Raw genomic sequence first — 57,671 nt, 5'->3', positions numbered from 1 at the left:
GTGGTGCTGCTCAACACGACCGCGCTCGCGATGGGTCTCGGTACGGGAGGTTACGCCATGGTGGTGGCTGTCCCCGACCGTTTGCCACAAGATCCTCAAGGCCCCGGACACCTGGTGAAGGCACGCTACACCCCGTTGCAGGCCACCGTCCTCGGCGCGGACGAGCAGGATTCGCCCTTCCACGAGGTCCTGCGCGACGCGGACTCCGTGGACGGCATGCCGGTGATCGTCGCCGACCTGCACTCGGCCCTGCCCGCGATCCTCTGCGGCCTGTACGGCCAAAACCCCCCGGAGCCTGGCGAAACTCCGGAAAACGATGGCCCGGAGCGCGACAGACCCCTCAGGGTCGCCTACGTGATGCTCGACGGCGGCGCGCTGCCCGCCTGGTTCTCCATGTCGTGCGCACGGCTGCGGGAGACCGGCTGGCTGTGCGGGGTCGTCACCGTGGGCCAGGCGTTCGGCGGCGACGTGGAGGCGGTGACCCCGCACACGGGTCTGCTGGCGGCCAGGCACGTCCTGGAGGCCGACGTCGCGATCGTCACCCAGGGACCGGGCAATCTGGGCAGCGGCACCCGCTGGGGTTTCTCCGGGGTCTCGGCCGGCGAGGCGGTCAACGCCGCCGCCGTCCTGGGAGGCCGCCCGGTGGCGGCGCTGCGGGTCAGCGAGGGCGACCTGCGCGAGCGCCACATCGGGGTCTCGCACCACTCGCTCACCGCCTACGGCCGGGTGGCGCTCGCCCCGGCCCATGTCGCCGTGCCCGTGCTGCCCGGCGACTTCGGCAGACGGGTGGCCGAGCAGTCACGCCCGCTCGCCGCCCGCCACGAGCTGGTCGAGGTGCCGGTGGACGGTCTGTACGAGGCGCTCCAGGCATCTCCGGTGCGCCTGTCCACGATGGGCCGGGGTCTGGACGAGGACCTCGCCTACTTCCTCGCCTCGGCCGCCGCCGGGCGCCACGCGGCCTCGCTGCTGTCGTAGAAGTCCTTGAAGGTCAGCTTCTCGGCGCTGAAGTGAAGGGCCGAGCTTGCAGCTCCTCGCCGTGCATGGGGTGCACGGGTCAGGCCGCGTCGTCGGCAGCGTGACTCACTGCCCTGCGACCGATGTTGATCGCAGCATTGTGGTCGGCGGGGCCGGCGAACCCGCAGCCGAGGCACTTGAAGTCATCCCGGTTGGGACGGTTGCGCTTGTCGCAGTGCCCGCACCGATGGCAGGTGCGGGAGGTGTTACGGGGGTCCACCAGACGCATGGGCACGCCCGCGAGGGCGGCCTTGTAGGTGATGAACGTGCGGAGCTGGTGAAAGCCCCACGAGTGCAGGTCGGCACGCTGAGCCTTACGAACCGTTACCCGATCCCGAATACCTTCGAGGTCTTCGAGGGCGATGCCGGAGCGGGTGCCTTTGGCTTTGCCGACCAACTGCTTGCTGATCACATGGTTGACGTTGCGGGTGAAGCGGGACTCGGCGCGGCGGCGCTTCTTCAGGAGCCGCTTGGCGGACTTGGTCCTTGGTCTGCAGACGTGCCCGCAGGCGGGCGTTGCGTCGCCGTAAGGCGCGTACGCCCTTACCTGTGTGGGCCTGACCGGTGGAGTCGGTGGCCAGGTTGACGATGCCCAGATCCACGCCCAGCCATTTGTCAGGCTCGTCGCCCCGCGCCGGTTCAGGGACGTCGATCACGGCGGCAAGGTAGAACGCGCCGTCGCGATAGACGAGGTCGACCTGGCCGCGTATGACAGCGCCATTGGTGGCCGGCCAGCGCCCCTGGTAGAGCACGGGGACGATGATCCTGCCCGACAGGGTGAGGATGCTGACCGCGTCGCGCCCCTTCCACGACAGGAGGCGCTGGTCGTAGGCGACCGCACCCAACTCCCGGAAGACCGGCTGAATGTCCTTGTCCCGCTTGTATGCCTCACATGCCTTGGCAATGGAACGGATGGCCATCTGCGCCGACAGGCCGAACTCGTGCCGCAGGCCGACGTATACCAGCTTCTGCAAGGCGATCTTGTTAGCGCTGCGGTGTTCGAACGCCACCTCGGCGGCGCGGTTGGCGGCGGCGTTGCACGCGCGCATCGTCGCCAGCAGGGCGCAGCCCTGCTCCACACTCGGAGCGAGTTTCAACATCTCCGTCACCAACACGCGGCGAGAATATTACTCAATGCATTCGAGTCGCAACCGTTCGACATTATTCCGCGCTTCCGCGCTGCATGTTTTCGGTAAACGACCCAGGCGACACGAGACCGGACGGACGACGCGGATGACCCGGCCTCGGCTGAGCCCTGAACCGGAAAAGCACGGAGCCCGGCCGTACGCGTACGGCCGGGCTCCGAGACGGGGCGGGTCGCACCGGCGGAATGTCAGATCAGTCGGTCAGCGGGCTCAGTAGGCGCCCAGCACGTCGACCAGGAAGACCAGGGTGTCGGTGCCCTTGATCTTCTCGCCGGAGCCCTCCTTGCCGTAACCGAGGTCCGGCGGGATGCTCAGCAGCACCCGGCTGCCGACCGGGACACCGACCAGACCCTGGTCCCAGCCCTTGATGACCTTGCCGGTGCCGATCTGGAACATGATCGGCTGGGCGCCGCGGGACCAGCTGCTGTCGAACTCGGCGTCCGATCCCCAGATCTTCCCGGCGTACTGGACCAGGATCGACTGGCCGGACTTGACCTCGGGGCCCGTGCCCTGGATCACGGTCTTGGCGACGAGCTCCTTGGGAGCCTTCTTCTTGGTCTTGGTGGTGAGCTTCGGCGCGGCGTCGCCGGCCGGGTTCTCCACCGTGACACCGTCGAGACCGGGGTCGGTCGCGGTGCCCTTGGCGGCCTTCTCCTGGGGGACGCCCACGACGTCGACCACGAAGACCTGCGACTGGCCGGGAGGGGCCTGCGCCTGCTGCTCGGCGGGCAGCGCGTCCTTGGCGACGACCGACATGAACCTGCCGCCGCCCTTGGTCTCGGCGAAGCCCTTGCGGAGGATCTCCGGGACCTGCTCGTTGAGCGTGATGACCTGCGGCCCGCCCTCGTCGTAGGTCGAGCCGGCGAGCTTGTTCTCCTTGCCGTCCCAGGTGAAGACGGTGAAGTTGGCGATGACGCTGGCGCCGGGCTTGGCGGCCTCCCCCGTGGTGCCGGGGGTGAGCACCTTGTAGGAGGAGGTCTCGACGACCTTCGGCGGGAACGCGACGGTCGGCTTGGCGCCCGCCTGCCCGGTCACCTGCAGCTCGGTGACCTCCCCCGCGCTGGCGGAACTGGAGGCGCCGGTGGCCGTGCCTCCGTCGGAGCCGCATGCTGCGGCGAATATCAAAGGCACTGCGGCCAGTACGGCCATGCTGCGGCGGCGCATAGGTATCCCTCAAGCAGACGTCAGGTTCGCGCCACATTACCCGTCCCGGCGTACGGAGGAGGTAAGGCCGGGAACGAGCTTGCCGAAGTATGACCGTCACATCCCGGCGATGAGCTTGTCCACCCTCTCGTCGACGCTACGGAAGGGGTCCTTGCACAGCACGGTGCGCTGCGCCTGATCGTTGAGCTTCAGGTGCACCCAGTCGACGGTGAAGTCGCGGCGCTTCTCCTGCGCCTTGCGGATGAACTCACCGCGCAGCCGGGCCCGGGTGGTCTGCGGCGGCACCGACTTGGCCTCGAAGATCTTCAGGTCGGAGGCCACCCGCTCCACCGCACCGCGCTTCTGCAGCAGGTAGAACAGGCCACGGCGGCGGTGCACGTCGTGGTAGGCGAGGTCGAGCTGAGCCACCCTGGGGCTCGACAGCGGCAGGTCGTACTTCTGGCGGTAGCGCTCGATCAGCTGGTACTTGGTCACCCAGTCGATCTCGCGGGCGACCTTGTCGAGGCTGCCGGTCTCGACCGCGTTGAGCGTGCGCTCCCACAGCTCCAGCACCCGGTGGCTGACCTCGTCGCCGCCGCGGCGGTCGACGAAGTCACGGGCCTTGGAGAGGTATTCCTCCTGGATCTCCAGCGAGGACGCCTCCCGGCCGTTGGCCAGCCGCACCCGCCGCCGCCCGGTCATGTCGTGGGAGACCTCCCTGATGGCCCGGATCGGGTTCTCCAGGGACAGGTCGCGCATCACGGTGCCCGCCTCGATCATGCGGAGCACCAGGTCGGTCGCGCCGACCTTGAGCAGCATGGTCGTCTCGCTCATGTTCGAGTCGCCGACGATGACGTGCAGGCGGCGGAACCGCTCGGCGTCGGCGTGCGGCTCGTCACGGGTGTTGATGATCGGACGCGACCGGGTGGTGGCGCTGGAGACGCCCTCCCAGATGTGCTCGGCCCGCTGGGAGACGCAGTAGACCGCTCCACGCGGGGTCTGCAGCACCTTGCCCGCCCCGCAGATGATCTGCCGGGTGACCAGGAACGGGATCAGCACGTCCGCCAGGCGGCCGAACTCGCCGTGCCGGCCGACCAGATAGTTCTCGTGGCAGCCGTAGGAGTTGCCCGCGGAGTCGGTGTTGTTCTTGAACAGGTAGATGTCGCCGGCGATCCCCTCCTCACGGAGGCGTTTCTCCGCGTCGACGAGGAGGCCCTCCAGAATGCGCTCGCCCGCCTTGTCGTGGGTGACGAGCTCCACGACGTTGTCACACTCGGGGGTGGCGTACTCGGGGTGGCTCCCCACGTCCAGATACAGGCGCGCCCCGTTGCGGAGGAAGACGTTGCTCGATCGGCCCCAGGAGACGACGCGGCGGAATAGATAACGCGCTACCTCGTCGGGTGACAGCCGCCGCTGCCCCCTGAACGTGCAGGTGACGCCGTACTCGTTCTCAAGCCCGAAGATGCGACGATCCATTGCCTCACACTATTCGCCGAACCCCTCTCGTGGGAGGGATCATGGGGTTTTCGGTCGTACGGCTTATGCCCCAGGCTGTGAGCGCCTAAGCGCGGACGCGCCCCGCGCCCGGTTCCCGCTGGGCGCGAGTGGCGCGAAGGCGCCGGGATCGACGGCCTCGATCAGCCTCCGCCCTGCCAGAAGATCTCGACAACCTTGGTGATCCTGCCGTTCTCCGTGGTGATCAGGGCCGGCCGGTGGAGGCCCTCGACCCCGGTCAGCGAGGCGGCCTCCCTGACGTTGTCGATCAACGTCTGACGGGTGCAGCTCTCGGTGCCGAGATTGGTGGCCTTGTCGTAGGTCTGCGTCGTGTTGTCGCAGCCGCTGTCGGCGAGAAACAGCACGTCCTCGGCGATGGGCGCCAGGTAGCGGACCACGTCGCCTTCCTCGGGGCCGTCGAAGTGACCGTCCTCGCCACCGCGCTGGACGAAGCGGATCGGCCGGTACTCGGCCACCCCGTTGTCGTCCACGTCGGTGAGCCAGCCCCTCAGGACGCCCTCGAAGGGCGGCGGACGCCCCTTGCTCCAGTCGTGTTCCGGAGCCGCCTGGAACTCGGTACCGAAGAGCTCGGGGACGGCCGCGGCGGAGCCCGGGGTGGGGGTCGGCGCGCCCGTCGAGGGAGCGGGCGCGGAGGAGGACGTGACCGGCGGGGGTGCGGAGGAGGACTCCGCGGCGCAGCCTGACGCCAGCGCCACGGCCGCGAGCAGGGCCAGCGCCACACCGGGCCGTCGAGGAGCCGCGAGGGCGGTCATACGAGGGGCGGATCCGGTCCGGATCCGGGAGGTGTTGTTCACACGGAGTGTGACCAGCGTGGAGCGGGGCCGGTTGTCCGGAGACGATGTGATCCAGGACACACCGCAGCGACACCCGTTCCCGCCTCGCCGGGAGCGGTGTTCCCGGCGAGGCGGAACGGGTGTCGCGGGGTGTCGTGAGGTGTCGTCCGGTGCCGGAGCGCCACTGCCCGCGTCGGGCTTTTTCGCGACACGGACCACGGCGTGCCGCTGACCGGCCCGTCCGGCGCGGGGGACCGTGCTGCCACCGTTCTCAGGCGTCCCGCAGGAGAAGACCTGCCTTCCGGCGTGGGGGTGCCGTCCTGCAGAGGACGGCACCCCCACGCCGTGCGGTCAGACCACCCGGCGCGGCACCGGCGTCGCCCGCGGACGCGGTCAGCCGCTGGATCCGGTGTCGATGTCGCCGTCGGGCGCGGTCGGCGGGGCGCCCGGCGTCTCGGGGGCGGAGAGGGGGTTCTCGCCCCCTGCCGTCTTCTCGCCCCCGGCCACGGGGGCACCTTGGGCCAGCAGCCGCTCCAGCCTGGGGCCGTTGAGCCGCAGGAACTTGCGGTGCGGGCGGTTGCGGTCGAGCACCGCCACCTCCAGCTGGTTCGCGGGGAAGCGCTCGCCTCCCGGCTCGGTCAGCGCGAACAGCGCCGCCTCCAGCGCCTCGGTCAGCGACAGGCCGTCGCGGTAGCGCTCCTTGAGACGGGCCGCCACCGTCTCGGCCTGGCCGCCCATGGCCACCAGCCCCGCCTCGTCGAAGACCGAGCCGTCGAAGGTCAGCCGGTAGATGTGGTCCTCGTCGGAGGAGTCACCGACCTCGGCGACCACGATCTCCACCTCGAACGGCTTCAGCGACTCGGTGAAGATCTGGCCGAGGTTCTGCGCGTAGAGGTTGGCCAGGCCACGGGCGGTGACGTCGTCGCGGGCGTAGGTGTAGCCGTTGATGTCGGCGTATCGGATGCCGCCGAGGCGCAGGGCCTCGAACTCGTTGTAGCGGCCGACCGCGGCGAACCCGATCTTGTCGTAGATCTCGCTGATCTTGTGCAGGGCGCGGGACGGGTTGGGAGCGACGAACAGGATGCCGTCCTCGTACTGCAGGACGACGACGCTACGGCCCCGCGCGATCCCCTTGCGCGCGTAATCCGCCTTGTCCCGCATCTGCTGCTCGGGCGAGACATATCCAAAAGGCATGGACACCTGGGGTGATCCTCTCGTGTTAGCGCAGCGGGGCGGTGGGGCCGTCGGGGTGGTCGGCCCGGGACTCGACCACGACCCGGACGAGCTCTCCGACCTCCTCGTCGGGAAGCCGGCGGTATCCGTCGGCGGTGATCACCGCGACGACGGGCCAGATCTTGCGGGTGATGTCGGGGCCGCCGGTCGCCGAGTCGTCGTCGGCCGCGTCGTAGAGTGCGTGGATCAGCGTCAGCACGGTCTCCTCGGGGGAGGCACCCTCGCGGTAGAGCTTCTTCAGAGCACCTCGCGCGAAGATCGAACCGGATCCGATCGAGTGGTAGTGGTGCTGTTCGTAGGGACCGCCGCCCACGTCGTAGCTGAAGATGCGGCCACCGTCGACATCGGGGTCGTAGGCGGCGAAGAGCGGGACGACCACGAGCCCCTGCATCGCCATCGGCAGGTTGCCGCGGATCATCGTGGCGAGCCGGTTGGCCTTGCCCGTCACCGAGAGCGTGCGGCCCTCGCGCTTCTCGTAGTGTTCGAGCTCCACCCGGTAGAGGCGGGCCATCTCGATGCCCGTGCTCGCCGTCCCCGCGATGCCCAGGCCCGAGTGGTCGTCGGTGCGGAACACCTTCTCCATGTCACGCTGGGAGATGATGTTGCCGGAGGTCGCCCGGCGGTCTCCCGCGATCACCACGCCACCGGCGCACATCGCCGCGACGATCGTGGTGGCGTGCGGGATGTGATCGCCCACCGAGGTCCCCAGGACCTCGTTACGGCCAGGCAGCAAGTCCGGCGAATGGGACCTGACGAACTCGGTGAACGAGGAGCTCCCGGTGTCGGTAAAGATGTGATTCACCATGCCGGCGGGCAGGTCCCTGTGAGATCCCACGCGACTCCCTCCAAAGGTGCGGTCCTTTAAGGCCCGACCTTACTCATCTTGCCGTGCTGCTTGCACTTCCCTGGATCAGCTCAGCGCGAACCACACTCCGCCGGGCTTTTGAATCTTTACGGATGATCGGCTCCGGTCACCGGATCTCGTGCCGATCCCCCTCGGGGCACGGCGAACACGACGGGGTCGCGAAGATGGCGAAGGCCCGCCCGGCCCGCGTGGGAGGCGGGGCGGTGGCCGTGGGACGGCTCTCGATTCCCTCCGGGAACATTCCCGGAGGGGTCTCCCCTGGTCGGCTCAGCGTGTTCGCGGCGATCGGAGGCGGAGCACCCACCAGGGCGCTCCCGGCGGGGTGCGGCCGCACGTCACCCGCCAGCCGGGCCCGGCGGGAGCCGAGCCGGGCCCGCGGTCAGAACGGGTCCCCCGGCTCCCCGCCGGATCCGTCCTCACCTCTGACCTTTGACTCCGACGGACGAACCTACTGTCCGCCCTTCTGCACGTAACTCCTCACGAACTCCTCTGCGTTCTCCTCCAGCACCTCGTCGATCTCGTCGAGGATCGCGTCGACGTCGTCGGAGAGCTTCTCGTGACGCTCCTGAACGTCGGAGGTCTCCGCCGGGGCGGTCTCCTCGACCTCCTTGTCGGTCCGGCCGGTCTGCTTCTGGCCGCCGGTGTCCTTGCTTGCCATGTGTGGCACCTCCACCTGGGGGACGGATCTGATTCATATCTTCCCCGAACCGGGCGACATTGCGCGCGGATCATCCCGTGATCTTTGCGGGAGCCCGTACGGGCCGCGCCGAACTCCCCTCCGTCAGGGGACCTCCCCCGGAACCCGAGGTGAAATCCGCCCACCTTGACTGGATAGCATCTCTATCCAATAATCGGATAGCATCACTATCCAAAGAAGGGGGCCCCATGTCACCGTCGTCGCTGAGCACAGCCGGAACACTCCTCATCACCGTGCCCGCCGTGGCCTTCGGCGGGGTCTCCCTGCTCGCGCACATCATGCGCGGCACCCCCGGCTACCTGGACAACCCGGTGCGGCGTGGCCTGTGGCGGGCAGGCCACGCACACGCGGGCGTCCTGGTGCTCCTCGCGCTCGTCGCCCTGCTCTACATCGACCACGCGGATCTGCCCGGCGGCCTGAAGGACCTGACGCGGATCCTGATCGTGGCGGCGCCGATCCTGATGCCCCTGGGCTTCTTCCTGTCCGTCGTACGCCCCTCCGACACGAAACCGAACCGCCTGATCTGGCTGGTCCCGGCAGGCGGGGTGGCACTGGGAGCGGGCACGCTGATGCTGGGGATCGGTCTCCTCTGAACCTCCACGAATCCCCACGAACCCCGCAGCGACGCTCCCGGCGGCGCCTCGATCTCCGCCGGCGCCTCCGCGTCCGCGCACGAGCGCCCTGCGGCCCCACATCGGTTCGTGTGAGCATCATCACTCACCGGATCCAGGCGAATTCGCCGCCCGAGGGAGATCGGGAACGTTCCAGGTAGGTCTTCGCGACCGAAAACTGCGATCATTGGGGGGTGAGCACCATCATCGCGCGCAGGTACAAGCTCGTCTCACGCGTCGGACAGGGGGCGACCGGCGTCGTCTGGCGTGCATACGACCTGCTTCTGGAGCGAGAGGTGGCCCTCAAGGAGATACTTCTGCCACCCGGGCCCGCCGCGGCCGAGCAGCGGCGGCGAGTGGTCAGGGAGGCTCGCATGGCGGCGCGGCTGAGCCACCGGGGCATCGTGACGGTGCACAACCTCACCGAGGAGTCCGAGCGGCTCTGGATCGTCATGGAGTTCCTGGAGGCGCTGACGCTGCACGACACGCTCGTGCAGGCGGGCCCGCTCCCGGTGGATCTTGTGGCGGCGATGGGGTGCCGCCTGCTGGAGGCGTTGCGGCACGCGCACGACGGCGGGGTGATCCACCGCGACATCAAACCCGCCAACATCATGCTGACCGGTGATCGCGTGGTGCTGGCCGACTTCGGCTTCGCCGCGCCGGAAGGGGCCGCGACGACCTCGACCCGGGGCACCCCGGCCTTCATCGCGCCGGAGGCGTTGCAGGGCAGGGGCGGCACCCGCGAGGCGGACATGTGGTCGTTCGGCGCGACGCTGTACATGGCGGTGGAGGGCAGGACCCCGTTCCGCACGGTGAACTCGATGGCGGCGCTGGTCGCGGCCCTGCGCGAACCGCCGCGCGCGCCGAAGCGGGCGGGCGCCCTGGAGCCGGTGCTGCGAGGGCTGCTGCGCAAGGATCCGCGAGCGCGGCTGAGCGCCGAGCGGACCTCGAAGATGCTTGAGGACGTGCGCTGCTTCAGTGCGGCCTGAGGCCGTTCACGAACGTTTCCGAAACGCTTTCACCACCCTCGGGAACGGTTTTCCGGAATCCGCAAACGGGCTTTACGGACGTGAAATAAGACGACATCAAGCCCACGCGCCTAAATCGTTACAGAGAATCACCCTAGGTAATCACCCGGTGCATCGTTCCAGATGAAAATATGAATCAGCTGAGGTGCCCGGCTTCTATGTGCAGCAGGTGATTCATGGGGACAGGTGCGAGGAAGGCACGCTTACTGGGTGATCGCTATCACCTGGCCTCGCCGATCGGGCGGGACGGTGTGGGCACGGTGTGGCGGGCCCACGACTCCCTGCTCAGGCGGAATGTGGCGATCAAGGAGATCCAGCCTCGGTTCACCGAGGACGGGATGGACATGCACGACGCACGGCGGTGGGCCCTGCGCGAGGCGCGCTCGGCCGGGAGGCTGAACCACCCGGCGGTGATCTCCGTGCACGACCTGCTCGAGGAGGACGGGCGGCTCTGGATCGTCATGGAGTTGCTGGAGGCCCTCACACTCAAGGAGACCGTGCGGCACCTGGACCGCCTGCCGATCCACTGGGCGGCGTGGATCGGCTTCCAGTTGCTGGGCGGGCTGCGCCACGCGCACGGGGCGGGTGTCCTGCATCGGGACATCAATCCGCGCAACATCCTGCTCACCGGCGACCGGGTGGTGCTGGCCGACTTCGGCGTCGCGGCGCTGCACGGCGATCCGGGCGACTCCACGACCGTACCGTTCCTCCATGTCCCCTCCTTCGTCGCGCCGGAGCGGCTGCGGGGCAGTCCACCGACCCCGGCGAGCGACCTGTGGTCGCTCGGTGCGAGCCTGTACTTCGCGGTGGAGGGCCGCCCTCCGCGCCCCACCTCCCGCACACCGGCGCAGCGCCTTCCCGTGGGCGGCGGGTACGAGGATCCGGCGACGCCGGCCGGCGTGCTGTGGCCCGTCCTGGAAGGGCTGCTCCGGCGCGACCCGGCTGCCCGCATCAGCATGGGGCAGGCCGGCCGCATGCTGTCGGCGATCCTCCACACGGAGGGGGTGGCGCTGGCCCCGCCACGGCTGCCCGCGGCCAGGCTGCCACCGGACGCCTTCGCCTAGGATCTCGCGGCGTTTCACCGGATGTTCAAAACGGGGAAAAGCGTCCTTCGTCTCCTCTTCCGCCGGGCGATCCCGGGTTTCGCGAAACCGGGCCGTCCGGCGGAGCACGCTTCTCGAATAAATGGACACAAGGCCGCGGATAAAGGCCGGTGGAGGCAACGGAAAGGCAGGATGCCGGGATTTCCGGCTCACGAACCGGCTCGAACCGCGGGGGGTTGTCAGACGGCCGGGACCCGGCGGCAGGCCTCGACGAACCTGGAGGCCAGATGGGGGCTGCCGGCCCAGTGCAGGTGCAGGTAGGAGGCGGTGATCCGGTCGTCGGCGAACCCGTCGGCGCCACCGCGCCAGCGGAACAGCGGCCGGTCGGGGACGGGCTCGACCGCGGTGCGGTGGAACTCGTGGCCCCGGTAGCGCTCGCCGTCCCTGGTGAGCGGCGAGTCGCGGACGGCCACCGCGTCGCGGTAGCCGAGGGTGAGGGTCCCGGTCATCCTGGCCTCGACGTCGAGGAGCCCGCACATCGGCCTGCCGTCCAGCCTCCTGGAGAGATACAGCAGGCCCGCGCACTCGGCCGAGATCGGCCCCTCGAACGCGGCGACCTGATCGCGCAGCGGCTCGTTGGCCGACAGCTCGGCCGCGTGGACCTCGGGGAAACCGCCTCCGATCACGATCCCGCGAGTCCCCTCCGGGAGGGCCTCGTCGACGAGCGGGTCGAAGGGGACGATCTCGGCTCCCGCCGCCGCCAGCAGCTCGGCCTGCTCGGTGTAGCCGAAGGTGAAGGCCCGCCCTCCGGCGACCGCGATCCTCGTGACGGGAGCGGCGGGCGGTCCGGGAGTCCACGGGACGGCGGGCAGCGGCGGCGCGCTGCGGGCGAGTCGCAGGAGTTCCTCCAGGTCGCAGGAGGCGGCGACCAGGTCCGCGACGGCGTCCAGGGCACCGGCGGCCTGGGGTCGGCGCTCGGCGACGGGAACCAGGCCCAGGTGCCTGGAGGGGGCGGTGACGGCGTCGCTGCGACGGATCGCCCCGAGCACCGGGACGCCGCTCTCGGCGAGCGCCTCGCGGCAGACGGCCTCGTGCCGCTCGGAGCCGACCCGGTTGAGGATCACTCCGCCGAGCCTGATCCGGGTGTCGTAGGAGGCGAACCCGTGCACCAGCGCCGCGACGGAGCGGCTCTGCCTGGCGGCGTCCACGACCAGGACCACCGGGGCCCCGAGCAGCCTGGCGACGTGCGCGGTGGAGGCGAACTCGGTGGAGCCCGCGCCGTCGTACAGGCCCATCACGCCCTCGACGACCGCGATGTCCGCCCCGGCCGCGCCGTGCAGGAAGAGGGGGGCGACGAGGTCCTCCCCCGTCAGGAACGGGTCGAGGTTGCGTCCGGGGCGGCCGGTGGCCATGGCGTGGTAGCCGGGGTCGATGTAGTCGGGCCCCACCTTGTGCGGGGACACCGCCATGCCCCGGCGGGCGAGGGCCGCCATCAGGCCGGTCGCCACGGTCGTCTTACCCGCTCCTGAGGCGGGGGCCGCGATCACGATCCGGGCTACCATTCGATGCCCTTCTGCCCCTTCTGCCCCGCGTCCATGGGGTGTTTGATCTTACCCATCTCCGTGACGAGGTCGGCGGCGGCGAGCAGCCGGGGGTCGGCGTCGCGGCCGGTGACGACGACGTGCTGGTTTCCTGGCCGTCCGCGCAGGGTCTCGACCACCTCCTCGACGTCGATCCAGCCCCACTTCATCGGGTACGTGAACTCATCCAGCACGTACAGGCGGAACGTCTCGGCGGCGAGGTCGCGTCTGATCTGCTCCCAGCCCTCGCGGGCGTCGGCGGCGTGGTCCTCCTCGCTGCCGGGACGCTGGATCCAGGACCAGCCCTCGCCCATCTTGTGCCAGGAGACCGGCCCGCCCTCACCGGAGTCGCCGAGCACCCGCAGCGCCCGCTCCTCTCCGATGCGCCACTTGGCGGACTTGACGAACTGGAAGACCCCGATCGGCCAGCCCTGGTTCCAGGCGCGCAGGGCCAGACCGAAGGCCGCGGTGGACTTGCCCTTGCCCGGTCCCGTGTGGACGATCAGCAGCGGCCGGGTGCGGCGCTGTCTGGTGGTCAGGCCGTCCTCGGGCACGCTGACGGGTCTGCCCTGCGGCATCGTCGCCCTCCCCTCACTGTCGTGTCACTGTCATCCGGCACCGTCATCTGGTACGGCCTTCTCGCCGTACTCACCGGCCTCGGACCTTCGCGGTCACGCGGCGCCGCGCCTCTCCCGGACCATCCCGGCCAGGTCGGTGAGTTCGTCGAGGCGTACGGTCTCCGCGCCCATCCTCGCCGCCAGGGAGGCGGCGAGGCCGAGGCGTACGGGCCCGCCCTCGCAGTCGACCACCACGCCCGCCACCCCGGCCAGCAGTCCCGCCGCGCGCTGGGACTCCTCGGCGGTTCCCGAGGTGGTCCGCCCGTCGGTGACCAGGACCACCAGCGGGCGTCTGGACGGGTCGCGCAGGCGTTCGACCCTGAGCACCTCGGCGGCCCGCAGCAGACCGGCGGCCAGCGGGGTCCGGCCTCCGGTGGGAAGCTCGCGCAGCCGGGCCGCGCCGGCCTCGACGGAGGAGGTGGGCGGCAGGACCAGGTCGGCGCGGGCGCCGCGGAAGGTGACGAGCCCGACCTTGTCGCGGCGCTGGTAGGCGTCGAGGAGCAGGCCGAGCACCGCTGTCTTGACCGCGCGCATGCGCTGCCTGGCGGCCATCGAACCGCTCGCGTCCACGACGAACAGCACCAGGTTGCCCTCGCGGCCCTCGCGGACCGCCTCCCTGAGATCGCCTCGGCGCAGCAGCAGTCCTGGCCCGTTCCTGCCCCGCGCGACCTGGTACGGGGCGGCGGCGCCGATGGTGGCCCGCAGGTGGAGGGAGCCGGTGCGGCCCTCGGGGACCCTGGCGCCCGTGGTACGGCCCAGGGGTGTCCTGGCGCGTGACCGGCGCCCGGGAGCTCCGGCGCCGACGCCCGGGACGGTGAACAGCCTGTTCCCGCTCCCGGGCTCGGCGTCGACGATCTGCTCGCGGGCCGGTGCTCCCCCGGTCGCCTCCGACGGTTCCCGGGGTTTCGCGGCCTGAGCCTCCCACGCCTCGGCGCCGGGGGTGTCCCGGGCGTCGGCGGCCCCGTGCGGGGGGGCGTCCCCGCCGTCGTGCCCTCCAGAGCCGCCCGGGTCGTCCGAGGTGGCGTCCCCGGCCTCGGAGCCACCGGATACGGGTTCCGGGCCTCCCTCGCCTCTGCCGGGATCGAGGCCGCCGGGGTCGTCCGGCCCCTGGGGGCCGTCAGGATCGGGGCCGGGGTCGTCGGGGATCCTGTCCAGGAGATCCTGGAGCCTGGACTCGTCCAGGCCGGGCGCGTCGAAGGGGTCACGGCGACGGCGGTGCGGGAGCGCGAGCCTGGCCGCCTCCCGGACGTCGTCGGCGGTGACGGAGGTGCGGCCCTGCCAGGCGGCGTGCGCGATCGCCGCGCCGGCGGTGACCAGGTCGGCCCGGAGCCCGTCCACCTCGAAGCCCGCGCAGACGGTGGCGATCTTGAGCAACGCCGCCTCCGGCAGGACGACCTGGGCGACCCCGGCTCGGGCCTCGGCGATGCGCGTGGCCAGCGCCCGTTCCTCGTCCGACCAGGCGGCGGCGAACGCGGCGGGGTCGGCCTCGAAGGCCAGGCGGCGCCGGACCACCTCCGCCCGCTGGGACGCCTCCCGCGAGGCCCTTACCTCAACGGTCAGCCCGAAGCGGTCGAGCAGTTGCGGGCGCAGCTCCCCCTCCTCGGGATTCATCGTCCCGACCAGCAGGAACCGGGCGGCGTGCCGTACCGACACCCCCTCGCGCTCGACGTAGCAGGTGCCGAGGGCCGCGGCGTCGAGCAGCAGGTCCACCAGGTGGTCGTGGAGAAGGTTGACCTCGTCGACGTACAGGACACCCCGGTGGGCGCCCGCGAGGAGACCGGGTTCGAAGGATTTCACGCCCTCGGTGAGGGCCCGCTCGATGTCGAGGGAGCCGACGAGGCGGTCCTCGGAGGCGCCGACGGGCAGCTCGACCAGGCGGGCGGGTCTGATGGACCGGGCCGCCGGTTCCGCGGGGGCCTCGTGTGGCCCGTCGGGGCAGCCGGGGTCGGGGGCGGCGGGGTCGCAGGAGAACCGGCAACCGGTCACCACCTCGACAGGCGGCAGGAGAGCGGCCAGCGCCCGCACGATCGTGGACTTGGCGGTGCCCTTCTCCCCTCTGACCAGTACTCCCCCGACGCGAGGGGAGACCGCGTTGAGGATCAACGCGAGTTTCAGGTCCTCCAGCCCCACGATCGCGGTGAAGGGATAGCGGGGGTTGCGCACCTTGGGATCTCCTTCGCATCGTCGGGATGTTCATCGCGTTCACGTCGTCGGGTGGTCGCGCCGTCAGGGGAGGTGGCTGAGCCGCCAGCGCCCGCCGCGCCCGGTGAGTGCCACCCGGGCCAGCGGCGCGACGTCGACGCGCCAGAAGGAGCGGGCGGGGGCGCCGAGGACGTGAACGACCGCGGCACGGATGACCGCCGGATGGGTGATCGCGACGGCCCTGCCGGGAGTACGGACGGCGAGCCAGCCGGAAACCCTGGCGAGGAGCGCGGTGATCGACTCCCCGCCGTGCGGCGCCGCGCCCGGATCGCCGAGCCAGGAGGCGAGCGCCTCGGGCTCCGCGGCCTCGACCTCGCCGAGCGTCATGCCACTCCAGCGGCCGTGGTCGCAGTCGGCGAGCAGCGGGTCGTGCTCCGCCCGCAGGCCGAGCGCCGCCGCCGTCTGGACGCAGCGCAGCTCGGCCGGGCAGGCCGCGGGACCGGGGCCGAAGTCCCGCGCCATCCTCTCGGCCCGGCGCAGGCCGCGTTCGTCGAGTGGTTCGTCGACGGGGAACGCGGCCCGCGCCGTCGCCGAGGTGGAGGCGTGGCAGACCAGGAGCAGGCGGGTGACCCCCGAGGGGGTCGTCACACCGGGCCGCGCCTGCGGGCGGCGAAGGCGAAGAGCGCGCCGACACCGGCCCAGAAGACCGCCTGGGTTCCTATCGAGGCGATCCGGAAGTCCCACAGGAGATCGGCGGGGAAGCCCTGGGGCACCTCCGAGATCTCCGGCAGGAGGATCCAGGCCGCGACGACGGGGACCAGGAAGGCGGCGCCCGCCGACAGCCAGCGCACCCACGGTTCACTCCGCGAGGCGTAGCGGTGGGCGGCGGTGCCTGCGGCGACGGCGAGGATCCCGATGGCCACGGCGACCAAATAGAGCACAGTGCGCTGGTCGATCGTCTCCGGGTCACCGACCGCCGGTGGGTTGGCGGGATATTTCATGAAAGGGATGAGGACGACGGAGGTGAACGCGGCGGCGGCGAGCGTGACCGCGAGCACCGGTTCCGAGCGAGGTCCCGCCCGGCCGCGTACGGCCGCGTAGACGAGGGAGAACAGTCCCCCGATCGCCAGGCCGTACAGGCCGAGGGCGAGGAAGAGCCCGAAATGCTGCCCGTCCCTGCTGACGAGGGCCTCCTCCTCGTCGTGGGAGTGGGCGGCGGTCCCGGTGTCGTCGTGTGGTTCGGCCGCGGAGGCGGCCGCGGCCGCCTCCTCGAGCGCGATGGCCTGGTCGATGCGTGGTTCGCCGACGGTGTAGGCGAAGACGGCCGCGAGCAGCCCTGCGAGCAGTCCGGCGACGAGGCCCCGGACGATGAGTTTGGAGATCACCTGCGGCTCAGTGGCACGGTACGCCGAGCAGATGACGCCCGTCGTGCATGAGTTCGTGCAGGTAGTTTCCCGCCTGGGAGATCGCCCCCTGGTCGAAGGTGACCAGATAGGCGAGAAGCAGCAGCACCGGTACGGCGAGCAGCCAGCGGGTGAGCGAGTGCCATGGGATGGGCTGGGTGTGCGGTGCCGAGATCTGGCTCACGGCCACCTCCTCCGGGATTGACGCGTCCCTTTTCGTAGGTCGGTGGCGGTCGAGTGTGACCTGGCTCCCGGCCCTCGCGGGCCGGATTACAGTGGCGCGACCGCACCGGAATTTCACCGGATTTCCCTCGCACCGCCACAAAGCACCCGGAACGTATCCCGATTCTCCGTCCCCCGTCAATCCAGGTGTCCGGTTTGACGGGATCCGGTAGGCGCGAAGAGGGGGAGGCGGCCCGGCCGGGCCGCCTCCCCCTCTCAGGCCCTTCTCAGGCCCCGCTCAGGACGTCACTGCTCGCCGGTGAGCGCCGTCACCAGCTCAGCGGCGGTACGGCAGCGGTCGAACAGCTCGCCCACGTGGGCCTTGGTGCCGCGCAGCGGCTCAAGGGTGGGGACGCGCTGCAGCGACTCACGGCCGGGGATGTCGAAGATGACCGAGTCCCAGGAGGCCGCGGCCACCGACTCGCTGTACTGGCTCAGGCAGCGGCCTCGGAAGTAGGCCCGGGTGTCGTTGGGCGGCACCTCGATGGCCCTCTGCACCTCCTCCTCGGTGACCAGGCGCTGCATGCGGCCCCGGGCGACCAGCCGGTTGTAGAGTCCTCGGTCGGGACGGATGTCGGAGTACTGGAGATCGACGAGCTGCAGACGCGGATGCGACCAGGGAAGGCCGTCACGGGTCCGGTATCCCTCCAGAAGCTCCAGCTTGGCCACCCAGTCGAGTTCGCCGGACAGCTGCATCGGATCCTCCGCCAGACGGGTGAGGACCGACTCCCAGCGCTCCAGGATGTCCTTGGTGGGCTCGTCCAGGCCGTTGGCGCTGCGCTCCTCGGCATACTTGCGCGCGAGCTCCAGGTATTCCATCTGGAGCTGTACCGCCGTCAGCTTGCGGCCGTCGCGCATGGAGATCTCGTACTTGAGCGTGGGGTCGTGTGAGACCGCGCGCAGGGCCTGGACGGGGTTGTCCACGGCGAGGTCGCGGGTGAAGTAGCCGTCCTCGATCATCGCCAGGACGAGCGCGGTGGACCCCAGCTTCAGGTAGGTCGAGATCTCCGACATGTTGGCGTCACCGATGATGACGTGCAGGCGACGGTATTTCTCCGGGTCGGCGTGGGGTTCGTCCCGGGTGTTGATGATCGGCCGCTTGAGCGTCGTCTCCAGCCCCACCTCGACCTCGAAGAAGTCGGCCCGCTGGCTGATCTGGAAGCCCTCGCCCCGTGAGTCCTGACCGATGCCGACCTTGCCCGCGCCGGTGACGACCTGCCGGGAGACGAAGAACGGCGTCAGGTGCCTGACGATGTCGGCGAACGAGGTGGCCCGGCGCATGAGGTAGTTCTCATGGCAGCCGTAGGAGGCGCCCTTGTTGTCGGTGTTGTTCTTGTAGAGCTGGATCGGGGCGTTGGCCGGCATCGCCGAGGCGCGAACCGCCGCGTCGTGCATCACCCGTTCGCCCGCCTTGTCCCAGATCACCGCCGCCCGAGGATTGGTGCACTCGGGTGTGGAGTATTCGGGATGGGCATGGTCCACGTACAACCGGGCCCCGTTGGTGAGAATCACGTTCGCCAGGCCGAGGTCCTCGTCGGTCAGCTGGCTCTGGTCCGCCACCTCCCGCGCGAGGTCGAACCCCCGTGCGTCCCGCAACGGGTTCTCCTCCTCGAAGTCCCATCGCGCGCGCCGTGCCCTGGCGGCCGAGGCCGCCAGATAGGCGTTCACGACCTGAGAGGAGGTCACCATCGCGTTGGCCCCCGGCTGTCCGGGCACGGAGATGCCGTATTCGGTCTCGATGCCCATCACCCGCCGTACCGTCATGCGCACCCTCTGTTCGTCAGGGACTGTTTCTCTCCGTGGTATCTATTCCCGACCCTAGACCCTTCACTATGCCCGGTGGTCGGACAGTTATGGCACCGAAGCCTTTTCGCCCGTTGCGAGGGGGATCGAGGAGAGCGCGGGGAGCTGCGACGAGGACGGGGATGCGGCCCTTCTCCGCCGCACGGATTTGACGAACTCCTGAAGCGGACGCTCGGCCACCCGGTACACCAGATAGGAGAACGCCGTCGCGGCCAGCACCGTGACCAGGGCGGTCAGCGGGGGCGGCAGCACGTCCCGCAGCGCGGGGACGATCAGGACCGCGGCCGGGGTGTGGAACAGGTAGAGCGGGTAGGTGAGCGCGCCCAGGACGACCAGGCCGCGCCAGCGCAGCCATCCCAGCCATCCCAGCGCCACCATGGCCATGAGCACGTAGAAACCGACCACGGTGGCGACAACGGCCCACTCGGGCACGGGCATCGCGGCGTAGCCGACCTTCTCGACGCGCCCGGCCACCCGGTCGATCGCCGCGCTCACGGCCAGGCCGCCGCTGATCCCGGCCAGGCACCACAGGACGAGCCTGGGACCGAACCTCGTCATCAGGAAGAACGCCATGCCGCCGACGAAGTACGCCGCGTACTTGGGCATGATCACGAGCTCGACCCACGCCTCGTCGCTCCCGGCGAAGAACCCGGCCGCCAGCAGCCAGACGCCCATGAAGACCAGGCAGCGGTTGAGCGTCACCCCGAAGATCACCAGGATCGAGATCAGTACGTAGAAGCGGAGTTCCACCCAGAGCGACCAGTAGACACCGTTGGCGTCGTAGACGCCGAGGGCCCGCTGGAGCATCGTGAGGTTGATCCCGTACTCGCCGAGGCTGAGCTTGGGGTCCAGGGCCGTGGCGGCGGTCAGCCCGTACACCGCGGCGGTGACGGCCACGCTGACCCAGTAGGCGGGGTAGAGCCGCACCAGCCGGGAAAGGGCGAACGCCCCCAGGCTCCGCCCCCAGATGCTCATCAGGATCACGAACCCGCTGATCATGAAGAACAGCTCGACGCCGAGGATGCCGAGCCCGGAGACGGTGGAGATCGCCGGGAACAGTTCGGCAGGGCGGTCGCCCCACACCGAGGCGAAGGCGATGAAGTAGTGGAAGGCGAGCACCGCGATGGCGGCGAGGAAGCGCAGGAGATCGAGTTCGGCGAGGCGGCCGTTTCCCCGAAGCGCCTCGCGAGACCCCGTGCCGTTCACCGGGCGGCCGGACCGGAATGTTCACGCACGCCACTTGGACGGCGTCTCGATCATTCGGGTTCCCCGTGACGGCTGTCTATTTCCGGCCATTTCTGGGGCGGCTGTGAAAGGAGAGCCGGCCTCCCGAGGACAAAAAGGTTTAAACGCGACAAAAGCCACAGGCTGTCGAGTGTGTTGCGGCAGACATGGCGACGCCGGCGGCGCGGCCCCACGAGGGGAACCGCGCCGCCGGTCACACGTGGTTACAGGTACTGACCGGTGTTGGCCACCGTGTCGATGGAGCGTCCGGCCTCCGTGCCCTGCTTGCCCGTCACGAGGGTGCGGATGTAGACGATCCGCTCGCCCTTCTTGCCGGAGATGCGGGCCCAGTCGTCGGGGTTGGTGGTGTTGGGCAGGTCCTCGTTCTCGGAGAACTCGTCCACGCAGGCCGCCAGCAGATGCTGGATCCGCAGGCCCTTCTGGCCGGTCTCCAGGAACTGCTTGATCGCCATCTTCTTGCCCCGGTCGACGATGTTCTGGATCATCGCGCCGGAGTTGAAGTCCTTGAAGTACAGGACCTCCTTGTCGCCGTTGGCGTAGGTCACCTCGAGGAAGCGGTTCTCCTCGCTCTCGGTGTACATCCGCTCGACGACCCGCTGGATCATGCCGGAGATCGTCTCCTGGCGGTTGGAGCCGTGTTCGGAGAGATCCTCGGCGTGGAGCGGGAGCTCCGGGATGAGGTACTTGGAGAAGATGTCCTTGGCCGCCTCGGCGTCCGGCCGCTCGATCTTGATCTTGACGTCCAGGCGGCCCGGCCGCAGGATCGCCGGGTCGATCATGTCCTCGCGGTTGGAGGCGCCGATCACGATGACGTTCTCCAGACCCTCGACACCGTCGATCTCCGACAGGAGCTGGGGAACGATGGTGTTCTCGACGTCGGAGGAGACGCCCGAGCCTCGGGTCCGGAAGATCGAGTCCATCTCGTCGAAGAACACGATCACCGGGGTCCCCTCGGAGGCCTTCTCGCGAGCCCGCTGGAAGACCAGGCGGATGTGCCGCTCGGTCTCGCCGACGTACTTGTTGAGAAGCTCGGGACCCTTGATGTTGAGGAAGAAGCTCTTGCCGGACTGGCCGGTCTTCTCCGCGACCTGCTTGGCCAGGGAGTTGGCGACGGCCTTCGCGATGAGGGTCTTACCGCAGCCGGGCGGCCCGTAGAGCAGGACACCCTTGGGCGGGCGGAGCTTGTGCTCGCGGAAGAGGTCGGCGTGCAGGTACGGGAGCTCGATGGCGTCCCGGATCTGCTCGATCTGCCGCATGAGCCCGCCGATCTCCTCGTAGGAGATGTCGGGCACCTCCTCCAGGACGAGCTCCTCGACCTCGGACTTGGGGATGCGCTCGTAGACGTAGCCCGAGCGCGGTTCGAGCAGCAGGGAGTCACCCGCCCGGATCGGCTGGTCCAGCAGCGACTCGGCGAGCTTCACCACCCGCTCCTCGTCGGCGTGTGAGATCACCAGCGCGCGCCGGCCGTCCTCAAGGAGCTCCTTGAGCATCACGATCTCACCGAGATCCTCGAAGCCGAGGGCCTCGACGACGTTGAGCGCCTCGTTGAGCATGACCTCCTGGCCACGCTTCAGCGACTCGACCTCCACTGCGGGGCTCACGTTCACCCTGAGTTTGCGGCCACCGGTGAAGACCTCCACCGTGCCGTCTTCTCTGGCTTCGAGGAACACACCGAACCCGGATGGCGGTTGCGCCAGCCGGTCTACCTCCTCCTTCAGGGCGACAATCTGGTCTCTGGCCTCCTTGAGGGTGGCCACCAGACGCTCGTTCTGGCCGGTTACGGCCGCGAGGTTCGCCTGCACGTCATGGAGACGCTCTTCGAGAATCCTGGCCTGCCGGGGAGACTCCGTCAGCTTCCGACGCAACGCGGTGATCTCCTCCTGCAGGAAGGAGACCTGTGTTGTGAGGTCGGCGACCTCCCGTTCGCGCTGCGCGGCACGAGCTTCAGCGTCGTCGCGAGCTGCCACGGCGTCACCTCCTTCCCAGTCGAGACCGACTACTCAAAACCCTACCCATCTAAGGGCTGTCCCTTACCTGGCTGAGCGGTGTTCATATGACTACATTAAGTGCGTGGTAATTAATCCCTTTTGGGGGTTTTAGTCCTAGAAGTATAAGAACACGAAGGTCTGCTCCCGTGTCACGCTCAGATGGACCGTCGTGGCCGAATCGTCATCATGTGGCGGAAGACGTGGAAGTCGCGGACTCCTCGCCATGTGCCCCCTTCGCCGGACGTCTACGTCGAGGTGGTGGCGTCACCCCGTCGGCCATGCGACGGGCCGTGACCAGAAACCCGGTGTGGCCGACCATCCTGTGGTCGGGCCGCACGGCCAGTCCCTCGACATGCCAGTCACGAACCAGGGTCTCCCACGCATGGGGCTCCGTGAAACTCCCGTGCTCCCGCAGAGTTTCGACCGTACGTGAGAGCTGGGTCGTGGTCGCGACATAACAGCAGATCACGCCGCCGGGCGTGAGTGCCCGGGCCGCGGCGTCCACACATTCCCACGGGGCGAGCATGTCCAGGATGATCCGGTCGACGTCGCTCTCGTCCAGAGCCTCGACGAAGTCGCCGACCACCAGGCGCCACTGCTTCATCGGACCGCCGTAGAACTTCTCCACGTTCTTGGTGGCGACCTCGGCGAAGTCCTGACGCCGCTCGTAGGAGGTGAGGGTGCCCTCGGAGCCGATGGCGCGCAGCAGGAAACAGGTGAGCGCGCCGGAACCGACACCCGCCTCCACCACCCGGGCACCGGGGAAGATGTCGGCCATGGCCACGATCTGGGCCGAGTCCTTGGGATAGATCACCGCCGCGCCTCGCGGCATGGACAGCGTGTAGTCCTGAAGAAGGTGCCTGAAGGCCAGATACTGGGTGCCGCCGGACGAACGCACCACCGAGCCCTCAGGCCGGCCGATCAGCTCACTGTGCGGGATCCCGCCCTTGTGCGTGTGGAACACGCCGTCTTCCTTCAACGTCACCGTGTGACGCTTGTTCTTGGGGTCGGTGAGCTGAACCTGATCCCCGGCCTGAAACGGCCCATGCCTGCGAAAACCCATGACCGCAAGGTTATCGGCGCGCGACGGTGTCCTCGGACGGTCCGGAACACGGCCCCCGGGCAGGGCGGGTGCGAACCCCGAGGCGCCGGGAGGGCGAGACGGGAGAGATCGGAGAAGGGAGCGGGCAGGGCGGAGGGGGCGTAGGTCGTCCACAAATTGATTCGCCGTCATAAGAGGACACCTGGTAGCTGTTATGGGGTGTTTTCCCATGATGTGATTCCGGCCGGCCCCGTTGTCCTGAGGCCGCTCGCCCCGGCCGACGCCGAGGCGATCACCCGGGCCTGCGCCGACCCGGAGATCGTCCGCTTCCTCCCTCTCGTCCCCGTGCCGTACACCCGGGACGACGCACTCCAGTACATGGAGCGGTGCCACCAGGAGTGGCAGACAGGAGGTGCCCCGTTCGCGATCGCGGACGCGGCGACGGGCGAGTGGCTGGGCAACATCGGCCTCATGGCCCGTCCTCGCGGGGGCATCGAGATCGGCTACCTGGTCGCCCCGTGGGCGCGGGGCCGCGGGGTGGCCACGGCCGCCACCGCCGCGCTGACCGCGTGGGGGTTCCGCCACGGGGTCGAGCGCGTCGAACTGCTCGCCAACGTGGAGAATCTGGCCAGCCAGCGGGTCGCCCTCGCCGCGGGGTTCCACCACGAGGGCGTGCGGCGCGGGGCCGAGGAGCAGCGTGACGGCACCCGGCACGACCTGGTGGGCTTCGCGCGCCTGCGCGGCGACTCCGGCGAGCGCGTGCCGCCCCTGCTGCCGGAGTTCCCCGGCGGATCGCTCACCGACGGGGTGGTACGGCTCAGGCGGCTCACCGTCTCCGACACCGCCGACTACCTGGCGCTGCGGAACCTTCCCGACGTCGTGAGGTACAGCGTCCCTTCCGAACCCTCCACCTTCGAGAAGGTCGAGGAGCGCTGCCGTACCGCGGGCGCGAACTGGCTGGCGGGCAGAGGCGCCGAGGTCGCGATCCTGGACGCCGCGACGGGCGCGTTCGCCGGGGACATCCAGCTCACCGGGGTGATCCCCCCGCTGGGGCAGGCGATGACGGGCTACAGCCTGCGACCGGAGTTCCGTGGCAGGGGCTTCGCCACCAGGGCGGTGAACCTGCTGGTCGGCTGGGTCTTCGAGCACACCCCCCTGGCCAGGGTCATCGCGGGCACCTCTCCCGGCAACGTCGCCTCGCACCGCGTGCTGGAGCGCGCGGGCTTCACCCGCGAGGCGCTGCTGCGCGGGATGCTGCCCGGCCCGGACGGCACACGCCTGGACGACCTGCAGTGGTCTCGCCTGCGAGACGACGTCCGGCGCTAGCCCGGACGACGCCCGGCGCCGGCCCCGATCGACCCGCGGTGATCGTCCGCCGCGGGTCGATCGGGGCCGGATCGCCACGCCCGCGACTCTCGGCACCGACCGTGCACCGCCCCGGAGGTCGCGGGCGATCCCAAACATCCGGCTCCTCGGGAAGGCCCCGGCCGGGTCTCAGTCGGCGCCGAAGCGCGCCCTGAGCTTGGCGTAGGCGGCGTCGGTGCCCTGGAGTGCCCGATCGATGTCGGCGTCGGTGTGGGCCGCGGACAGGAACCAGTTGTGCCACGGGTGGAGGTAGACCCCCTCCTCCAGGCAGGCCGCGGCCCAGAACATGCCCTTGTCCAGCGTCGCGTCGCCCTCGAAGGAGAGCCACGGGATCTGCACCGGCCCCGTCTGGTTGACCGTGAAGCCGTGGGAGGCCGCCTGGGCGGCCAGGCCCTCGCGCAGGCGGGTGCCCGCGCGCTCCATCAGGGCGATGCCGTCGATGGCGCGCAACGTCTCGATCGTGGCCTTGGCCGCGGCCATCGGGGCGGCGTTGAACCAGAAGGAGCCGGTGGAGTAGAGCGTCTGGGCGGGCCCGCGCAGGGAGTCCACACCGGTGACCGCGGCGATCGGGTGGCCGTTGGCCATGGCCTTGCTGAAGGCGTACAGATCGGGGCGCACGCCCAGGGGTTCCCAGGAACCGCCCAGGTCGATCCGCCAGCCCCCGCGCACGTCGTCGATCACCAGAGCGGCCCCGATCCGGTCGGCCAGGGCCCGCACCCCTCGGGCGAACTCCGCGGCGACGAGTTCCTGGTCCTCGAACGAGTCGTGCTTGAACGGCGTCACGATGATCGCGGCGACGTCGCCCTCCGCCTGGGCCGCGGCGGCCTCGACACTGGCGAGGTCGTTGTAGGTGAACTCGACCAGGTCGGCACGCTCGTTGGGGGTGGTCCCCGCCGGGCTGGGCGTGCACCACGGGTCGGCCCCGTGATAGGCGCCGTGCGCCATGAGGACCTTGGTCCTGCCGGTGGCGGCGCGGGCGACCATCAGTGCCTGGGTGGTGGCGTCGGTGCCGTTCTTGGAGAACATCACCCAGTCGGCCTGCGGGACGGTCTCCACCAGCAGCTCGGCGAGCTCCACGTAGACGGGACCGGGACCGTTGAGGCAGTCGCCCGCGGCGAGCTGTGCGGCGACGGCGTCCTCGACGGCGGGATGACGGTGACCGAGCACGACGGGTCCCCACGAGCACATGAGATCGACGTACTCACGTCCGTCGGCGTCGCGTTGGCGGCATCCTTCTCCCCCGACGAAGAACTGCGGGTAGGCGGGACCGTGCAGGGCCGCGTTGAGATGGCCGTACATGCCGCCGGGGACGACCTTGGCGGCCCGCTCCCTGAGTTTGGCGTCGATGGACATGCGCCGTCCTTTCGTCTCTGGTCATGTCTGGATGGGTTCGGCGGCTCCGCGGCCGAACCCCGCCGTCCGTACGGTCAGGGCCGGGGTGCGTGAACGACGGGGTCACTTCTCGTCCCGTAGCTCCCTCGCACCGTCCAGACCCGCGTCCGAGCCCAGGCCCCCGGCGACCCGGGCGGCCAGCGCGGTGCCGAGCCGCGCGGCACCGGCCACGTCACGGCCGTCGACCAGACCCGCGACGAACCCGGCACAGTAGGCGTCGCCGCAGCCGGTGGTGTCGACCACGGGGACGTCGAGGGCGGGAACGCGGGTGACGCCCTTCGCGTCGGCGATCAGGCTCCCGTCCGCGCCGAGCGTGACCAGGACGGCCGAGGCCCCCTGCGCCAGTAGTGCGTTCGCGGCCTCCTCCACATCCCCCGCCTCACCGGCGCCGCTCATCAGCAGTGCCTGCTCCTCGTTGGGCAGGAGGTAGTCGACGTGAGGAAGGAAGACGCGGACCCCCTGCATGAGATCCGGCATGTTGGACAGCAGGTCCATGGTGACGATCGTGCCCGCCGCTCGCGCCTCGTCCAGCAGCGCGAAGAACGCGGGGTCGTACAGGCCCCAGGTGACGTCCATGCCGCCCAGGTGCACGACCCGCGCGCCGAGGACGGTCTCACGGGCGACGTCTGCGGTGGACAGCCCCAGGTTCGCGCCGGGAACGTGGAAGGACGGGCGCCCGCCGTCGGGGCGGATCGGCAGGATCGAGGCGGCGGTCTGCTCCCCCTGCCTGCGGACGATCCCGGTCACGTCGACCCCGCGCCGCCCCATCATCATGACGAGCAGGTCGCCGAGCTCGTCGTCCCCGATCGCCCCCACCGAGGCCACCGGGACGCCGAGCGCGGCCAGGTCGACGGCGGTCGCGGCGGCGGCGCCCGCGGCGGTGACACGGATCTGCTCCAGCAGGTGGGTGTCCTGGCCGGCGGGGATCGACTCCACCGGTCTGGCGAGCACGTCCACGATGTGCGCACCGAGGGTGACGACGGTCATATCGAGTCCTCCTCATGTTCTTCAGCGGATAATAGACGGGCGACCGACTAAAATGTCAACGAATCCGTTCAGGGAGGAGCGAGGTGCCGAAGATCGTCAATCACGGCGAGCGCCGCGAGGAGGTCGTGGAGGCCGCGCGCCGCGTCATCCTGCGCGAGGGCATCGAGGCCGCCACGACCCGGGCCATCGCCAGGGAGGCCGGTTACTCCAACGGCGTGCTCACCCACTACTTCACCGACAAGGACGACATCATGCTGTCGGCGCTGCGCTCCTCGCACCGACGCATCGTGGAACGCCTGCGCGGCAAACTGACCGGTCTCACCGGCCTGGCCGCGCTACGCGAACTCCTCCTCGACAATCTCCCGCTGGACGACGAGCGCGCCCGCGAGAGCGGGCTGGAGATCGGCTTCTGGAGCCGCAGCCTGACCAGCCCGGCGATGCTGGAGACGCAGCGCGCCGAGGCCGAGGAACTGCGCTACCTGGTACGCAGCCTGCTCGGCGCGGCGGCCGCCGACGGAGAGATCACCACCGCCGACGACCTCGACGACGTCACCGAGCGGCTGCTCGCCCTCGTCGACGGACTGAGCGCGCACCACCTGCTCTATCCCGACAGGCTCGACGCCGCGCGCCTGGAACGGATGCTCGACGCCGAGCTCGACCGCCTCCGTCCCACCGGCGGGTAGGCCCGCACGGCCTCACGGTCCTGCCCGATCCTCGGACGAGGCACCCCGCGCTCGCCGGAGAACGCGCCGGGCGGCCGGACAGCCACCGGCCCGGAACCCTCAGGGGCCGGCACCCGCGGAGCGTCCCGGACCGGCGGGGACCTCCCAAGGCCGCGGGACTCTCAGGCCAGCAGGGCGTAGAGCCGGTCGGCCACTCCCCTGGCGGTGGGCCGCTTGGCCGCGTCGCCAAGACACGCCTGGACCAGGTCCGACAGCTCCGGTTCCAGGCTCGGGTGGATCGACGGCGTCGTGCTGTACACCTTGCGCAGGGTGAGCAGCGGGTCGTGGGTGGGCAGCTCCCCGTAAAGACCGTTGCCGCTCACCGCCCAGTGCAGTGTCGCGCCCAGCGACCACACATCGCCCCCGGGGGTGGGGGTCTCCCCCTGCAACAGCGTGGGGTCGGTGAACTCCACCGAGCCGATGTCCCCCATCCCGGTCACCGTCGCACCAGGCATCAGCACCTGCGACAGGCCGAGGTCGGAGAGCTTGCCACCGTCCTCGGTGAGCAGCACGTTGCCGGGACGGATGTCGCGGTGAACGATGCCCTCCTCGTGCAGCGCCTGCGCCGCGTGGGACACGCAGGCGACCGCGCGCAGCACCCGCTCACGCGAGGGACGCTCCGCGGGACGCGCCAGCGAGCCACCCGGCAGGTATTCCATCGAGTAGTAGAACACCCCGCCCTGCTGGCCGGCGTCGTAGAGCCGAACAAGGTACGGGGAACGCACCGCGGCGAACGCCTTCAACTCCCTCGTGGCGCGGCGGAACGCGTCGCTCCCGGTGCCGCCCACCACCTTCACCGCGACCAGGTCCGCCTCGACGGGCAACCGTTCCGGCCTCTTCGCCAAGTAGAACTCGCCGTGGTTGCCCGCCCCCAGTGACCGGACGAACTCGTAATCGGCGATGCCTTCCACCAACGGTCTCCCTCCATACCTGCGCGACGTTCGCGGCGACATCCCCCACACGGTAACGTCGCCTTCGACATTCTCGGGGCTTTTCTTTGCATACGGAAAGCGTGCTCGCAAGTGCTGCACATGGATCTGCTCCTGCTCGACCTCGTCATCGTCCTGGCGGCGGCCCGGCTGTTCGGAGCACTGGCCAGAAAGCTCGGCCAACCCCCGGTCATCGGCGAGATCGTGGCGGGCATCCTGCTGGGCCCCACGCTGCTGGGCCCCCTCATCGGTGACCAGCTGTTCGGGCCGGAGATGCGGCCCCCGCTGCAGGCGCTGGCCAACGTCGGCCTCGTGCTGTTCATGTTCGTCGTCGGCCTGGAGCTGGACCAGAAGCTGGTCAGGGGCAAGGGCCGGATCGCGGTGACCGTGGCGCTCGGCTCGACCGTGGTGCCCTTCGTCCTGGGGTGCGTGCTCGCGCTCAGCATCGCGGGCGAGCACGTGGGCCGCGACAGGACGCTGCCGTTCGTGCTGTTCATGGGGGCGGCGATGTCCGCCACCGCGTTCCCCGTGCTGGCCAGGATCCTCACCGACCGGGGAATGCAGCGCATCACGCTCGGCGGCCTCGCCCTCGCCTCCGCGGCCGTCATCGACGTGCTCGCCTGGACCGCTCTGGCGGTGGTCGTGGGCATCGCCGGGGCGGGAGAGGCCGAAGGGCAGTGGAAGGTCCTGCTCGCCCTGCCGTACGCACTGGTGATGTTCCTGGTGGTCAAGCCCCTGCTGGCCCGCCTGGTGCCCGCGTACGAGAAGGCCGGGCGGCTCACGCCCGGACTGCTCTCGCTGGTGCTCATCGGCCTGATCGGGTCGGCCTGGGCCACCGAGTGGATGCACGTCCACTTCATCTTCGGGGCGTTCGTGTTCGGCGCGGTGATGCCCCGTGAGGGAGCCGAGCGGCTCAACCACGAGATCCTGGAACGGCTGGAGCAGCTCGCCGTGCTGCTGCTGTTGCCGATGTTCTTCGTGGTGGCGGGGCTCAACGTCAACCTGCGCGAGCTCGACCTGTCCAGTCTCGGCACGCTCGCCGCGATCCTGGCCGTCGCGATCGGCGGCAAGCTGCTCGGCTCCTACGCCGCGGCCCGGACGCAGCGACTGCCCGGACGGCAGTCCTGGACGCTCGCGGCCCTGCTCAACACGCGAGGACTCACCGAGATCGTCATCCTCACCGTCGGCCTGCAGAAGGGCGTGCTCGACGACGAGCTGTACTCGCTGATGGTGGTCATGGCCCTCGTCACGACCGCGATGACCGGTCCGCTGGTGCGCAGGCTCTACCCTGACAGGCGGGTGGCCCGCGACATCGCCGACGCCGAGCGCGCCGCCCTGGGGGTGACCGCCGCCCACCGGGTGCTGGTGGTCGTACCCGATCCCCCCGCCGAGCAGGCCCCGCTCGTCGGCCTGGCCACCGCCCTGGCACTCTCGACGTCCCCGTCGACCCCATCCGAGATGGTCCTGGGCCACCTGCGTCCCTACCCCTCGGGACGCCTGGAGGTCGGCAGCGGCCTCTCCTCGGAGCTGGCCGAGCTGGCCGAGACCCTTCACGAGCTGGAGACACTGGCCACCACGGCCCGCGAGCGCGGCTCGGACAGCAGGGTGGTGAGCCGGTTCAGCGCGGACGTGGCGGGCGAGCTGCCGGGGCTGGTCTCCGGCGCCCATCCTGACCTGCTGGTGCTGCCCGCCGACATCCCCGGCTACGCCGATGTGCGCGACGGCGCCACCTGCCGCGTGGTGACCGTGGCCATGCCCGTGCCGCCGTCCATGTTCGAGCAGGCCGGGCCTGGCTCAGAGCCGGTGGCGGTGGCGGTGCACCACGGCTCGGATGGCGACGCCGCCGCCCACGTGGCGCTCGGCCTCGCGACACTGCGGGGGCGTCCCCTCGTCGTCACCGGAGGGAACCGGGCCTCGGCGCTGGCCCAGCGACTGGCCAAGCTCGGGGTGGAGGCCACCTCGGGCCCGGTCCCCGAGGGCGCGCTGGTCGTCGCCGCAGACACGGCGAACGCCCCCCAAGACGTTCATCTACTGGTTCGCGCCGAGCAGGACCCCGACCCTGTCGACTGGGCCGAGGCCGTCTCCGCCCTGCGCGCCCCGATCCCGCAGCCCTGACACCTGCCCGGCCGATCCTGCCCCCGGGCTCGGAGCGCCTTCCGCTCCTGACCACATCCCCCCTGAACGCGTATCGGCGGCACGGCCCACGGCCGTGCCACCGAAGAAGGCGAGGGGTGCTCCTCAGCGGTTGCGGTGCGACTCGTAGCGCATGGTGCGTGAGACGCCGATCCGCACGGTGGTGCCGGGCAGGATCGCGACCGGCTCGTTCGGCGGGATGTCGTAGAAGTTGGGGTCACCGGGCGGCTGGATCTGGGTGCCGTTGACCGACCCCAGATCGACCAGGTTGACGTCCCAGCCGTCCAGCGCCACCCGCAGGTGACGGCGGGAGACCGAGCCGTCGGGGCTGGTGACCTTGGCCGCGCGCACCGAGCCGTCCGCCACCTCGGGAGCCCGCTCGGGGTCACGGCCCACCAGATAGTCGGTGTCGAGCCGCAGCGTCAGGCCGTCGTCCAGGAGCAGCACCCCCAGCGGCGGGCGCGGCCCCTTGTAGGGGACGAGGGTGCGCTGGACCAGCGCGATGCCACAGACCGCGCAGTAGGGGACGCGAGGATCGTTGAAATGGTCGTTCTTGCAGTCGACCCCGTAGACCAGCGGCCGCGCCTCGGGCTCGGCCGCCGAGCCGGGCGCGGGAGCGGCGGAGGGTTCGCCTCCCGGCTGCTGCGCTCCCCCGGGTGTCAGCAACTCGTACTCGAACGGCTGGTCGCGCACGTCGACGGGATCGCCGCCGATCCCGCTCGCCATGGCGGTGTCGATGTCCTCGTGGTGGACGACCGCGGGAGCGGGCCCGGTGGAGGGACCGCCGGACTGCACACCCGGGTGACCGGGAGAGGAGAGCGGGCCCTGCGGCATCGGCTCGGAGTGCCACCCCTGCGGCTGCGGCTCGCGCCGCGGCTCCGCGGGCGGGGCGACCGGCGGGTAGGGATCGGCCGGGCCCATGGGGTAGGGCGGAGGCTCCGGAGACGCCGACCACGCGGGAGGTGCCGACCGCTCGGGCGGCGCGGACATCGGGACGGACTCGGGGACCGCGGGCTCCATCCGGGGGGCCGCGTGCTGTGCCTGCTGGACGTGCTGCCCCTGGGGGGCGGCGGACTCCGCCCGTGGCACGGCACGCGGGGCGGCGCCCGGTTCGGTCGGGTCGCACGAGACCCCACCCGCGACGATCACCCCGGCGTCCAGCCGGGAGAGCGGGTGCGCGGCCTCCGCATCGGGCAGGCGCAGCTCCACCCGGGTCACCGGGCCGGGAACCAGCCGGTCGGACCAGGTGAGCGCGTCGCGCCCCGCGAGCTGGATCTCACCGTTCGCGCCGGTCACCGACGCGAACGCGGGGCCGCTGACCAGGACGGCCACTCCCCCGCCGACGGGGCCGGCGACGGCGCACGCCACCGGCTCACCCATCATGGCGGCGAGGATCTGGGCGACGCGGCGGGCCAGCGCCCTGCCGTCGCCGCCGGAGGCCGCGGTCTCCCGCAGCGCTCCCAGCAGATCCTCAACGACGGCCTCGGCCGCGTCGCACACCAGCAGCAGGCCACCCTCGTGGGCCACCAGCCCGTTGCCCGGAAGCGGACGCACCACTCCGAAGCCCTGGTCGGTCACAGAACTCTCCCTCCCCGGAAACGCCATCGGATGAACGGCACCCTCATGGGACCGTTCGTCACCAACCAGATGCATACCCAGACGACGGTGAAATGCGTCCAGAAGGCGGCCGGTGGGACCGGATCGATGAAATCAACCGCACCGGACCGTAGCAAAAAGTACAGCACAAGACCTTCGGGGACGAGCGTCAGCAGGCCGAAGAGGGTCGGCCAGTCCTTCTCCCATCTGAACTGCATCAGGAAGTGGTATATCAGCTCCCAGACGACCCCCAGCACGGCCACCGCCGCGATGACCAGGAGGCCGTTGACATAGCGGCCGGAGAGCGGCCCGGAACCGGGGAGCAGTGGAACGATCAGCAGGGTGATGACCACGCCGACGGTGGCGAGCATGAGCAGGCGCGTCTGAATACGGCCCAGCAGGGTCGGAACCACGAGAACTACTCCTTACACCGGCGAGTTGCGGGCCCATTTGAACCACTGCGAGGTCGACCGTAGCGGTCCCATCTTCTTGACGAATCCCCGCTTCGCCAGGTCGTCCGCTATCTCCTGTGCCGCGATCTGCAGGCCGAGGAAGGTGTCGACGCCGGGGAAGTAGCCGCCGAGTGTGGCCGACCCCGAGGCGTAGAGGGCGCCGTCGCCGTTGGCCGTCCCCTTCACCTCGAAGTGTCGCTCCACCTCCAGCCGGCCCACCGGGTTGCGGAACGCCCCGCCGTGCTGGAGCAGGTCCGCGAAGATCCGGTGCTCGGCGATGTCGGCCTCGAGGCCCGTGCAGTCGATGATGTAGTCGGACACCGGCTCGCGGACGATGCCGTCGCTGCTGCGCACGTAGCTGACGAGCCGCCCGTCGTGGCTCTGCTCCACGCGGTCGACGGTGCCCTGCACGGGGTGGTAGTAGCCGCCGCTGCGGCCCGCCCGCATCTGCTCCTGCCAGCGCCGCCTGTAGGGGGTGTTGGTGCCGCCCATCTCCTTGTACTTCCTCGCCCGGTCGGCGCCCTCCAGCTTGCGCATCTGCGCCTTGAGCTGGCCGCCCCACACCGACTTGGGATAGTTGAAGCCCTGGTAGGCCCAGCCGTCCCCGCCCTTGCGGCGCGACCAGATGTGCGGCCCGTGGGAGCCGCTGACGAACGTGCGGAAGATGTGGATGACCTGGGTCTGCAGGTTGTGTCGCTCCCGGTCGTCGAACAGCCGCTGGAGCACCCGGGAGGCGACGATGCCGCCACCGCGGATGACCACGGTGCCCGGCCGGGTCTTCAGGAACTCGTAGACCTGCTCGTGCGGCTCGTAGGCGTTGACGACGCGCTGGTAGTCACCGTGCTTGGTGCGGAACTCCTGGAGGTCCGGCAGGAACTTCAGGCCCGGGTAGCCGATCGCGATGTGCACGAAGCGCGACCGGAAGATGATGCGCTTGGTCGGCGCCGCGCCGTCGGGCGGGGTGACCACGGTGAAGTAGCCGCCGCCCACTCTGCGGCGGACCATCCGCACCTGCCCCTTGACCAGCATGTCCCAGTAGTTGATGCGCTTGGCCTCGCGTTCGAGGTTCTCGAAGACGGTGCCGGCGCGTGGGGTCCAGTAGTCGTTCAGGAGGGGCTCGGTGAGGATCTGCCACAGGTATGACGGCTTCTTCTCCTTCCACGCCTCTTCCAGGGCGTAGGAGGGGAAACCCCACAGGTTGTCCGGGCGGGAGGAGGAGTCGGAGCGGATCCGCTCACCCCGGGGGATCTGCGAGCATCTGGTGAGGAACTCGTAGGTCTGCCACGGATGGTCGATGTTGGACACCACCCGCATCTGCGAGGTGGGAACGCCGTAGATCCTGAGGTAGTCGAGCGTCACAAAGGATCCCATGCCACCACCGACCGTGAGGAAGGGGATGTCGTACATGGGGATGCCCGCGGCCGCGACCATCTGGTCGGTCCATTCGGGGGCGCCGAGAAGATCCGGCGTCAGATCACCGGCAGGCGCCGGTGTTTGGGGGGGTGCCAATTGACGTCCCTTAAGCTACGTGGCCAGCCCATTCGCTGGCCAAAACCCTAGTCCTGGTGAGAGCCGAAGACGAGTGGGACGAACAGGCACGTTTCTCTCCTGCCATCCGCTGTCTTCGGCGAGTATCCAGTGAGACGCCTGTAAATCACCTGTGGTTCGCTTAAACCCCGCTGAACACGCGGTTCACGTCCGAGGTCGCGAGCACGCCGAAGATCTCGCCGCCCCGCTCCACCAGGAGATACTCCCCGGCCGGGGCTTCGCGCATGGCGTCGATCAGCGGTTCGCCCTCCAGATCCGCGGCCAGCACCAGCGACGGCTCCAGGCTGCGCGCGAGCGAACCCGCCGTCACCCAGGGGCGGCGGCTCTCCGGGGTGGACTCCACCGCGACCTCGTTCACGATACCCGTGGGACGACCCTCGTGGTCGACCACCACCATCGCCCCCGCCTGTGCCTCCGCGGCCCGCCGCAGGGCCTCGGCCAGCGGCACGTCGCCGGTCACCGCGATGGCCCGCCTGGCGAGGGCGCGGGCGTTGACCTCGGGGATCCGGGCCCGCACGCGGGCGCCGCGCAGCGACTGGGTGGCGCCGAACCAGATGAAGGCGGCGAGCAACAGCGACCAGATGAGCATCATGCCCGGTTCCTGCCCGGCCACCAGCGTCAGCCCGACGGGCAGTACGACCAGGGCGACGGCCAGCACCCGGCCCGCCCAGGCCGCCGCGACCGTGCCGGAGAGCGGCTTACGGGTGATCTTCCAGACGCCCGCCCGCAGCATGCGCCCGCCGTCGAGCGGCAGCCCCGGGAGCAGGTTGAAGATCCCGACCATCAGGTTGGCGAGCCAGAGCTGGAAGACCAGGACGCCGGCGATCGTGCCGGGGTCGATGACGTAGGAGGCGGCGAATCCGATCGCGGCCAGCCCGAGCGAGAGCAGCGGCCCGGCGAAGGCCACCATGAACTCCCTGCCCGGGGTCTCCGGCTCGCGCTCGATCTCCGAGACGCCGCCGAGCAGGTAGAGCGTGATGCGCCGTACCGGCAGGCCGTACATCCTGGCCACCACGCAGTGCGCCAGCTCGTGCAGGAGCACCGAGACGTACAGCAGCACCGCGAAGACGAACGCGACGACATAGGTGAGCGGGATGCTCAGATCGGGCAGCCGATAGGCCACCACGCTCTGGAACGAGTAGGTGATGAACGCCGCCACGATGAACCAGGTCGGCGAGACGTAGATCGGGATGCCGAACGGGCGGCCCATCAGCAGCCCTGGATTGTCCTGGCGTGGGCTGTCGCTGCTCACCGCTGCTTCACCATTTCCTTGTTCAATCCACCCTCAGTCCTCGATGGTACGCGCCATCGGGCCTCCGGTAGGCGCCACGGGGGCACCTCGGGCACAAACTGTCGTCACCGTGACCTACAGTGCGGTCATGTCACCGACCGAGCCCACGATCGTCGGAGCCCTGTCGCCGTCGCGCGCGGGTGACTTCATGACGTGCCCGCTGCTCTACCGCTTCCGGGTGATCGACCGGCTTCCCGAGCCGCCGTCGCCCGCCGCGGTGCGGGGCACGATGGTCCACTCGGTGCTGGAACGCCTGTACGACCTTCCCGCCCCGCAGCGCACGATCTCCGCGGCCCACGACCTGCTGGAGCCCCAATGGCACAGGCTCCAGCAGGAGGACCCCTCCTATGCCGGGATGTTCACCGGCGACGACGACCGCGCCGAGTGGCTGGCCCAGGCCCGCGTCATGCTGGAGCGTTACTTCGCCCTTGAGGACCCCACCTGTCTGGAGCCCGCGGAGCGGGAACTCTACGTGGAGGCGGTGCTCGGCAGCGGTCTGATGCTGCGGGGTTACATCGACCGGCTGGACGTGGCGCCCACCGGTGAGGTCCGCGTCGTCGACTACAAGACCGGCAGCGCCCCGGGTCCCGCCTTCGAGGCCAAGGCGCTGTTCCAGATGAAGTTCTACGCGCTGGTCCTGTGGCGGTTGCGCGGCTCGGTGCCCCGCATGCTCCAGCTGATGTACCTCGGGGGCGGCGGTGAGGTCCTGCGCTACACCCCCGACGAAGCCGACCTGCTGGCCACCGAGCGCAAGGTCCAGGCCCTGTGGCAGGCGATCGAGCGCGCGCTGGAGACCGGCGAGTGGCGCTCCAGGCCCAGCAGGTTGTGCGACTGGTGCAGTTACAAGGACCTGTGCCCGGAGTTCGGCGGCACTCCCCCGCCCGTCCCCGAGCGGCAGCCGGGCGACACCGTGCGCAGCAACCGGCGGTCCGCCAAGATCGCGAGAGCGGCCACCGACGAGCTTTGACGCGCTCCCCGGCCTGAAGGCCGGGGATCCAGTCCGTGCCGCGTCATGCGGCACCTCTGTGGCTACCTGCTTCATCGGCGTCCGCCACCGCGAGCGGTGGTCTTACGTCACCTCCACAGGCGTTTAACGTCTCCGCCTCCCGCCGCCTCCCAGCGGCGGGTTTCCGTCCAGCGGCGACGGTCCGTCGGCCCTCGGCCAGGATGTTGCGTGCGGCGTTGACGTCGCGATCATGGACCGCGCCACAGGCGCACTCCCATTCCCGGACGCCCAAAGGCAGTGCGGTGGCGACGATCCCGCACTCCGAGCACCGCTTGGAAGACGGAAACCACCGATCGATCTTGGCGAAGGTCCGCCCGTACCGCTTCGCCTTGTACTCCAGCATGGCCACGAACTGCGACCAGCCCGCGTCATGCACCGACCTGGCCAGCCGGGTGCGCGCCAGGCCCGACACCGCAAGATCCTCCACGTAAACGGCTTGGTTGTCACCGATCAACTGGGTGGAGAGCTGGTGGGCGAAGTCCCGGCGCGCATCCGCCACCCGGGCGTGCGCGCGGGCGACCTTGACGACGGCCTTGCTACGGTTGTTCGACCCCTTCGCCGTACAGCTGAGGGCCTTTTGCGCCTTACGGAGCCTCTTCGCCGCCCGGCGCAGGAGACGCGGGTTGTCGATCTTCCGGCCGTCCGACAGCACCGCGAAATGAGTGAGCCCCAAATCGACGCCGACCTCGGACGCCGTCTCGGGCAGCGGCTCGTCACCGGTCTCGACCGCGAAGGAGGCGAAGTACCGCCCGCCCGCGTCCTTGATCACCGTCACCGACGAGGGCTCCGACGGCAGCGAACGCGACCAGCGCGGCATCGGGATAGAGCCGATACCGGTAACGAAGCTGCACGGTGGCGATGGTCGCATGACGCAACGCCTGAGCGTTCGACAACTCCGCGAGAACCTGGGGCGCCGGATCGCCGTCGCCCCCTTCACCGGCGAACCCACGCACGGGGAACCCCGCGCCATCCCGGTGTCCTGCACCTGGTGGGCCGAGTGGCAAGAACAGGAAGGTCAGAGCACGCTCGCGCCCTGGCGGGCACTCCCACGCGGGCCTTCACAGCCGGCCCGAAGGCCGGAGCACTGGCCCGCATTTCGATAGCGACCAAGGCGGCGACGCCGGACCGGCCTTCCGGCGTTCCCCCCCGCTCTTCGCCCCGGCCTCACCGCGCTCCCCCTCCGGTTTCCGGTAGGTCTCTGCGCGCGACCTTCCTGCTGTTTCGGGGAACGGATCCTTCGTGAGGATGAGGGTGATATCCACCTCTGGCAGGGTGGCGCCGGTGGGAGGGCGCCTAAATTGATTGTGTGCGCAACACCATCGGCAGCCTGCGGACGTGGTTTCGCGAGCACCCGCTGATTCCGGACGTGATCTTCGGTGGAGCGCTGGCCGCCGTCTCGGTCCCCTTCGCCCACGTGGCCCACGCCTTCGGCGATCCCGCCCGTCTGAGGGAGCCGGACGCGATGGGTCTGGGCCTGATCGTGGCGGGCTGCCTGTCGGTGGCGCTGCGCGGCCACCGGCCGTTCCTGATGCTCTTCCTGGTCTGTGTGGCCGAGGTCACGCTGGCCTCCACGGGGCGCAACCCCTCCCTGCTCTGGCTCGTCGCCCTGGTGCTGGTCTACACGATCGCCAGCCGGCGCGGCCTGGCTCTCAGCCTGTGCGCCCCGGCGCTCGCCCTCGCCGGTCACCTCCTGTCGTCGGCGGCCGGGGGCCGGCTCGGCGAGTGGAACGGCCATCTCCTGATGGTCGTCTTCACCGTCTCCCTGTGGATCGCGGGCCGGAACGCGCTGCTGCGCCGGGCCTACCAGGCGGAGCTGCGCGACCGGGCGCGGCGCATGGAACGCGTCAGGGAGGCCGACACCCGGGCGGCGAGGGCCGAGGAGCGCTCCCGTATCGCCCGCGAGCTTCATGATGTGGTCGCCCACCACGTGAGTGTGATGACCGTCCAGGCCGCTGCGGCGCGCCGGGTGCTGGCCGGCAACCCCGAGGGGGCGAGAGAGGCGCTGTCGGCGATCGAGGAGCTCGGCCGGACGGCGATGGCGGAGATGCGCAGCATGGTGGGCGTGCTCAGGACCGAGGGAGCCCTCGTCGAGCGCAGCCCGCAGCCGGGGGTGCGCGAGATCCCCGCCCTGGTCGATCAGATGCGCGAGGCGGGGCTGCGGACGCAGCTGTGCATCGAGGACGAACGGGCCACCCCGGAGACGGCAGGAGCGGCGGAGGTGGCGGGGACGGTGAGAACGGCAGGGGCGGCAGGGACGGCAGGGACGGCAGGGACGGTGAGAACGCTGCCTCCCGGTGTCGACCTCGCCGCGTACAGACTTGTCCAGGAGGCCCTCACCAACAGCCTGCGGCACGCGGGGCCGCAGGCACGGGCCTGGGTGAGGGTGCGGCACGAACCGGGCGAGCTGGCCATCCAGGTCGAGGACGACGGCCTCGGCCCGCGGGCGCGTGCGGAGGACGGGGAGGCGACCGGGCACGGATTGGCGGGTATTCGCGAGCGTGTCGCCCTCTATGGTGGACTTCTGAGGATCGGCCCGCGCGACGGGGGCGGATTCGAGGTCAATGCCCGGTTCCCCCTCAAGGACACGTGATGACGATCAGAGTGCTGCTGGTGGACGACCAGCCACTGCTGCGCACCGGCTTCCGCCTGATCCTGGAGGCCGAGGCCGATCTCACCGTGGTCGGCGAGGCCGGAGACGGCAAGGCGGCACAGGACCAGTCGCGGGCGCTGCTGCCCGACGTGGTGCTGATGGACGTCCGGATGCCGGGCGTGGACGGCATCGAGGCGACCCGCAGGATCGTGCGGGAGGCCACCGTGGGCGCGCACGTGCCGCGGGTGCTGGTGCTGACGACCTTCGACCTCGACGAGTACATCGTGGAGGCGCTGCGCGCCGGGGCGAGCGGGTTCCTGCTGAAGGACGTCCCGCCCGAGGAGTTGGTGCAGGCCATCCGGGTGGTGGCGGCGGGCGACGCCATCGTCGCGCCGAGCGTCACCAGGCGGCTGCTGGACAAGTTCGGCGCGCACCTTCCCTCGATGCACCAGCAGTCGACCCCCGCGCGCCTTGACCGGCTGACCGAGCGCGAGCTGGAGGTGCTCCGGTTGATCGCCAAGGGCATGTCCAACGCGGAGATCGCCGCCGAACTGGTGGTGAGCGAGACGACGGTGAAGACCCATGTCGGCAACGTCCTCACCAAGCTGGGCCTGCGCGACCGCGTCCAGGCCGTCGTCCTGGCGTACGAGACCGGCCTGATCACGCCGGGCGCGCTTCCCTGACGCCTCTCACGCGCCCGCGCCGACCTTGGGCGCCCCTGCCCCGCTCGCGAAGGCGCCGGGGCGCCCTCACGACGCACCCGCCCGCGCGGCGTACGGGGAGCGGGGCGAGTGCGGTCAGCTCGAGACGGCCTGCAGAGGCGGCTGCTCCGTGGGGGCGTTCTCCGGGAAATGGCAGGCGACCTGGTGTCCCGGAGCCAGCGTCTCCAGCGGTGGTTCCACCTTCTTGCAGATCTCCTGGGCCTTCCAGCACCGGGTGTGGAACCGGCAGGCGGGCGGCGGGTTGAGCGGGCTGGGCACGTCGCCCTGGAGACGGATGCGCTCGCGATCCCTGCGCCGGGCCGGGTCCGGGACGGGCACCGCGGACATCAGCGCGTTGGTGTACGGGTGCATGGGCGACTCGTACAGCGCCTTGCGGTCGGCCAACTCGACGATCTTGCCGAGATACATGACCGCGACCCGGTCGCTGATGTGCCGGACCACCGACAGGTCGTGCGCGATGACCACATAGGTCAGGCCGAGCTCGTCCTGCAGGTCCTCCAGGAGGTTGACCACCTGCGCCTGGATCGACACGTCCAGCGCGGAGACCGGCTCGTCGGCGATGATGAGCTTGGGCTTGAGTGCGAGCGTGCGGGCGATGCCGATGCGCTGGCGCTGACCGCCGGAGAACTCGTGCGGGTAGCGGTTGTAGTGCTCGGGGTTGAGCCCGACCAGCTCCAGGATCTCCTGGACCGCCTTCTTGGTGCCCTGCTCGGTCTGGATCCCCTGGATGCGGAACGGCGCGCCGACGATGGCACCGACCGTGTGGCGGGGGTTGAGCGAGGAGTAGGGGTCCTGGAAGATGATCTGCACGTCGCGCCGGAGCGGCCGGATCTTGGACTGCGACATGTGGGTGATGTCGTGTCCCTCGAAGACGATCTTCCCGCCGGTCGGCTCGATGAGCCTGGTGATCATGCGCCCCGTCGTGGTCTTGCCGCAGCCGGACTCACCCACCAGACCGAGGGTCTCCCCCTTGAAGACGTCGAAGCTGATCCCGTCGACCGCTTTGACCGCACCGACCTGGCGTTTGAGCAGGCCCTTGGTCACCGGGAAGTGCTTCTCCAGCCCTTGCACTGACAGAATTGGCTCGGTCACAGACTTTCCGTTCGTCGAACGCACGGCCTGGGCGACGGGTGTGTCGGCTCGCTCGCTCACGAGGACTCCAGGTTCGCTTTGATCTCGTTCTCCCAGATGTCCCGCCTGACCTCACGGGGCAGGTGGCACCGGACCAGATGGCCGCCCTCGCCCTCGACCAGCTCGGGCACCTCGGTGTTCGCCCTTCCGCCGGTACGGTCGGCGTATTCGCAGCGCGGGTGGAAGGCACACCCGGCGGGCACGTTGATCAGAGAGGGCGGAGTGCCCTTGATCGGCAGCAGCCGTTCGGTCCGCTCCCGGTCCAGGCGCGGCATCGATCCCAGCAGGCCCCAGGTGTAGGGATGCTCCGGCCGCTCGAAGATGCTCTCCGACGTGCCGTACTCGATGCCCTTGCCGCCGTACATCACCAGGATGTCGTCCGACAGCTCCGCGACGACGCCCAGGTCGTGGGTGATGACGATCAGCGCGGCGTTGAAGTCGCGCTGCAGGTCGCGCATCAGGTCCAGGATCTGCGCCTGTACCGTCACGTCGAGGGCCGTGGTCGGCTCGTCCGCGATGAGGAGCTCCGGGTCGCAGGAGAGCGCCATGGCGATCATCGCGCGCTGGCGCATGCCGCCGGAGAACTCGTGCGGATAGCTGTCGACGCGCCTGTCCGGCTGCGGGATGCCCACCCGGCCCAGCATCTCGACGGCGTGCTTGCGCGCGACCCTCTTGCTGACCTGATTGTGGATCCGGTACGCCTCCACGATCTGCGCGCCCACCGTGTAGAAGGGGTGCATCGCGGAGAGCGGATCCTGGAAGATCATCGCCATCTTCTTGCCGCGCAACGTCCTGACGTGGTCGGCCGAGGCGGAGACGAGTTCCTCACCGTCCAGCCAGATCTCGCCGGAGATCTTCGCCCTGCCTCCCTTGTGCAGGCCGAGGATTCCCAGCGAGGTGACGCTCTTGCCGGATCCGGACTCGCCCACGATGCCGAGCGTCTTGCCGCGCTCCAGCTGGAAGGAGAGCCCGTCGACCGACTTGACGAGGCCGTCGTCCGTCGGAAAGTGGATCCGCAGGTCCCTCAGTTCGAGAAAGCTCGACGGAGCGCTCATCCAAGCCTCACCCTCGGGTCGACCACCGCGTACAGCAGGTCGACGATCAGACTGGCCAGTACGACGAAGAGCGCCGCGACCATGGTGACCCCCATGATCTTCGGAAGGTCGTTCGTCACGATGGCCTGGACGGCGTAGTCGCCGATGCCCTTCAAGGAGAACGTGCTCTCGGTGAGCACCGCGCCACCGAGCAGCAGGCCGAGGTCCAGACCGAAGATCGTCAGAATGGGCGTCAGCGCGGCGCGCAGCCCGTGCTTGACGACCACCCTGGACTCCTGCATGCCCTTGGCCCTGGCCGTGCGAATGTAGTCCTCGCTCATGGTCTCCAGCATTCCCGCCCTGGTCAGACGCGCGTAGGACGCGGCGTAGAGGAACGCGAGTGTGATCCATGGCAGGAGGAGGTTGTAGGCCCACTGCGCTGGATTCTCAAAGAACGGCGTGAAACTGCCGCCCGGCGCGGTGATGCCCAACCCGTAGCTGAAGACGACGAGGGAGACGATGCCGGTGAAGAAGATCGGCAAAGAGACGCCGGCGAGCGCGATGCTCATCGCCGCCCGGTCGAAGATCGTGCCTTTTCTCAGCGCGGACAGCACGCCTGTCGCGACGCCGCCGAACAACCAGATCACCGAGGCGCCCAGGGCGAGCGAGAGGGTCACCGGGATGCGTTCCACCAGGTCGGGCCAGACCGGCTGCCGCCTGATGAAGGAGTAGCCGAAACAGGGGGCGGGGCACTCCTCGATGGAGGCACCCGTGTCGAACTCCGAGCCGACGAAGACGCCCGAGATCCAGCGGCCGTACTGCACGGGAACCGGGTCGTTGAACCCGAGCTTCTCCGCCGTGACCGCGATCATCTCCGAGTCGGCGGACCTGCCCATGTAACGGCTGGCGAAGTCCTCGGCCGTGGCGCCCGCGATGCGGGGAATCACAAAGAAGATCGAGAAGGTGACCATGCTCACGATGACGAGCATGAGCAGCGCGCCGACCAGGCGGCGGATGATGTAAGTGACCACAGTCCCCCCGGCTCCAGGGGCCGGCCCAGCGGGCCGGCCCCTTCAAGCCTCGACTAACCGAACTCGACTAACCGAACTGGATTTCCGACGCTTACTGGACACCCAGGTTCAGGTAGTCGTACATGTCGAACGCACCGGTGACGAAGACGTTCGTCGCGCCCTGGGGACGGACGAGGACACCCTTGGACCAGACCGAGGGCAGCACGTAGGCCTGCTCCATCACCCTCTGGTCGATCTCGCCCCAGAGCGCGTCACGCTTGGCGACGTCGGTCTCCTGGAAGACCTGGTCGATCTTCGCGTCGATCTCCTTGTCCTTGATGCTGAGGTTGTAGTTACCGCCCGACTCACGGATGGTCCGGCTGTCGACGATCTGCGACATGAAGCCGAAGCCGTCGTTCCAGTCGGCGCCCCAGCCGTTGGTGGCCAGGCCGATGCCGTTCTTCTTCACGAAGTCCGGCTTGCCGGCGTAGAGCGCGAAGTAGTCACCGGTGGGGTAACCCTTGAGCGTCAGCTTGATGCCGGCCTTGGCCAGCGCCTGCTGGAGCGACTCGGCGGTCGCCTTCTCCTTGGGACGGTCGGCGCGGTAGGCCATGGTGGTCTCGAAACCGTCGGGCTTGCCGCACGCGGTGAGGGCCTCCTTGGCCTTCTCCACGTCGCCGGTGCCGGTCGGGTAGAGGTCCAGCTTCTTCCAGCCGCCGATCGACGGCGGCATCAGGCCGGTCGCGATGTCACCGCCGGCGAACTCGCCGCCGTAGGCGTTCTGCAGACCCACCCGGTCGGCGGCGAAGATGACCGCCCTGCGGCAGTCCACGTTGTCCAGCGGGGCAACGTCGGAGATGATCGAGGTGTACCAGGTGCGGGCGCCGGTGGGGTTGTCCGCCCGGGCCTTCAGCGTCGGGTCGCCCAGCACGCGACCGAGCGCGGCGGGCTGGACGCCCGAGCCGGCGAGGTCGATGTGCAGGTCGCCGGAGATGATCCGGTTGTCCAGGTCGTCGGCGTTGACGCCGAGGGAGATCTCGTAGCTGTCCGGCAGCGCCTTGCGGATCGGGTCGGTCGCCGGGTCCCAGTGCTCGTTGCGGACCAGGGTGTACTGCTTGCCCGCCTCGACCTTGTCGAACTTGTAGGGGCCGGAGGCGACCACGTGCTCGCGGTACTTGACGCCGGTGTCCTTGTCCTTGGGGACCGGGATCGTGCCGGGCAGCGCCGCGAAGTTGTCGAAGCCGCCGTAGGCCTTCTTCAGGTGGAAGACGATCGTCTGGTCGTCCGGCGTCTCGATCGCGGAGTCGGTGTTGACGTCCGGGGTCTTGTAGACGCTCTTGAAGTCCTTCGGCAGGTCCAGCCAGTCGTTGAAGTACGTGGGGCCGTTGACCAGGGTCTCCTTGTCCATGGACCGCAGGACCGCGTACTTGACGTCCTTGGACGTGATCGGCGTGCCGTCCTCGAACTTCAGACCGGCGCGAAGCTTGTAGGTCCAGGTCTTGCCGTCGTCACTCGACTCGCCCAGGCTCTCGGCCAGGTCCGGGGAGAGCTTGCGGCCCTCGGCGCCGGGGGCGGGGGTGTAGGTCACCAGCGAACGGCCGTAGATCCGGATGAGGTTCCAGGAGAGCGCGTAGTAGGTGTCACCGGGGTCCACCGAGTCCCAGTCCTCGGAGATCGCCATCTTCAGGACGCCACCCTTCTTGTCGGAAGGGTTGAACACCGCCTCGAGTCCGGCGTTGAACGCCTCCGCGGCCGCCGGCGCGCCCGACGAGCCGTCGGCCGGCTTCGTCTCGCTGCCGCCACCGCCACCGCAGGCGGAGAGCCCCAGGGAGAGAGCGGCACCCGCGGCCGCGAAGGCCACTGCGGATTTCTTGTTCATTTACTTGCACCCCTTGTTAATCCGGGAGAACGGGAGGTTGAAGGTCAACGGGACGCTTTCGGGTCCAGGGCATCGCGCAGCCCGTCGCCGAAGAGGTTGAAAGCCAGCACCGTGATAAAGATCGCCATGCCAGGGAAGAACATGAAATGCGGCACGTTATAAAACTTCACCGCTTGTGAGAGCATGCCTCCCCAGGTCGCCGTGGGCGCCTGGATGCCGACTCCCAGGAACGAGAGCGCGGCCTCGAACAGGACGTTCGTGGGAATGAGCAGCGTCGCGTAGATGAGGATCGGCGCGATCAGGTTCGGCAGGATCTCCCGGAACAGGATGTACGGTCCGCGTGCGCCCAGGCTGCGGGCGGCGTCGACGAACTCGCGTTCCCGCAGTGACAGTGTCTGGCCTCTGATGATCCTGCCGATGTAGGGCCAGTTGAAGAAGCCGATCACGAAGATCAGCAGGCCGATGCGCAACGTGTCGCCCGTCACGCCGAGGCTCTGCTCGAACTGGCCGAGGACACCGACCAGGGCCATCGCGAAGACGAGGAGGGGGAAGGCGAGGAAGACGTCCATCGTGCGGCTGATCAGGGTGTCGACCCAGCCGCCGAAGTAACCGGCCATCACTCCCATGACGGTGCCGATGACCACCGAGAGCACGGTGGCGAGGACCGCGATCAGCAGCGAGATCCGTGCTCCGTAGACCACCCTGCTGAAAAGGTCGCGGCCGTTGACCGGCTCCACCCCGAACAGGAAGTCCCCGCTGATGCCCGTGCCGCCCTGGGGGGTCATGGTGGAGGTGTCGATCATCTCCTGGTGGAACTCGTTCGGCGGATGGCCGAACACGTCCACGATCAGCGGAGCGAAGATCGCGGTGAGGATCAGCAGGACGACCACGCCGGCGCCGACAAGCGCGACCTTGTCGCGCTTCAGGCGCATCCATGCGATCTGTCCGAGCGATCGGCCTTGGATGGCTTTCACGCCCGCCCCCGCGAGCACTGCCTCCGGCGGGACCTCAGGGGCCTTGCCGGGGGCGTCGAGCGGTGCGGTCATACAGTTGGCCCCCTGGATCCCAGACGACGTCGTCCGTTAACGCGTTCCCCGGGTCGGGGTAGCGCGCCGTTAGTCTACGGGCCGTTATTAGTGGTCCCGAGGGGAGAATCTATGGGCTGAACTGCGCTGACCAGTCCCCTGAGGCGCTATGTGGCTCAACTGTGATTCACGCGAAATTCATTCGTTTTGATCTTGAAGGTAATGTCCGGACGCCGTTCCGCTTCTGTCTCGGATTCGTGACATTGAAATGAGGCGGTTACCCAGCGTCACCCGATCCCGCGGCGCTTGAGGATGTCCTCGATATCGGAGAAGTCGTCGTCGGCGGCCGGCTTCGCCGCGGGCTTCGAGCCGGCTGCCCGGGAGACCGGCGAGGGCGCGGGCGTGCGCTTGGGGAGCGGCTGCGTGGCGGCCGTCGCGCCGGGCGCACCCGATGTCACGGCCTCGCTCCGCGTCGGGGCGCCCGTGGCGGACGCCGAGGACGCCGGAGACGCCCCGGACGCCGCGGCCTTGAGGCGGCGGCCACGCATGAAACCGGAGACCAGGAAGAGCAGCACGGACAACCCGGTCACCGCCACCCCGGACCACACCACGGGGTTGAACACCAGACCGGTGAGGAACCCGCCGATCGCCGTGCCGATCCGCCACACGGTCGGCAGCGCGCCGGTCAGGTAGGCGGCGATGGGCAACAGCGACCAGGCCACCGCACGCAATCCCGCCGCGGCGCCCCGGCGTCGCATCAGCAGGAAACTCAGTACCAGCCCCACACCGGTGACCCCGGCGCAGAGCGGCAACCACGCGATCTGTTCGTACGACACAGCGGACCGCCCCTCATATCGGCTTACCCGGATATCCATCCTGGCACGTCAAATCGGGACGGGCCCTCCTTCCTGAGGAGGGATCACCCCCTAAGGGATACGGCCCGGCTCGCGTGAAAGATCAGGGACGTCCCCCATCGGACCGTCCCCCGGGTGGCCGTCCGCCCTGCCGGCCACCCGCTGAGGAGTTCTTCGTGGAGGGACTAACCGTCGGCGGGACCGGCGGCGGAGGACCCGCGGGCGGATGGCTCGGCGAGGGGCGACTCCCCGAGGGAGAGCGAACGCAGGACCGCCACGTCGACCTCCAGCAGCGAGCCGACGACGAGGCGGCCGGGCGCGGAGGGAATCGGCAGCACGCTCGGCACCGCCACCACCCGGCAGCCCGCGGCGGTGGCCGACGTCACCCCGTTCGGGGAATCCTCCAGGGCGACGCAGCGGGCCGGATCGACCCCCAGCAGCCGGGCCCCCGTCAGGTAGGGCTCGGGGTGGGGCTTGGTCCTGGTGACGTGGTCAGCGGTGACCACGTGGTCGAAGTTGTACTCGCCGATGCTCTTCAGGCACGCCTCGGCGATCGGCCCGGCCGAGGAGGTGACCAGCGCGGTGGCCAGGCCCTCCTCGCGCACCTCCGCCAGCAGTTCCAAGGCCCCGGGCATCATCTCCACCCCGGCCGAGAGCTTGGCGATCATGCCCTCCAGCATCCAGGTCTCCACCTCGGCACAGCCGGCGTCACCACCGGAGATCCGCAGCATGTAGGCCGCGGTAGACGCCATGGAGCCGCCCACCGTGTTCTCCTGGTGGGCCTCCCCCCACTCGCCGCCGAGTCGTTCCATCACCTCGGTCTCCACCTGAAACCAGATCTTCTCGCTGTCGACGAGAAGCCCGTCCATGTCGAAGAGAACAGCTTCCATTCCCGTGAATCCTCCTGGCCGATCACACATCGGTCATACGTTGAAATAGTTGGCTTCGGGATGATGGACGATCAGCGCCGACGTCGACTGCTCGGGGTGGAGCCGGCACTCCTCCGACAGCTCGACACCGATCCTGGCCGGATCGAGCAGCCCCGTCAGCTGCACCTGGTCCTCCAGGTTGGGACGGATCGAATAGCCGGAGGAGTACGGCCGCCCGGCGACGTTGACCTTGAGCATGTCCTCCGGCGACTCGTCCCCGCCGATGCCCGGCTCCGAGCGCACGCGTGCGTGCCAGTACTCGCCAGTAATGTCAGCAGCACCGACAGGCCGTGCAGCTCCAGGTAGTCACGGTAGGCGTGCTTGGCGAACAGCTCGGCCGGGCCCCACGGAAAGACGGAGTGCTTGTCATGGGGCAAGCGTACTGGGATCCGTCAGGGTGCCGATTGTTCTTGGTGGCGATGGAACTCGTCCAATCAATCGCGCCGATTCTCTAAGTATTTCCTTATGTGCCGATGATGGATGATCGCATCACCCCCATCGGTTCCTGCCCCCTGCCCGCGGGCGATTTCCCGGGGGCGCCAAGGCCGTCTCTCCCCCGCCGGGGGGGGGGGCCCCGGGGGGGGGGGCCGGGGGGCCCCCCCGGCCCCCCCCGGCTTGGCGGGGGTGGGGGCCCGGGCCCCCCCCGCCAGGTAGGGCCCCCCCCGCCCGGGAGGGGGGGGGGTGGGCCCCACCCCCCCCGGGGCCCCCCCCCCCCGCCGGGGGGGGGGGCGGGGGGGCCCCCCCCGCCCCCCCCCCCCCGGGGGGCCCGGGGGGGGGGGCCCCCCCCCCCGGCGGGCCCCGCGAGGACGACGAGGCTCTGCCGTGTGACGGCGCGCGGACCGCAACGTCCTGATCGTCCACACCGCGCCGGGAAGGTGACGTGAAGGCCCCCTCACCACATAGGCTTAGCCGGATAGGGCGTGAGGTGAGAAGGAGGGGGCGCGTGATCGAGATCGAAGGTCTGCCCGAGCTCGTCGACCCGGTGATGATCGCCGCGTTCGAGGGGTGGAACGACGCGGGTGAGGCTTCGAGCGGAGTGATCGCGCACCTGGAGGACGAGTGGAAGGCGACCCCGCTGGTCTCCCTGGACCCGGAGGAATACTACGACTTCCAGATGACCCGCCCGATCGTCGAGATGGGTGAGGGACTGACGCGCTCCATCACCTGGCCGACCACCAAGCTGTCGGTGGCCAGGCCCCCGGGCGTCGACCGCGACGTGGTGCTGCTGCGCGGCATCGAGCCCAACATGCGCTGGCGTGCGTTCTGCGAGGAGATCGTGCTGGTCTGCCGCGAGCTGGGAGTCGAGCTCGCGGTCCTGCTCGGCGCGCTGCTCAACGACTCGCCGCACACCCGCCCGGTGCCGATCGTGGGATCGGCGACCGACGAGGGCCTGGCCAGGGCGATCAACCTGGAGCTGAGCCGCTACGAGGGACCGACGGGCATCGTCGGCGTCCTCCAGCACTCGCTGGGCGCCGCCGGGCTGCACGCCGTGTCACTGTGGGCCTCGGTGCCCCACTACGTGGCCCAGCCGCCCAACCCGAAGGCCACCATGGCACTGCTCAGCCGGATGGAGGACCTGCTCGACATCCCGATGCCGCTGGGCGAGCTGGCCGAGGAGTCCCGGGCCTGGGAGCACGGCGTCGACGAGCTCGCCTCCCAGGACAGCGAGGTCGCCGAGTACGTCAAGGAGCTTGAGGAGCGCAAGGACGCCGCCGAACTGCCCGAGGCGAGCGGCGACGCCATCGCCGCCGAGTTCGAGCGCTATCTGCGCCGCCGCGACCGTGACTCCGACGGCTGAACTCACGGCGTACGGTTACCACCGGCCGCCCTTTTTCGCCTAGGTTGAGACCAGTTGATCCTGGGGTCAGGCCCGGGCCGACAGCACTGATCGGGCGCGTCCCGGATCCTCGGGGACGCCGAACGGCAAACCGGATGTCGGCGACTCCACGGCCGGGAAGGACACGGCCTCCCGCGGGGGGCCGACGAACGACGCATCACTGCCACAACCACCTGTCCATGTGACTGCGCACGTTAGGGCGACCATGGCGACTCCCTACATCGACCCCTACCACAAGACCGCCGACCCGCGCAGGAACGCGCAGGACGCGCGGCTCCGCGTCCTCGAGCTGGCCGCGTTCATGAAACGCGAGGAGGCCGGCGACGCCTCGCAGCCGCGCTCCCGGGGCACCGCCTCCGGGCACGCCGTCGACATGTTCCTCGCCCTGCTGCAGGATCGGCTCCCGGTCTGGCGGCGCATTCTCGACAACCTGATGTATCTGGTCGGCAAGGGCCGGGTGAGCGAGAACCTTCTGCCCATCGCGCGAGCCGGCATCGACTACTACTGCGAGGTCCAGTCGGCGGCGCTTCCCGCCTTCACCTCCCCCTCGGTCACCGTCCGGTTCCGCGAGGCGATGCGTGACAGCGACATCGACCCGATGTCCGAGATCATCCCGATCGCCACCTATCTCGCGGCCGAGGAACGGGCGGGGCGCCTCTCCCCCGGGGTCGTCCCGGTCGCCAGCGCCAGGCTGCTGCTCGCCGGGTGCTTCCGCCACGCCTACTACGAGATACTTCTCGGCCCCGACTTCCTGCCGTCACGTGACGAGGTCGCCGAGGAGATCGTCCGGGAGCTGAGACTGGAGCCCCAGCGAGACTGATCGCCTCCCGGGACCACCGGCGCCAGGTGACCCCCTGAGCCGGGACGTTCGCGCTCCGGCGCTGTCTGGCGTGCCCCGGCCCCCGCTGCCACGGACGCACGGTGGGTCTGGCCGCCTTTCGAGGCCCCCGCTGCCAGGCGGGCCTGGTCGAACCGGGCCCACACCAGCGCGGCCAGGTCGGCGTCCACCCCCAGCGGCGCGGCGACCAGGTCGGCGCCGGACGCCGCCAGGCGGTCCTGGAAGAAGCCGGGGGCCAGGAGATAGGAGGCGAGCGCGATCCGCGGCGCGGGTCCCGAGCGCAGCCGGTCCAGGGCCTCGGCGACCGAAGGGGTGCCCGTCGCGGCGAAGGCCGCGGTGACCGGACGGGAGAGCCGGACCGACAGCAGCCGGGCCGCCGCCCGCACGTCGGCGAGCGCGGCGGGATCGGACGACCCCGCCGCCCCCAGGATCACCGAGTCGGCCGCCCTCAGCCCGGCGGCGGACAGCCGCCGGGCGAGAACGGCGGCGAGCAGCGGGTGCGGCCCCAGCGGCGGCGCCACCACGGCGTCCGGCCTGGCCGCGGCCACCACTGAGGGCAGGTCGATGTGGACGTGGTAACCGCCCGCCAGCAGCAGCGGGACCACCACGACGGGGCCGGGCAGTCCGGGAAGCATGTCGGCGAGCAGAGGTGAGCTGATCTCCAGGAACGCCTGCTCCACACGTGTGCCCCGGCGCCCCCCGCGCACCAGGTCCCGCAGGCCCGCCAGGGTCTCCTCCCCAGCAGAACTGCGTGTGCCGTGCCCGGCCAGGACCAGAGTCGTCACAGGCCTTCGCCCCGGTCACAGGCCAGGCGGTAGCCGCGCTTGACGACCGTCTCGACGATCCCCGCGGGGCCGAGGGCGCGGCGCAGCCGGGTGATGGCCATCTCGACCGCGTGTTCGGCCGAGTCGCGCGACGGACCGCCGGGGAGCACCGTCCTCAGATCCGAGCGGGCCACCACGTGTCCCGGCTTGTCCGCCAGGCGCTTGAGGACCGCCATCGGTGCCGGCGGCAGCGGCTTCAGCTCGCCGTCCACCGCGACGGCGTGGCCGCGAATCTCCAGCTGGTGGCCGCCCGCGACCAGACGGGTGACGCTGTGCTCGGGCAGGTGCCTGGCGAGGGCACGGGCCAGCGTGCCCAGGCGGGAGCGCTCGGGCTGCACGGTGGGCACCCCGCGCGCCTCCAGCGGCCCGGCGGTGACTGGGCCCACGCAGGCGGCGACGACCGGTCCGGCGAAGGCCGCGATCAGCGCGTCCTCCAGGCCGTCGGCGCGGGCGGAGTTGAGCATGGCCAGTACGGCCGGGGCACTGGTGAAGGCCACCGCGTCCACCCCGCCGGAGATGGCCTGGCTGACCAGTCGCCGCAGCGGCGAGACGTCGCGGTAGGGCAGCCACCGGTAGACCGGCACCTCGATGACCTCCGCGCCCGCCTCGCGCAGCGCGGTCACGAAACCGGTCAGCGGCTCCCCGTGCAGTTGCACGGCGATGCGGCGGCCGCGCAGGTCCTGGGCGAGCAGGTGCTGCTTGACCTCCTCGCACGACTCCGTGGGCGGGGTCCAGTGGTCGATCAGACCCGCCGCTCTGACCGCTCCGCGCGCCTTGGGCCCGCGGGTCAGCAGCCTGGCCGAGGTCAGATGCTCGGAGAGGTCGCTGGACAGCCCCCAGCCCTCGGCCGCGGCCATCCAGCCGCGGAAGCCGACGCCGGTGGTGACCACCACGTCGTCGATCGGGGCCGACAGACTGGCACGGGTCGCGGCCAGCAGGTCGGCGTCCTCCGCCAGGGGAACCAGCCGAATCGCCGGGGCGCGCACCACCCTGGCGCCCCTGCGTTCCAGCAGTGCGCAGAACTCCTCGCGCCGCCGGGTGGCGGTGACCCCGATCGTGAACCCGGCCAGCGCGTCGGGCGCGGTCTCGGGAGAGCCGATGGGACTGTCCAGAACGGCCATGCTCATCTGTCGTTCACCACTCCTCGCTCGATGTTTCCTCGATATCCGGCCGTCCACGACTCCACGCTGCCCGCTCCGCGCCCGCCCCCGCTCACGCGGAGCCCACCTCCACCGTCGCGCCGGTGACGCGGATCGGATAGGTCGGCACGGCCACCGCGGGATCGTCCAGGCACACCCCCGTCACGAGGGAGAACACCTGCTTGTGCATGGGGGAGGCCACCACGGGCTCTCCGGCCCTGGTGCCCACGATCCCGCGGGACAGGACGTGGGCGCCGCTGAACGGATCGAGGTTGCCGATCGCGAACAGGGAGCCGTCGAAGGCGCGGAACAGCGCGATCTGCCTGTCGCCGACGAGCGCGCACGCTCCGCGCTCGGGCAGCAGGTCGGTGTAGGAGCAGACCGGGGTCCAGCGGGTCGTCTCCAGGTCTTCTCTCAGTGCTGTCATCGGTGAAGGTCTCCTCTCCTCGGGTCCTCGGGGTGCGACGGTGACGGTACGGGCGGGCAGGGCTCAGAACGGTCCGGGACCGCTCAGGAACGGACGACCTCCAGCGGGATCAGGACCGGTTTCACCTGGTCGCGCTCGGTCTCGAAGGCGATGGACGGGTCCGGGGTCCCGGGGGCGTTGACGAAGGAGACGAACCGCCGCAGCTTCTCCGGGTCCTCGATCGTGGCACGCCACTCGTCGGCGTAACCGGCCACGTGCCGCTCCATCTGGGCCTCCAGGTCGGCGCAGATCCCGAGGGAGTCGTCCAGGACGACCTCCTTGACGTAGGCCAGACCCTGAGCCTCCAGCCAGGCGGAGGTGCGCTGCAGGCGGTCGGCGGTGCGGATGTAGAACATCAGGAACCGGTCGATGACGCGGACCAGTTCCTCGGTGCTCAGGTCGGAGGCGAACAGGTCGGCGTGGCGCGGGGTGAAACCGCCGTTGCCGCCCACGTAGAGGTTCCAGCCCTTCTCGGTGGCGATGACGCCGAAGTCCTTGCCCCGGGCCTCGGCGCACTCGCGGGCGCAGCCGGAGACGGCCGACTTCAGCTTGTGCGGTGAGCGCAGGCCCCGGTAGCGCAGCTCCAGCGCGATGGCCATGCCCACGGCGTCCTGCACCCCGTAGCGGCACCAGGTCGAGCCGACACAGGACTTCACCGTGCGCAAAGCCTTGCCGTACGCGTGCCCGGACTCGAAACCCGCGTCCACCAGGCGCTTCCAGATCAGCGGGAGCTGCTCCACTCGTGCCCCGAACAGGTCGATCCGCTGCCCGCCGGTGATCTTGGTGTAGAGACCGAAGTCGCGGGCCACCTCGCCGATCACGATGAGGCTCTCCGGGGTGATCTCCCCGCCGGGGATGCGCGGCACCACCGAGTAGGTGCCGTTGCGCTGGATGTTGGCCAGGAAGTGGTCGTTGGTGTCCTGCAGGGCGGCCTGCTCGCCGTCGAGGATGTGGCCGTTGCCGAGCGAGGCGAGGATCGAGGCGACGACGGGCTTGCACACGTCGCAGCCGCGCCCGGTGCCGTGCTCGGCGATGAGGTACGAGAACGTCGTGATGCCACGCACCCGGACGATGTCGAACAGCTCCGCCCTGCTGTACGCGAAGTGCTCGCACAGTGCCTTGGAGACCTCCACGCCCGAGGAGACGAGGATCTGCTTGAGCGTCGGAACGCAACTGCCGCAGGTGGTGCCGGCGCGGGTGCACGCCTTGATGCCGGGGACGTCGGTGAGACCGTGCTCGGCGATGGCCTCGCACACCTGCCTCTTGGTGACGTTGTTGCACGAGCAGATCTGCGCGTCGTCGGGGACCTCCATGTTCGCCGGACCGCCGGTGAACAACAGCTCGCTCGGCGAACCCGGCAGGTCACGGCCGACGAAGGGCTTGAGGGTGTTGTACGGGGTGGCGTCGCCGACGCAGATCCCGCCGAGCAGGGTGCGGGCGTCGTCGCTGACGAACAACTTCTGGTAGACCCCGCCCACCGGATCCATGAAGGTCACGTCCAGCGCGCCCTCCATCGCACCGAACTGGGCGACCTCCACACCGAGCAGCTTGAGCTTGGTCGACAGGTCAGCGCGGGTGAAGACCGCCTCGCCTCCCATGATGCGGTCGGCGGCGACCTCGGCCATCGTGAAGCAGGGCCCCGCCAGCCCGTAGACCATCCCCTCGTGCAGGGCGCACTCGCCGACCGCGTAGATCGCCGGGTCGCCGGTGCGCATCCCGTCGTCCACGGCGATCCCGCCGCGTCCGCCGACCTCCAGGCCCGCCTGCCTGGCCAGCTCGTCGCGCGGCCTGACGCCCGCGGAGAAGACCACGATCTGCGCCTCGACGGTCTCACCGTCCGGCTTGACCAGGCCCGCGACCCGCCCGTCCGGGCCCGCGACGATCTCCTTGGCCCCCGCCTCGGTGTGCACGCTCAGGCCGAGCGCCTCCACGTGGCCGCGCAGGACGGCGCCGCCGCCCTCGTCGACCTGCCGGGGCATGAGCCAGCCGCCCATCTCCACGACGTGCGTCGCCAGCCCCAGGCCCCGCAGCGCGTCGGCGGCCTCCAGCCCCAGCAGCCCACCGCCGATCACGATGCCGCTCGTGGCGCCCGAGGCGGCCTGCCTGATCGCGTCGAGGTCGTCGATCGTGCGGTAGACGAAGCAGCCGTCCAGCTCCCTGCCCGGCACCGGTGGCACGAACGGGCTGGAGCCGGTGGCCAGCACCAGCACGTCGTACGGCTCTCGGTGCCCGTCGGCGGTGGTGACCTCACGCGCCTCCCTGTCGATGCGCACGACCCTGGACGACAGCCGCAGCACGACCCCTTCCGGCGTCGGATAGGTGAGGTCCTCGATGCTCCTGCCCGCCAGGTAGGAGGTGAGCGCCACCCGGTCGTACGCCGGCCGGGGCTCCTCCCCCAGCACCGTGATGTCGCCCGCGAAGCCCTTGGCGACCAGCGCCTCGACCAGCCGGTGCGATGTGGGTCCGTGTCCTACCACGACAAGCCGTGACATGGCCGCGCTCCTTTTCCCGTCCGCTCCGCTGTCGTCTTCCCGTACGTTCCGCCGTCGTCCGCCGATCCCTCGGGGCCGGTCGTGGCGCCGTTCTTCCCCGCCCGCGGCGCGGCCGTCCCTCCCGAGGAGCGGGCGCCCTGACGTGAGGCGATGACGGTGACGGTCTCGTCCGCCGCGGCGTCTCTGCCGTACCGCGGAGCGCGGTGGGGGTGGTACGCCGTCGTCCCAGCCTTCACACGCGTCTGGGGGGGAAGTGAGACCGGCATGGATCCGATGGTGCTTTCAGGTGGTTTCACGGCGTGGTCTCCCCTGTTACCGATGTGCTACAAGCCGCTAACCGCGTTCACATACGCGATGAGGCCGATGTGAGTTGTCCGTCGGCAGGACCGGTGTCGGATGTGAGCGAAACCGGGTACCTGCCACGCCGGCGATCACACGCGCGCCGCCGCCAGGCTCGGCACCGATCCCGCGGTACGCAGGTAGCAGGCCCAGGTGATGACCGCGCACACCAGGTAGAAGGCGGCGAAGGAGGCGAGTGCGGCACCCGCTCCCCCGGTGGCGGCGATGGAGCTGCCGAAGCCGCGGTTGATGAAGAACCCACCGAAAGCACCGATCGCGGAGATGATCCCGATCGCGGCGGAGGCGTCCCGCTTCCCAACGGCCACGGCGGCCTCGTGGGCCTCGGTACCCTCCGCGAGACCCGCCACGGCCTTCGCCCGGAAGATCGCCGGGATCATCCGGTAGGTGGAGCCGTTGCCGATGCCGGTGGTGGCGACCAGGAGCATGTAGGCGCAGAAGAACAGCGCGAAGGCGTGCTGGGACAGGCCCTGCCAGACCAGCGCCGCCGCGCCCGCCATCGCGGCGAAGTTGACAAGCGTCACCCGCGCCCCGCCGAGCCGGTCCGACAGCCAGCCCCCGATCGGGCGGACCAGCGAGCCGAGCAGCGGGCCGATGAAGGCCAGCGCCACCAGGGAGGCCTGCTCGGGGAACTGGCTCTTGATGAGCAGCGGGAACGCGGTGGAGTAGCCGATGAAGGAACCGAAGGTGCCGATGTACAGGACCGACATGATCCAGGTCTGGGCCCGGCCGGCGACCTTCAGCTGGTCCGCGGGACTGGCCTTGGCGGAGGTCAGGTTGTCCATGAAGAAGTAGGCGCCGATCGCGGCGGCCAGGATGAACGGGACCCAGAACAGTCCCGCGGCGGCCAGGCCGAACGCCCCGATCACCAGGGGCATGACGAGCTGCACGGAGCTGACCCCGATGTTGCCGCCCGCCGCGTTGAGCCCGAGCGCCGAGCCCTGCCTGTCCTGGGGGTAGAAGTAGGTGATGTTGGCCATGCTGGAGGCGAAGTTGCCGCCGCCCAGGCCCGCCGTGGCCGCGATGACCAGGAACACCCAGTAGGGGGTGGCGGGGTTGCCGACCGCGACGGCGAGCAGCACCGCGGGCACGAGCAGGAGCAGGGCGCTGACGACGGTGAAGTTTCTGCCGCCGAACCTGGCCGGGGCGAAGGTGTACGGGATGCGCAGCGCGGAGCCGATCAGGTTGGGCAGGGCGACGATCCAGAAGAGCTGGTCGGTGGAGAAGTCGTAGGAGCCGAGTTGCACGGCCACGATGCTCCACACGGTCCACAGCGTGAACCCGAGGTGCTCGGCGAAGATGGAGAAGACCAGGTTCCTGCGGGCCACCTTCCTGCCCTGTCCTTGCCAGAAGTCGGGGTCGTCGGGCCGCCAGTCGCTGATCCAGGGCTTGGCCATCGTTCGTTCCTCCTGCGATTTCGGGGGCTTCGATCCCGAAATCTAAGAGGACGGCATTACGCACATTTACTATCTGTGATGGTGCGCCGGTTACGTGTGACTAACCATGGAAATACGCAATGCACAGGTCGCACCATCGCAACATTCCGGAAACACAAAGGACTGACGGAGTAACGATTGAGTCAGGGCGGCAGCGGGAACCGTCTTCGACGTCAGTCCGTCCGCTTCGGGGAGTGCGCGTGGCCGTCCAGCCGATCCGACTGTTCGACGATCCCGTGCTCCGCACGGTGTCCGAGCCGGTGACCACCTTCGACCGCGAGCTGCGCCTCCTGGTCAAGTCACTCCAGGCCACGATGCGCGCCGGCACGGGCCGCGCGGGACTGGCCGCCCCGCAGATCGGCGTCCCCTTGCGGGTCGTCGTCTACGAACTGGACGGCAAGTCCGGCCATCTGGTGAATCCGCGCCTTGAGCTGTCCGATCGGAAGATCGTGGCCGATGAGGCCTGCCTGTCCGCGCCGGATCGCTGGTGGCCGCTGGAACGCTCCTACATGGTCACCGCCCGTGGCCGTGACATGTTCGGCAAACCCGTCACCGTCCGCGCCCTGGGCATGCTCGCC

50 protein-coding genes, 1 pseudogene and 1 riboswitch (2 of these 52 only partly in view) are annotated in these 57,671 nt (G+C 69.8%); of the genes and pseudogenes, 13 read left to right on the top strand and 38 right to left on the bottom strand.

The genetic code is table 11. From position 1 onward, the window contains the following. Positions 1-975 carry the 3' portion of a DUF3866 family protein gene (locus ACFY3D_RS25820; protein ID WP_389983537.1) on the top strand. The gene continues 141 nt to the left of window position 1, outside the view, so the window shows 975 of its 1,116 coding nt (coding positions 142-1,116); the start codon falls outside the window, past its left edge; its stop codon occupies positions 973-975. 79 nt (positions 976-1,054) lie between these two features. Here ACFY3D_RS25820 and ACFY3D_RS25815 read toward each other — a convergent pair whose 3' ends face one another. From ACFY3D_RS25815 to ACFY3D_RS25785, 7 genes are all read right to left on the bottom strand, one after another. Continuing rightward, on the bottom strand, positions 1,055-1,477 hold the full coding sequence (locus tag ACFY3D_RS25815) for an RNA-guided endonuclease TnpB family protein (protein ID WP_389983688.1): 423 nt from the start codon (positions 1,475-1,477) through the stop codon (positions 1,055-1,057). An 892-nt stretch (positions 1,478-2,369) separates the two neighbouring features. Then, positions 2,370-3,323: an FKBP-type peptidyl-prolyl cis-trans isomerase gene (locus ACFY3D_RS25810; protein WP_389983534.1), complete on the bottom strand. Its 954-nt coding sequence runs from the start codon at positions 3,321-3,323 to the stop codon at positions 2,370-2,372. A gap of 96 nt (positions 3,324-3,419) precedes the next feature. Continuing rightward, on the bottom strand, positions 3,420-4,778 hold the full coding sequence (gene pafA / locus ACFY3D_RS25805) for a Pup--protein ligase (RefSeq protein ID WP_350948306.1): 1,359 nt from the start codon (positions 4,776-4,778) through the stop codon (positions 3,420-3,422). Positions 4,779-4,939: 161 nt separating this feature from the next. Further along, positions 4,940-5,569, bottom strand: a complete 630-nt coding sequence (locus tag ACFY3D_RS25800; RefSeq protein WP_389983531.1) for a hypothetical protein — start codon at positions 5,567-5,569, stop codon at positions 4,940-4,942. 414 nt (positions 5,570-5,983) lie between these two features. Beyond that, positions 5,984-6,784 (bottom strand): proteasome subunit alpha, encoded by an 801-nt coding sequence (gene prcA, locus ACFY3D_RS25795; RefSeq protein WP_389983528.1) that lies wholly within the window; start codon positions 6,782-6,784, stop codon positions 5,984-5,986. A gap of 25 nt (positions 6,785-6,809) precedes the next feature. Beyond that, on the bottom strand, positions 6,810-7,628 hold the full coding sequence (prcB, locus tag ACFY3D_RS25790) for a proteasome subunit beta (RefSeq protein WP_389983685.1): 819 nt from the start codon (positions 7,626-7,628) through the stop codon (positions 6,810-6,812). 508 nt (positions 7,629-8,136) lie between these two features. Then, entirely contained in the window at positions 8,137-8,346 is a 210-nt protein-coding gene (locus tag ACFY3D_RS25785; protein WP_329079325.1) for a ubiquitin-like protein Pup, read from the bottom strand. A gap of 227 nt (positions 8,347-8,573) precedes the next feature. On the opposite strand from ACFY3D_RS25785, the gene ACFY3D_RS25780 reads away from it, so the two are divergent. The 3 genes from ACFY3D_RS25780 (at position 8,574) to ACFY3D_RS25770 (ending at position 11,088) form a co-directional block, all read left to right on the top strand. Next, positions 8,574-8,978, top strand: coding sequence for a hypothetical protein (locus ACFY3D_RS25780; RefSeq protein WP_389983525.1), 405 nt, complete (start codon positions 8,574-8,576; stop codon positions 8,976-8,978). A gap of 212 nt (positions 8,979-9,190) precedes the next feature. Next, positions 9,191-9,985 (top strand): serine/threonine-protein kinase, encoded by a 795-nt coding sequence (locus ACFY3D_RS25775; RefSeq protein WP_350948302.1) that lies wholly within the window; start codon positions 9,191-9,193, stop codon positions 9,983-9,985. Between the two features lie 215 nt (positions 9,986-10,200). After that, on the top strand, positions 10,201-11,088 hold the full coding sequence (locus tag ACFY3D_RS25770) for a serine/threonine-protein kinase (protein ID WP_389983522.1): 888 nt from the start codon (positions 10,201-10,203) through the stop codon (positions 11,086-11,088). Between the two features lie 218 nt (positions 11,089-11,306). On the opposite strand, the gene ACFY3D_RS25765 is transcribed toward ACFY3D_RS25770, so the two are convergent. The 10 genes from ACFY3D_RS25765 to ACFY3D_RS25720 all read right to left on the bottom strand — a co-directional run bounded on the left by ACFY3D_RS25765 (position 11,307) and on the right by ACFY3D_RS25720 (position 23,130). After that, positions 11,307-12,629 carry a cobyrinate a,c-diamide synthase gene (locus ACFY3D_RS25765; protein ID WP_389983519.1) on the bottom strand — a complete coding sequence of 441 codons (1,323 nt, stop codon included), beginning with the start codon at positions 12,627-12,629 and terminating at the stop codon, positions 11,307-11,309. Beyond that, a complete protein-coding gene (gene cobO / locus ACFY3D_RS25760; protein WP_389983515.1) occupies positions 12,623-13,225 on the bottom strand; it encodes a cob(I)yrinic acid a,c-diamide adenosyltransferase in 603 nt (200 codons plus the stop codon). The genes ACFY3D_RS25765 and cobO overlap by 7 nt, the downstream gene beginning before the upstream one ends. 93 nt (positions 13,226-13,318) lie before the next feature. Further along, complete coding sequence (locus tag ACFY3D_RS25755; protein WP_389983512.1) at positions 13,319-15,427, bottom strand: VWA domain-containing protein; 2,109 nt, start codon at positions 15,425-15,427, stop codon at positions 13,319-13,321. Between the two features lie 63 nt (positions 15,428-15,490). Then, positions 15,491-16,054, bottom strand: a complete 564-nt coding sequence (locus tag ACFY3D_RS25750) for a histidine phosphatase family protein (protein ID WP_389983509.1) — start codon at positions 16,052-16,054, stop codon at positions 15,491-15,493. Then, on the bottom strand, positions 16,051-16,791 hold the full coding sequence (locus ACFY3D_RS25745) for a CbtA family protein (protein WP_389983506.1): 741 nt from the start codon (positions 16,789-16,791) through the stop codon (positions 16,051-16,053). Before ACFY3D_RS25745 ends, ACFY3D_RS25750 begins: the two co-directional genes overlap by 4 nt. Positions 16,792-16,798: 7 nt before the next feature. Continuing rightward, positions 16,799-16,993, bottom strand: a complete 195-nt coding sequence (locus tag ACFY3D_RS25740; RefSeq protein ID WP_362515902.1) for a CbtB domain-containing protein — start codon at positions 16,991-16,993, stop codon at positions 16,799-16,801. Positions 16,994-17,027: 34 nt separating this feature from the next. Beyond that, positions 17,028-17,158: riboswitch (cobalamin riboswitch) on the bottom strand. Between the two features lie 119 nt (positions 17,159-17,277). After that, positions 17,278-18,795, bottom strand: a complete 1,518-nt coding sequence (dop, locus tag ACFY3D_RS25735; RefSeq protein WP_350948294.1) for a depupylase/deamidase Dop — start codon at positions 18,793-18,795, stop codon at positions 17,278-17,280. Positions 18,796-18,882: 87 nt separating this feature from the next. After that, positions 18,883-20,040 (bottom strand): acyltransferase family protein, encoded by a 1,158-nt coding sequence (locus ACFY3D_RS25730; RefSeq protein ID WP_389983503.1) that lies wholly within the window; start codon positions 20,038-20,040, stop codon positions 18,883-18,885. A 242-nt stretch (positions 20,041-20,282) separates the two neighbouring features. After that, positions 20,283-22,046 carry a proteasome ATPase gene (arc, locus tag ACFY3D_RS25725; protein ID WP_362514351.1) on the bottom strand — a complete coding sequence of 588 codons (1,764 nt, stop codon included), beginning with the start codon at positions 22,044-22,046 and terminating at the stop codon, positions 20,283-20,285. Between the two features lie 205 nt (positions 22,047-22,251). Next, on the bottom strand, positions 22,252-23,130 hold the full coding sequence (locus ACFY3D_RS25720) for a tRNA (adenine-N1)-methyltransferase (RefSeq protein WP_350948291.1): 879 nt from the start codon (positions 23,128-23,130) through the stop codon (positions 22,252-22,254). Positions 23,131-23,343: 213 nt separating this feature from the next. On the opposite strand from ACFY3D_RS25720, the gene ACFY3D_RS25715 reads away from it, so the two are divergent. After that, positions 23,344-24,435 (top strand): GNAT family N-acetyltransferase, encoded by a 1,092-nt coding sequence (locus ACFY3D_RS25715; protein WP_389983500.1) that lies wholly within the window; start codon positions 23,344-23,346, stop codon positions 24,433-24,435. A gap of 168 nt (positions 24,436-24,603) precedes the next feature. Here the strand turns inward: ACFY3D_RS25715 and ACFY3D_RS25710 are convergent, their stop codons facing one another. After that, entirely contained in the window at positions 24,604-25,827 is a 1,224-nt protein-coding gene (locus tag ACFY3D_RS25710; RefSeq protein ID WP_389983498.1) for an aminotransferase class III-fold pyridoxal phosphate-dependent enzyme, read from the bottom strand. A gap of 102 nt (positions 25,828-25,929) precedes the next feature. Further along, positions 25,930-26,853 (bottom strand): PfkB family carbohydrate kinase, encoded by a 924-nt coding sequence (locus ACFY3D_RS25705; RefSeq protein ID WP_350947655.1) that lies wholly within the window; start codon positions 26,851-26,853, stop codon positions 25,930-25,932. A gap of 83 nt (positions 26,854-26,936) precedes the next feature. Here ACFY3D_RS25705 and ACFY3D_RS25700 point away from each other — a divergent pair, with 83 nt between their 5' ends. After that, positions 26,937-27,536, top strand: a complete 600-nt coding sequence (locus tag ACFY3D_RS25700) for a TetR/AcrR family transcriptional regulator (protein ID WP_389983495.1) — start codon at positions 26,937-26,939, stop codon at positions 27,534-27,536. A 161-nt stretch (positions 27,537-27,697) separates the two neighbouring features. Here the strand turns inward: ACFY3D_RS25700 and ACFY3D_RS25695 are convergent, their stop codons facing one another. Next, the gene (locus tag ACFY3D_RS25695; protein WP_362897256.1) at positions 27,698-28,486 is read right to left on the bottom strand and encodes a serine/threonine-protein kinase; all 789 of its coding nucleotides are present in this window, start codon (positions 28,484-28,486) and stop codon (positions 27,698-27,700) included. Positions 28,487-28,606: 120 nt separating this feature from the next. Between ACFY3D_RS25695 and ACFY3D_RS25690 the strand changes: the two genes are divergently transcribed. Beyond that, entirely contained in the window at positions 28,607-30,619 is a 2,013-nt protein-coding gene (locus tag ACFY3D_RS25690) for a cation:proton antiporter (protein WP_389983683.1), read from the top strand. A 123-nt stretch (positions 30,620-30,742) separates the two neighbouring features. On the opposite strand, the gene ACFY3D_RS25685 is transcribed toward ACFY3D_RS25690, so the two are convergent. The 4 genes from ACFY3D_RS25685 to ACFY3D_RS25670 form a co-directional block, all read right to left on the bottom strand. Then, a complete protein-coding gene (locus ACFY3D_RS25685) occupies positions 30,743-32,215 on the bottom strand; it encodes an FHA domain-containing protein (protein WP_389983492.1) in 1,473 nt (490 codons plus the stop codon). After that, positions 32,212-32,646 carry a hypothetical protein gene (locus ACFY3D_RS25680; RefSeq protein WP_350947659.1) on the bottom strand — a complete coding sequence of 145 codons (435 nt, stop codon included), beginning with the start codon at positions 32,644-32,646 and terminating at the stop codon, positions 32,212-32,214. Before ACFY3D_RS25680 ends, ACFY3D_RS25685 begins: the two co-directional genes overlap by 4 nt. A gap of 12 nt (positions 32,647-32,658) precedes the next feature. After that, positions 32,659-34,194 (bottom strand): hypothetical protein, encoded by a 1,536-nt coding sequence (locus ACFY3D_RS25675; RefSeq protein ID WP_389983489.1) that lies wholly within the window; start codon positions 34,192-34,194, stop codon positions 32,659-32,661. Positions 34,195-34,354: 160 nt separating this feature from the next. Then, positions 34,355-35,443 (bottom strand): site-2 protease family protein, encoded by a 1,089-nt coding sequence (locus tag ACFY3D_RS25670; protein ID WP_389983680.1) that lies wholly within the window; start codon positions 35,441-35,443, stop codon positions 34,355-34,357. A 169-nt stretch (positions 35,444-35,612) separates the two neighbouring features. On the opposite strand from ACFY3D_RS25670, the gene ACFY3D_RS25665 reads away from it, so the two are divergent. Beyond that, positions 35,613-36,491: a RecB family exonuclease gene (locus ACFY3D_RS25665; RefSeq protein ID WP_389983486.1), complete on the top strand. Its 879-nt coding sequence runs from the start codon at positions 35,613-35,615 to the stop codon at positions 36,489-36,491. A gap of 43 nt (positions 36,492-36,534) precedes the next feature. Here ACFY3D_RS25665 and ACFY3D_RS25660 read toward each other — a convergent pair. Beyond that, a pseudogene (locus ACFY3D_RS25660) lies at positions 36,535-37,341 on the bottom strand (RNA-guided endonuclease InsQ/TnpB family protein); the annotation flags it as partial. A gap of 495 nt (positions 37,342-37,836) precedes the next feature. Here ACFY3D_RS25660 and ACFY3D_RS25655 point away from each other — a divergent pair. After that, positions 37,837-39,120, top strand: coding sequence for a sensor histidine kinase (locus ACFY3D_RS25655; RefSeq protein ID WP_389983483.1), 1,284 nt, complete (start codon positions 37,837-37,839; stop codon positions 39,118-39,120). Further along, the gene (locus ACFY3D_RS25650) at positions 39,120-39,803 is read left to right on the top strand and encodes a response regulator transcription factor (RefSeq protein WP_350947663.1); all 684 of its coding nucleotides are present in this window, start codon (positions 39,120-39,122) and stop codon (positions 39,801-39,803) included. The genes ACFY3D_RS25655 and ACFY3D_RS25650 overlap by 1 nt, the downstream gene beginning before the upstream one ends. Positions 39,804-39,917: 114 nt before the next feature. Here ACFY3D_RS25650 and ACFY3D_RS25645 read toward each other — a convergent pair whose 3' ends face one another. The 8 genes from ACFY3D_RS25645 to ACFY3D_RS25610 form a co-directional block, all read right to left on the bottom strand. Continuing rightward, a complete protein-coding gene (locus tag ACFY3D_RS25645) occupies positions 39,918-40,934 on the bottom strand; it encodes a dipeptide ABC transporter ATP-binding protein (RefSeq protein WP_362897260.1) in 1,017 nt (338 codons plus the stop codon). Positions 40,935-40,990: 56 nt separating this feature from the next. Next, positions 40,991-42,028, bottom strand: a complete 1,038-nt coding sequence (locus ACFY3D_RS25640; protein ID WP_362897261.1) for an ABC transporter ATP-binding protein — start codon at positions 42,026-42,028, stop codon at positions 40,991-40,993. Beyond that, positions 42,025-43,038 (bottom strand): ABC transporter permease, encoded by a 1,014-nt coding sequence (locus ACFY3D_RS25635; protein ID WP_362897262.1) that lies wholly within the window; start codon positions 43,036-43,038, stop codon positions 42,025-42,027. Before ACFY3D_RS25635 ends, ACFY3D_RS25640 begins: the two co-directional genes overlap by 4 nt. Positions 43,039-43,129: 91 nt before the next feature. Beyond that, entirely contained in the window at positions 43,130-44,896 is a 1,767-nt protein-coding gene (locus ACFY3D_RS25630; protein WP_389983479.1) for an ABC transporter substrate-binding protein, read from the bottom strand. A 44-nt stretch (positions 44,897-44,940) separates the two neighbouring features. Continuing rightward, the gene (locus tag ACFY3D_RS25625) at positions 44,941-45,942 is read right to left on the bottom strand and encodes an ABC transporter permease (protein WP_362897264.1); all 1,002 of its coding nucleotides are present in this window, start codon (positions 45,940-45,942) and stop codon (positions 44,941-44,943) included. Between the two features lie 266 nt (positions 45,943-46,208). Continuing rightward, positions 46,209-46,757: a cellulose synthase gene (locus tag ACFY3D_RS25620; RefSeq protein ID WP_389983476.1), complete on the bottom strand. Its 549-nt coding sequence runs from the start codon at positions 46,755-46,757 to the stop codon at positions 46,209-46,211. Between the two features lie 203 nt (positions 46,758-46,960). Continuing rightward, the gene (locus tag ACFY3D_RS25615; RefSeq protein WP_389983473.1) at positions 46,961-47,665 is read right to left on the bottom strand and encodes an HAD family hydrolase; all 705 of its coding nucleotides are present in this window, start codon (positions 47,663-47,665) and stop codon (positions 46,961-46,963) included. 33 nt (positions 47,666-47,698) lie between these two features. Next, complete coding sequence (locus tag ACFY3D_RS25610) at positions 47,699-47,947, bottom strand: vitamin B12 dependent-methionine synthase activation domain-containing protein (protein WP_389983469.1); 249 nt, start codon at positions 47,945-47,947, stop codon at positions 47,699-47,701. Positions 47,948-48,647: 700 nt separating this feature from the next. Here ACFY3D_RS25610 and ACFY3D_RS25605 point away from each other — a divergent pair. Continuing rightward, positions 48,648-49,502, top strand: a complete 855-nt coding sequence (locus ACFY3D_RS25605) for a PAC2 family protein (protein ID WP_350947671.1) — start codon at positions 48,648-48,650, stop codon at positions 49,500-49,502. Positions 49,503-49,722: 220 nt separating this feature from the next. Next, on the top strand, positions 49,723-50,361 hold the full coding sequence (locus ACFY3D_RS25600; RefSeq protein WP_389983466.1) for a hypothetical protein: 639 nt from the start codon (positions 49,723-49,725) through the stop codon (positions 50,359-50,361). On the opposite strand, the gene ACFY3D_RS25595 is transcribed toward ACFY3D_RS25600, so the two are convergent. From ACFY3D_RS25595 to ACFY3D_RS25575, 5 genes are all read right to left on the bottom strand, one after another. Further along, positions 50,265-51,164 (bottom strand): sirohydrochlorin chelatase, encoded by a 900-nt coding sequence (locus tag ACFY3D_RS25595; protein ID WP_389983463.1) that lies wholly within the window; start codon positions 51,162-51,164, stop codon positions 50,265-50,267. The genes ACFY3D_RS25600 and ACFY3D_RS25595 overlap by 97 nt on opposite strands. Then, complete coding sequence (locus tag ACFY3D_RS25590) at positions 51,161-52,330, bottom strand: uroporphyrinogen-III synthase (RefSeq protein WP_350947674.1); 1,170 nt, start codon at positions 52,328-52,330, stop codon at positions 51,161-51,163. The genes ACFY3D_RS25595 and ACFY3D_RS25590 overlap by 4 nt, the downstream gene beginning before the upstream one ends. Positions 52,331-52,415: 85 nt before the next feature. Beyond that, the gene (nirD, locus tag ACFY3D_RS25585; protein ID WP_350947675.1) at positions 52,416-52,769 is read right to left on the bottom strand and encodes a nitrite reductase small subunit NirD; all 354 of its coding nucleotides are present in this window, start codon (positions 52,767-52,769) and stop codon (positions 52,416-52,418) included. Positions 52,770-52,852: 83 nt separating this feature from the next. Continuing rightward, positions 52,853-55,300: a nitrite reductase large subunit NirB gene (gene nirB / locus ACFY3D_RS25580; protein WP_389983459.1), complete on the bottom strand. Its 2,448-nt coding sequence runs from the start codon at positions 55,298-55,300 to the stop codon at positions 52,853-52,855. 431 nt (positions 55,301-55,731) lie between these two features. Beyond that, complete coding sequence (locus tag ACFY3D_RS25575) at positions 55,732-57,054, bottom strand: MFS transporter (protein WP_389983456.1); 1,323 nt, start codon at positions 57,052-57,054, stop codon at positions 55,732-55,734. A gap of 239 nt (positions 57,055-57,293) precedes the next feature. On the opposite strand from ACFY3D_RS25575, the gene def reads away from it, so the two are divergent. Next, on the top strand, positions 57,294-57,671 hold the 5' portion of the coding sequence (gene def, locus ACFY3D_RS25570; RefSeq protein ID WP_389983453.1) for a peptide deformylase. It continues 99 nt past the right edge of the window; 378 of the gene's 477 nt are visible here — the first part of the coding sequence; the start codon lies at positions 57,294-57,296; the stop codon falls past the right edge of the window.

Origin of the sequence: Streptosporangium sp. NPDC000509 (assembly GCF_042898365.1) — a bacterium.
In the GTDB taxonomy this organism is placed as follows: domain Bacteria; phylum Actinomycetota; class Actinomycetes; order Streptosporangiales; family Streptosporangiaceae; genus Streptosporangium.
This window is presented reverse-complemented; position numbering and strand designations above follow the sequence as displayed.

Excerpts from the sequence above, each read along its gene's own strand:
- pafA (WP_350948306.1), bottom strand. The coding sequence starts at position 4,778 with ATGGATCGTCGCATCTTCGGGCTTGAGAACGAGTACGGCGTCACCTGC.
- prcA (WP_389983528.1), bottom strand. The coding sequence starts at position 6,784 with ATGCCTTTTGGATATGTCTCGCCCGAGCAGCAGATGCGGGACAAGGCG.
- ACFY3D_RS25640 (WP_362897261.1), bottom strand. The coding sequence starts at position 42,028 with ATGAGCGCTCCGTCGAGCTTTCTCGAACTGAGGGACCTGCGGATCCAC.
- ACFY3D_RS25690 (WP_389983683.1), top strand. The coding sequence starts at position 28,607 with ATGGATCTGCTCCTGCTCGACCTCGTCATCGTCCTGGCGGCGGCCCGG.
- nirB (WP_389983459.1), bottom strand. The coding sequence starts at position 55,300 with ATGTCACGGCTTGTCGTGGTAGGACACGGACCCACATCGCACCGGCTG.
- ACFY3D_RS25765 (WP_389983519.1), bottom strand. The coding sequence starts at position 12,629 with ATGGTAGCCCGGATCGTGATCGCGGCCCCCGCCTCAGGAGCGGGTAAG.
- ACFY3D_RS25800 (WP_389983531.1), bottom strand. The coding sequence starts at position 5,569 with ATGACCGCCCTCGCGGCTCCTCGACGGCCCGGTGTGGCGCTGGCCCTG.
- ACFY3D_RS25590 (WP_350947674.1), bottom strand. The coding sequence starts at position 52,330 with ATGAGCATGGCCGTTCTGGACAGTCCCATCGGCTCTCCCGAGACCGCG.
- ACFY3D_RS25780 (WP_389983525.1), top strand. The coding sequence starts at position 8,574 with ATGTCACCGTCGTCGCTGAGCACAGCCGGAACACTCCTCATCACCGTG.
- ACFY3D_RS25615 (WP_389983473.1), bottom strand. The coding sequence starts at position 47,665 with ATGGAAGCTGTTCTCTTCGACATGGACGGGCTTCTCGTCGACAGCGAG.
- ACFY3D_RS25650 (WP_350947663.1), top strand. The coding sequence starts at position 39,120 with ATGACGATCAGAGTGCTGCTGGTGGACGACCAGCCACTGCTGCGCACC.
- cobO (WP_389983515.1), bottom strand. The coding sequence starts at position 13,225 with ATGCCGCAGGGCAGACCCGTCAGCGTGCCCGAGGACGGCCTGACCACC.
- ACFY3D_RS25665 (WP_389983486.1), top strand. The coding sequence starts at position 35,613 with ATGTCACCGACCGAGCCCACGATCGTCGGAGCCCTGTCGCCGTCGCGC.
- prcB (WP_389983685.1), bottom strand. The coding sequence starts at position 7,628 with ATGGTGAATCACATCTTTACCGACACCGGGAGCTCCTCGTTCACCGAG.
- ACFY3D_RS25705 (WP_350947655.1), bottom strand. The coding sequence starts at position 26,853 with ATGACCGTCGTCACCCTCGGTGCGCACATCGTGGACGTGCTCGCCAGA.
- nirD (WP_350947675.1), bottom strand. The coding sequence starts at position 52,769 with ATGACAGCACTGAGAGAAGACCTGGAGACGACCCGCTGGACCCCGGTC.
- ACFY3D_RS25575 (WP_389983456.1), bottom strand. The coding sequence starts at position 57,054 with ATGGCCAAGCCCTGGATCAGCGACTGGCGGCCCGACGACCCCGACTTC.
- ACFY3D_RS25785 (WP_329079325.1), bottom strand. The coding sequence starts at position 8,346 with ATGGCAAGCAAGGACACCGGCGGCCAGAAGCAGACCGGCCGGACCGAC.
- ACFY3D_RS25625 (WP_362897264.1), bottom strand. The coding sequence starts at position 45,942 with ATGACCGCACCGCTCGACGCCCCCGGCAAGGCCCCTGAGGTCCCGCCG.
- ACFY3D_RS25630 (WP_389983479.1), bottom strand. The coding sequence starts at position 44,896 with ATGAACAAGAAATCCGCAGTGGCCTTCGCGGCCGCGGGTGCCGCTCTC.
- ACFY3D_RS25720 (WP_350948291.1), bottom strand. The coding sequence starts at position 23,130 with ATGGGTTTTCGCAGGCATGGGCCGTTTCAGGCCGGGGATCAGGTTCAG.
- ACFY3D_RS25810 (WP_389983534.1), bottom strand. The coding sequence starts at position 3,323 with ATGCGCCGCCGCAGCATGGCCGTACTGGCCGCAGTGCCTTTGATATTC.
- dop (WP_350948294.1), bottom strand. The coding sequence starts at position 18,795 with ATGACGGTACGGCGGGTGATGGGCATCGAGACCGAATACGGCATCTCC.
- ACFY3D_RS25670 (WP_389983680.1), bottom strand. The coding sequence starts at position 35,443 with ATGGGCCGCCCGTTCGGCATCCCGATCTACGTCTCGCCGACCTGGTTC.
- ACFY3D_RS25710 (WP_389983498.1), bottom strand. The coding sequence starts at position 25,827 with ATGTCCATCGACGCCAAACTCAGGGAGCGGGCCGCCAAGGTCGTCCCC.
- ACFY3D_RS25770 (WP_389983522.1), top strand. The coding sequence starts at position 10,201 with ATGGGGACAGGTGCGAGGAAGGCACGCTTACTGGGTGATCGCTATCAC.